The following is a 42,026-nucleotide window of genomic DNA, read 5'->3' as shown; positions in this document are numbered from 1 at the left end:
TCTGACATACAGCGCGTGCGCGAGCTGGTTGCTTGGCTACGCGAAAACTGGACAGATCATAGTGCCGATGTAGCTCTGCTTGATGCGTGGTGTGCCGTACGTGAGGGGCTTTCCATTGAAGCACCCGAAGGATCGAGACTACTTGCATTTGATGCCGTGCCTATGATTGATCGGTGCTGGCCACTGCTCAGCCAGATCGGAAAAACGGTGATACTTGCCCCGTCGATGCAATTTGTAGTGGCACTATGGCGCACATCGGGAGGGACTTTCGTGCAGACTCAGACCCCCGATGAACTTCGCGGAGCCACGTTGCGCGGCAAATCGACGGGTCCACTCACATCTAGCGCACTCGATTTGCGGAGAGTGGCCAGCTTGATCCAACGCCCTTCTCGCTATGCTAGCCCGTTCCATCAGACCGTGCGTCGGGTACTAATTGACATGAGCGCCAATAGTGATGAGGTTGCTCTGTCTAACGAGATAGATAACCTAGCACGCGCGGCCGGTGTCGATCCGTTGATATTGGTCTTCATCATCAGCGACCTGTTGCCGCCTCAATCTGCCGAAGGCAGCTCGGAGCAGTACGAGTATGCAAGCTAGAGACACACAGCGAGGGCGGGAATGGACTGGTCAGAGTTTCTAGACACTCAGGAACCGCTCGGCGCATAGCGCTGTTCAAACTCTACAGATGACACGCCGTCGGCGGAACCATGTCGGCGGACCGGGTTGTAGAGCATCTCGATGTAGTTGAGCACGACGGACCTTGCCGTCTCCCGACTCGGGTAGATCCGCCGCTTGATCCACTCCTTCTACAATGCACTGAAGAAGTTCTCGGCCACCGCGTTTTCATCTGGACAACAACAATCGCTGCTCCCCCCACAGTGCAGGCGGATTGATCGACAGGGCATGCAGCCGGACGCCGTCCGGCAGTTCCTCGTCGAGGATTGCGGCGACGATGTCCGGCGCCAGCAGGGTCAGGTTGATGTGCCGGGCTACATAGCTGTGATCGGTTCCTTCGCGGCGCGCGATCTCGCTCATCGATGAGGCGTCTCCTGCCTCAAGCATCCTGAGCCAGCGGTGACCCCGCGCAAGCGCCAGTTGAAGCGGCGTGGCGCCTGTTCGAGTCCGGCCTTTGGACTCGAACTCTGAGCCCTGGGGTACTACGACCCGCCGCCCGCTGCGCCGCCGGAGAGCGATCGGGATGTTCAGGATCATTCCGCCGTCGCTGGCGACCACCTCGGCCACCGGCCCGGACACCTCCAGGGTCGGCCCTTTCATGCCACCGCCCCCGCCGTCGTGCTGGCGTCGGCGGCGAGAGAACTGATACCGCCGGGCCGGAGCCGAAGTTCCATGTTCGTCGGCGAGACGATGACCCGTTCGACCAGCAGCCGGACCAGCCGTTCCTGTTCAGCTGGGAAGAGCTGGTCCCACACCCGGTCAACCTGCGTCATGGCGACCGTGACCTTCGCTTCGTCCAGGGTCGGGTCGAGAGCCACCGCCTGCGGGATCATCGCCTCGATCATCTCAGGCGCCCGCAACACGCGCCGCAGTTGGGCGACGACCGCCCCCTCCAGCTCCCCCGCCGGCAGGCGCGGCAGGCCCGACGTGCCCAGCCCCTCGTGCGTGTCCCGCGTGCTCAGGTAGTAACGGTAGGTGCGGCCGTTGGCCTTGGTGGTGTGCCACGGCGTCAGGGCACGGCCGTCCGGGCCACTCAGCAGGCCCTTCAGCAGGAAATGGACCTTGCCCCGCCGTGAGGCACCTGCCCGGACCCGGCAGTTGACTTGCAGGAGGGCGTGCGCCTCATCCCAAAGGGCGCGGTCAATGATCGGCGCATGCGTGTTCTCGAAGTACTGGTCGCGGTGCTTCATTTCCCCGAGGTAGGTCCGGCAGTGCAGAATCTTGTGGACCGAACTCTTGTCGTGGAGTTGCCCGACCATCACTCTACCCGCCTTGGTCGTCCACGTTTTGTTGCACCAGCCTTTCACGCGGATCTCCTGCACGACCTTGAGAATCGATCCCAACGCAACGAAGCGGCGGAAGATAGTACGGACCTGTTCGGCCTCGACATCGTTGATCGCCAGCCGGCGGTCGACGACGTCGTACCCAAGCGGCGGAATGCCGTGCATCCACAGTCCCTTCTTCTTGCTGGCGACAAACTTGTCGCGGATACGCTCAGCGGTCATCTCGCGCTCGAACTGGGCGAACGCTAGAAGAACGTTGAGCATCATCCTGCCGATCGCGTCCTTGGTGTTGATCTGCTGCGTTACCGAGACAAACGTCGTCCCGTACTCCTCGAAAACCTTGACCAGCTCCGCGAAGTCGAACAGTGACCGTGTCAGGCGATCGATCTTGTAGACAACGACGATGTCAATCAGCCCCGCCCTGATGTCCGCCATGAGGCGTTGAAGGGCTGGCCGGTTGAGTGTCGCTCCCGAGAAGCCGCCGTCGTCGTAATCGTCCGCGACAGGAATCCAGCCCTCAAGGCGGTGGCTGGCGATGAACGCCGCGCCAGCGTCGCGTTGAGCATCGAGCGAAGTGTATTCCAGGTCGAGGCCTTCTTCGGTCGACTTCCGGGTGTACACAGCGCATCGCTGCCGCCTTGCTGCGGTAGCGTTCATCGAGCACGCCCCTTGCGCAGACCGAAGAATGCCGGACCGCTCCACCGGGTACCCGTGATCTCCCGGGCGATCATTGACAGGCTGGGGTAGCGCTTCCCGGCGTATTCAAACTCGCCGTCGGGCATTACAAGTACCCGGTGCTCCACGCCGTCGTAGATGCGCAGCAGTTCTGTCCCGGCCACGGGAACGACGCCAGTCCGCTGCCGCATAAGCGTGCCGGTGGCGATCAACTCGTCAATGCGGCGTCGGTTGCGCTCAAGCAGCGACCGGTCGGTCTTGGCATACTCGATCTCCTGCCAGCGGTAGGCAATTCGCTTCTCGACGAAGCGTCGATTGGCGACGGGCGGATCGCTGCCGAAGAGTCGGCGCCATTCTTTGGTGAGGTTGCTCCACGACCAGTTCGCCAGATCGGCGATACGCGCGGCCATCGATGCGGTTGTCGCCGCGGTAGGGATAGGTTGTGTCATGCCTGTGGACTCCGGTTGGTGGAGTCCACATGGACGCGCTGTGTCGCGCCAAAGCCAAGACCAACCGGAGAGGCCACGCCGACGGCGCCGTCTTGCGCATTGCCGCCACGCAGGCGATACAGGCCAAAGGCTAGGAGGACGGCGGCCTCTGCGCGTCGCTGTGACGGCGTCATGCGTGCCGGGTCATGGAGGTTGGAAGGGATCATGGTGTGCCCGCTGGAATGTCAAACCAGTGGGCAGTGTGTCCCCGCCATCATTTCGCTGTATCGCAACGCGACGTAGTGACAGCGAATAGGGCAAATACCGAACCTTTCAGACCTATGCTCTGCGCTTTGCCCAGAACACAATCACCGTCCGGACCAATCAGCCGGGGAACTTCGGAAACCGATCATTCGGATTCTTCGCCATCCATTCCTTGTGTGCAGCCGAGCCTTCATATGCTGCAAAGGAGCGAGGCATCCTCCCCCGGCCACTCCAGGTTTCGCCGGTATGGGGGAGCCAGTATTTGGGTACGACTTCTCCGGCAGCCGACTTCTTAGGCTTCGAAGGCGCCTTCTCACCGGCAGCTGCAGCGATCTCGGCTTTCTGTTTCGAGGTGAACTGCGGACAGAACTGCCCGAGCAACCTCATCACTTCCGAGAACGCGTTCTCGGCGGCTTTCCGGCGCAACTCGGTCTCTTGTTGTTGCAGATTCCGAAGCTCCTCTTCGAGCTTTGCTTTTGCCGACAGGACGGAATCCAGGGTTGGTGCATTCATTGAATCATTACCTCGCGACTTTCTGGCAACAAATTGGCCTAGAAGTAATCTTAAGACAAAAGACGATCTGCATGGAAATTGCTCAGATCGCGCATAAAAAGCCATGATGCCTCTGGCACCATGGCTTGGAAGGTTACGGAGGGTAATTAGCTGCAGTTCAACTGGCCGACCTTGAGTCCAAGACACCTGCCCACTCTGCGGGGGCCGCAAGAATAGCCTGCTTCAACGGCCATCCAGGAGCCTCTTCGATGATATGAACAAGCGTCCAAGCAATGCCATAGCAATCATCTGGCCCCAGGAGCTTAGTAAGCTCAATCGCTTCTTCATCAGTCACTGGCCTTACAACATCCAAGAGCAATGATTGGAACCCTTCGAGAAATTCCGGCTCTGCCTCATCTGCTCTTGGCAGTGACCCATATCTTACAAGTTCGGATACTTTGATCTGCATCGTCAATTCACGCCCTATGATGTAGAGATAAACCCCGGAAAGTTAGTCATAGAATGGCCAAGTCCGCGCTTCGGCGCGGACTTGGCGAAGCCACATCAATGGTCAATATCAGGCAAAAAGGCTATTCGGCAGACCACACCTTTTCAAAAGCAATCCCCTTCAGACCAAGCTCCTTTACTCGATCAACAATCCTTTGGCTAACGTATGTTGCACTTGCACGATGAGGAAGCCTGAAGACGTCTACTCCTCTCACTTTGTCTGCAAAAAACACGGGGCGATTGATTAACATGATCCTGTCAGTTCCAGGGATCAAGTCCAAATCTGATGCTTCCCTATCGAGCGCATCGATAACCTGGGCCTTGAACACACTCAAGGTAGAACCGTCTTCGAGCAACAGAGGCAGGCACTCCCCATTCCCTTTAAGGATATCTGCAAGCGCATTGGCGCTTTCTTGCCTCATGATGAGAGCGCCCATCCCTATGCAGGGAAAGTCAGAACGCAGAGCAGTTTGACGCCAATCCGCTCTTGTAAGGCGCACAGGAACGGCTCCCCATGGCTTATCGCCCATGAAAAGAAATTTTTCATAATCTTCTTCGTTGCAAGGATTAACAATTTCGTAGCCTTCCTCACCAACAAAATCGTAGAAGATCACTTATACACCTCCTGACAATAGTCTTTGGCGAAGCTGAAGCAAGATCGCCTCGGCTTCAGTCCTGCTTGTCGCCGCCGAGAGAGCACGGTTAACTGCTTGATAGTATGCTCTTGTGTGCACTGTTGAGTGTATTGCTGCAGTAGTGGTTCCAGCAAGAGCCCGGTTGGCCGGCAAAAATACGCCGTTGACCGCATCGTTGATACCGATATTGAATCTATTGAGAACAAGTCGAGATGGCCCGGCGGCCTTCGCGCTTCCAGCAACAATGTGATGCGCTGCCGTCCCCGCAGGTCGAGCGACACCTGCATTTACAAGAGATTGCCCCAGCAACTTGGAAGATGCGTGACAACCTGCCCCGACAACATACCTTGGCTTGAACGCTCTCGCTACGACTTTCGCCCTTGCATGCAAGGCGATTTGTCTTTTCGCGACACGAGTAGCCGCTTTTGCCCCAAGGTGTAGGCCCAGCCTCGGGAGGAGGTAACGCCCACCCACTCGAAGAACGAGACCAGCGATCAACCCATCCGGATCACTGTACATCAGCGGCGAAGCATCGCCATATCCATAGGTGCTGTTACCGCCGTTCAGCCCAAGCGGGTCCGACTCCAGGTAACGGCCAGTGGTCGGATCGTAGTCGCGATAGTAGTTGTAGTTGAACCCCGTCGCACTGTCGTATCGCTGCCCCGGGAAGCGCATGTCGAACACAAACGCTGTGCCATCGCCATCCACGTCCTCGTTCGGCGCGCTATCTCCGAAAGCCTCGCCGGCCAGATCCCAACGCCACACCGCAACATTGCGATCCGGGTCGATCACCACACGAGGCGTGCCGAGGGCATCAGCCTCGATGTAGAACAGCTTCTGGCTCGCGCCCGCGCCGACCAGCAGGCCCACAGGCAGATCGTCCATCCAGATGACTTGTTGGATCGGCTGGCCGTTGACGTCGAAATCGCCGACCCACTTGCCGTCCTCGTCGTAGAGCGTGGTGACAGCGATGCCGCTGCCATACCGGTAGACGCGTTCGTCCAGGCCGTTGTAGAGGTAGCTCATCGCCACCACACCGTCATGCTTCACGAGGCGCATGCGGTTCGCGTCGTCGAACTCGAACTCGCGCACGTTCGGGGGCGCTGCAGCGAACGACATCACCCCCATGCTTGCGATCTCGCCGGGAGGCGGCAAGATCGGGCCGGGGCCAGGGTCGCCACCACCACCGCCACCGCCACCGGTCGCGGCACCCCCGCCCCCTGCCCCGACGCCCCCCCGCGACTGGCAGGGATCGCGCCCGATCCAGCGCGAGGGCGATGGCCCGCCGCCGCGCCGCGGGCCGCTGACGGTGCCGGCCCCCACCGTATCGGGAGCGACGCCCGACGCGCCGCCGCCGCCGCCAGCGCCACCACGCCCGCGTGTCGAGCGGCCAGGCCCGGTCGAACGGCCGACCTATGTCGCGCCGGAGCCGCAGCGTGCGCAGGCGCCCTTGCCCGCACCGGCACCGGCATATGTGCCACCGGCCCCACCGCCGCCGGTCCATGTGGCGCCGCCCGCTCCACCACCACCACCACCACCACCACCACCACCGCCACCGCCACCGCCCGCGGTCATGCAGCGGCCCGAGCGGCAGTTCCCGGTCGAGCGGCCGCAAATGGCACGCCCCGCGCCACAACCCGATGCGCGGCCGGCGCCGGTGCAGCGCCCGGCCTATGTGCCGCCCGCGCCGCCACCTCCGCCACCGCCGCCGCCCCCGCCGGTCTATGTCGCGCCGCCACCCCCGCCCCCACCGGCGCCGGTCTATGTCGCGCCTCCGCCACCGCCACCGCCACCGTCTCCTCCGCCTCCGCCGCCGCCACGGCCGCGTCCGGAGCCGGAGACGGTGGAAAATCCGAACTGACGGCGCAGGCCGGCGGTCGCGTCAGGCGGTCGCCGGTCCGATCGGGGTGAAGGGAAGGATGCCACGATATTGCGCGAGCGGCGGCGCACCCGGCACCATGACGCCGCGCGTGAGCAGGAAGACATGGCGGACGATCTCCGCCTGTTGCTCGATCCCGTAACGGGTCAGCGTCCAGCCCGGTTTCAGCGCATAGCCGTAGCGACTGAACGGATGGCGGCGCAGCGGCAGGAACACCCCCTGCTGGTGCTGCCACACATGGGTCAGTTCGTGGATCAGATGCGCCTGCAACGCCACCGGCGCGGTGGCGAAATCGTCGCGATACGCGTCGCCCCGGGGATGGAAGTGGATACAGCCCATCGGCGCCATCGTCACCCGGCGCGGCTGAAAGAACGCCCATTTGCGGTGCGCGATGCGCGCGGCGGCATAATCGATCGCATCGCCAAAGACGCTGCGGGCGAGCGCGATCTCGCCGGGGGTGAGCGGGCGGCTGTCCTTCACCTCGCCTAGGTGGAAGCGCGGGCGGCGGATGTCCAGTCGTCGCCCCTGCGCGCCCGCAATCGCCCGGCGGCGTGCCGGCAGCGCGCGGGCTGGTGCGGCGCGCCCGAATCCTGTCTAGAGGGGCGATGTCCCGCCTCATCCTGTTCAACAAGCCCTGGGGCGTCCTCTCGCAATTCACTGACGAGGGCAGCGGGCATCCGACCCTGGCCGATTATATCGACGTGCCGGGCGTGTATCCGGCCGGGCGGTTGGACCGTGACAGCGAGGGACTGTTGCTGCTGACCGATGACGGGCGGTTGCAGGCCCGGATCGCCGACCCCCGCCACAAGATGGAAAAGACCTATCTGGTCCAGGTCGAGGGGGAGCCAGACGCGGCGGCGCTGGACGCGCTGCGGCGCGGCGTGCGGCTGAAGGACGGGATGACGCGCCCCGCGCTCGCGCAACGGATCGACCCGCCCGACCTGTGGCCGCGCGACCCGCCGGTGCGGTTTCGCAAGAGCGTGCCGGATCGCTGGATCTCGCTGACCATCGGCGAGGGGCGCAACCGCCAGGTGCGACGGATGACCGCCGCCGTGGGACATCCGACGCTGCGGCTGGTGCGTTGGCGTGTGGGCGCGTGGACGTGCGACGGGGTGGCGCCGGGGACGTGGCGGGACGTGACGGCGTGATCCGGGGGCAGCGCCGCAGCGTGACCGCCGGTTATCGCAACTGTTCCTGCGCCGCGATCGTCTCCGCACGCTGGGGGAGAAGGGCGACGAGCAGCACGATCGCGCCCCCCAGCACCAGCGAGGCGGCAAGCCGGCTTAGCTCCAGCCCGCCATGCGCGACCGGCTTGTCGAGAAAGTCGCCAACGACGGCGCCGAGCGGGCGCGTCAGGATGAACGCGGCCCAGAACAGCAGGACGCGATCGACGCGGGTCAGGGCATAGAGGGCGGCGATGCCGGCCAGCCCGCCGCCAAAGATCGCCGCCGCACCAAGATAGCCATAGGGGCCATCGGCGACCCAGTCGCCCAGCGCGGTTCCCAGCGTCTGCGAACAGGTGATCGTCAGCCAGTAGAACAACTCCGCCTCACGCCCGTGAACCGAGACGGCCGAAATCGCGCCGAGCGATCGATGCCAGGCGAACAGCGAGGCAAGGACGAGCGCCAGCAACAACAGCGCGCCGCCGGGATAGCCGATGCCGAGCGACCGGGTGGCGAAATCGGCAAGCGTCGTCCCTGCCGTGGTCGATGCGATGATGGTGGCCCAGTACAGCACCGGATGGAACCGCCGTGCGCGCACCTGAAGGAACACCAGTACCGCGAGCAGCAGCCCGAACATCACCGTGCCGGCGACATAGCCGTTGATGCCCGCCCGGCCGGCGCTGGCGGTGGTTTCGCCGAGCCAGCTCATGCTGACCGTGTCCCCCATCGTCTCGCCAAAGGTGGTGGCGAGGATCTTCACGATCCAGAAGCCCAGCGTGGCCGCCGGAACCTTCGCGTACCGGGGTTGGTGGTCGTTCGTCACAGCTGTCCTGTCCTTCGATGGCGTGCCAGGTCGTTCGACATGGCCTATGCTGCGGAGAGGTCTATAAGCGCATGCAGAAACATCGCCGGATCAGCAATTGCGTATGGGCGTAACCAAGCGGGACAGGACCGGTCGCATCGCGACGCGCGCGCGACGCGCATGGGCGATCGTCGCGATCCAGGTCGTCGCCGCCGCCTATTTCCTGATCGACGGGATCGCGGACATCGTCGCCGAAGCGCGACACGGCATCACCGCGGAAGTGGCGACGGAATGCCTGATCGCCGCCGCGCTGGTGCTGGGCGTGGTCATGGGCGCACGCCATGCACAGAGCCTGATGCGCGAGGCGCGCCGGGCGGACCATGTGTCACGGGCCGCGCGTGGCGCGATGAGTGCGCTGATCGAAGACCAGTTCAGGGCATGGGACCTCAGCCGCGCGGAGGCGGAGGTGGCGCTGTTCATCCTCAAAGGCTGTTCGATCGCCGAAATCGCGCAGATGCGCGCCGCAGCCGAAGGCACGGTGCGCTCGCAATTGAGCCAGGTCTACGAAAAGGCGGGAGTTCGCAATCAGGCGGCGCTTCTGGCGGTATTCATCGACCCGCTGCTCGACCCCCTTCTGCCGCCGAACTAGGGGCAGGAACGCGGCGGTCAGGCTATTTCCAGTTCAGCCCGGCGGTTTCGAAGATGAATTGCTGACGCCCCTGCTGATAGAATTCGGCTTCGATGATCGTTTTCCGGGCGCCACGCAGCTGACCCAGAAAGCGCTGCGCATTGGTGATGAACGCGGTTTCGCTCGATCCGTCACTGGTGCCGGTGCAGGAAAATTTCTGGATCGGCCTGTCGTCGAATTTCACCGATATGTAGGATGCGGTAAAATTGTGACACAAAATCTGGCCCTTATCGACGGAGAACATCACGTTCAGCCCGTCCTGCTTGCGGTGCCGCACCGTAATCGCCCCATAGACTTCGCCATAGGGGAATGAGAGGTCGATCTCATTCTCGCTCTTGATCGAGGCGAAACGGGCGACGTCACCGCGCATTTCGTCCTTGTCCTCGCTATATTGCCATTTCGAGGGGGATTCCTCGGCTTGCGGGGGCTTTTGCTTCGCCTGTGCCGGCGTATCGCCGCCCTGTGCCGCCTTGTTCCCGTCGTCGGCGGCATCTCCCTTCGGCGCGGCGGCGGTTTTCGCCGGTTCGACCTTGGGCGCCGTCGCGCCCACGCCGACAAAGGCGACAAAGGCCGCCAGCCCGAAATGCCAGCGCTTCGATCCCTTGATATAGGGTTTGATGATGCCGGCGACGGCCGCCAGAAAAAGAATGACGAATATCGCGGTCATGAACCCCCTCCGGCACGCGCCCTTAAAGGGATTTTGGGGAGCGTCGGCCCGCGATGTCAAGCGAGGGGGTCGCCCCGCGCCGCTACTCCGCCTCGCCGGCGGCCTTCACCGTGGCGGCGACCTCGATCGTCTTGCCGTTGGCGAAGGCAAGGCGCAGCGGGATGGTGGTGCCGGCGCGGACGCTGGGGGCGATGTCGAACAGCATGACGTGCTTGCCCCCCGGCTGGAAGGCCACGGCCTGACCGGCGGGGATCGCGACGTCCTTGAGCGGCGACATGTTCATCATGCCGCCGACATTCTTCATCTCGTGCAGTTCGGTGCGGATCGCGGCGGGCGACGATACCGCAAGCAGGCTGGTCGCGTCCGCGCCGCCATGGACGGTGAAATAGGCGGCGCCCGGCCGTCCCGGCACGGCGGGCAGGCGCACCCAAGCGCCATCGACGCCCAGCTGTGCCTGCTGGCACCCCGCCAGTGCCGCAGCGGCGAGCACGACACCCCCCAGATTCCGTCCCATCCAGTTCCGCATCGCAACCCTTTCTCCCGATTCGGGAATTCGCATGAATGCCGTATTGGGCCGATCATCTTGCGGCAAGGCCGCGCCCACCTATATCGCCCCGTGTAACCGCCGGGTTGCCGATTTCGGGACCCGGCAGAACTTTGGTTTGATCAAGACACGGGGGCCACACGAGGGACCATGGCTAAGGTAATCGGAATCGATCTGGGCACGACCAACAGCTGCGTTGCCGTAATGGAAGGCGGCAAGCCCAAGGTGATCGAAAATGCGGAAGGGGCGCGCACCACGCCCTCCATCGTCGCGTTCGCCAAGGATGGCGAGCGACTGATCGGACAGCCGGCGAAGCGCCAGGCGGTGACCAATCCCGACAATACGGTTTTCGCGGTGAAGCGCCTGATCGGCCGCCGCTTTGACGATCCGGTGACCCGGAAGGACACCGAACTGGTCCCCTACACGATCGTGAAGGGCGCCAATGGCGACGCGTGGGTCAAGGCGGGCGGCGAGGATTATTCGCCGAGCCAGATCAGCGCGTACATCCTTCAGAAGATGAAGGAGACCGCCGAATCCTATCTGGGCGAGACGGTTTCGCAGGCGGTGATCACCGTGCCGGCCTATTTCAACGACGCGCAGCGCCAGGCGACCAAGGACGCCGGCAAGATCGCGGGCCTGGAAGTGCTGCGCATCATCAACGAGCCGACGGCGGCGGCGCTCGCCTATGGCCTGGAAAAGACCGACGGCAAGACGATCGCGGTCTATGACCTGGGCGGCGGCACGTTCGACATTTCCGTCCTGGAGATCGGCGACGGCGTGTTCGAGGTGAAGGCGACCAACGGCGACACGTTCCTGGGCGGCGAGGATTTCGATTCGAAGCTGGTCCAGTATCTGGCCGACTCGTTCAAGAAGGACGAGGGCATCGACCTGACCAAGGACAAGCTGGCGCTCCAGCGGCTGAAGGAAGCGGCCGAAAAGGCGAAGATCGAGCTGTCGTCGGCGCAGACGACCGAGGTCAACCTGCCCTTCATCACCGCGGACCAGAACGGACCCAAGCATCTGGTTAAGACGATCAGCCGGGCCGAGCTGGAGCGGCTGGTCGATGACCTGATCCAGCGCACGCTGGAACCGTGCCGCAAGGCGCTGTCCGACGCGGGCGTGAAGGCGAGCGCGATCGACGAAGTGGTGCTGGTCGGCGGCATGACCCGCATGCCCAAGGTGCGCCAGATCGTGAAGGAGTTCTTTGGCAAGGAACCGCATACCGGCGTGAACCCCGACGAGGTGGTGGCGATCGGCGCGGCGATCCAGGCCGGCGTGTTGCAGGGCGACGTGAAGGACGTGCTGCTGCTCGACGTGACGCCGCTGAGCCTGGGCATCGAGACGCTGGGCGGCGTGTTCACCCGCATGATCGACCGCAACACGACGATCCCGACCAAGAAGAGCCAGGTCTATTCGACCGCCGACGACAACCAGCAGGCGGTGACGATCCGCGTGTTCCAGGGCGAGCGCGAGATGGCGGCTGACAACAAGATGCTGGGCCAGTTCGACCTGGTCGGCATTCCGCCCGCGCCGCGCGGCGTGCCGCAGATCGAGGTCACGTTCGACATCGACGCCAACGGCATCGTCAACGTGTCCGCCAAGGACAAGGGGACGGGCAAGGAGCAGCAGATCCGTATCCAGGCCAGCGGCGGCCTGTCGGACAGCGACATCGAGCAGATGGTCCGCGACGCCGAGAATTTCGCCGAAGAGGACAAGAAGCGCCGCGCGTCGGCCGAGGCGAAGAACAACGCCGAATCGCTGATCCACACCACCGAGCGCCAGCTCGCGGAGAATGGCGACAAGGTGGATGAGGCGCTCAAGGCCGAAATCCAGTCGGCGGTCGATGCCGCCAAGGCTGCGGTCGAAAGCGGCGATGCCGACGCGATGAACGAGAAGAGCCAGGCGCTTGCCCAGGTTGCGATGAAGCTGGGCCAGGCAATCTACGAAAAGCAGCAGCAGTCCGAGGCGAGTCCCGCCGCGGACGGCGCGGCGGCGGGGAGCGAGGCAGGCGGCGAGGATGTCGTCGATGCCGAATTCTCCGAGGTGGACGACAACAAGGCGTAAGCTATGCTCGCCCCCGCCCCTTTCACTCCCAGGGAAAGGCGGCGGGGGTTCGGGCGGGGGCCGAGTAGATGACCACCCAGATGGATTATTACGAGCTGCTCGAAGTCGAGCGGACGGCGGACGACGCGACGATCAAGGCCGCGTTCCGCAAGCTGGCGATCCGATATCACCCCGACAAACATGGCGGGTGCAAGGATCACGAGGCGAAGTTCAAGGCGATCAACGAAGCCTATGACTGCCTGAAAGATCCGCAGAAGCGCGCGGCGTACGACCGGTTCGGCCATGCCGGACCGGGCATGGGCAGCGGCGGCGGACAGGGGTTTGACGCCTTTTCCGATATTTTCGAATCGATGTTCGGCGAGTTCATGGGCGGCGGGCGCGGCGGCCAGACGCGGCGCGGCGCGGACCTGCGCTACGACATGGAAATCAGCCTGGAGGACGCCTTTCACGGCAAGGCGACCGATATCACCATCGACGTGTCCGGGCCGTGCGAACCGTGCGGCGGGACCGGCGCGGCTCCCGGCACCATGGCCAAGCGCTGTCAGACCTGTGCCGGCCATGGCAAGGTACGCGCGCAACAGGGCTTTTTCGTGGTCGAGCGCGCCTGTCCAACCTGCCATGGCGCGGGCCAGGTGATCGCCGATCCATGTCGCAACTGTCGCGGCGAGGGGCGCGTCGATAAAACGGTGACGCTGGACGTCAACGTGCCGCCGGGCGTGGACGAAGGCACGCGCATCCGCCTGTCCGGACAGGGCGAGGCGGGCGCACGCGGCGCACCGCCGGGGGACCTGTACATCTTCATCCATGTCGCGCGGCACGCGATCTTCGAACGCGAAGGCACGACGCTGTATGCCCGTGCGCCGGTGAGCTTCACGACAGCAGCGCTGGGTGGCGAGATCGAGATTCCCGGACCGGACGGCGAACTGCACAAGATCCACCTGCACCCCGGCACCCAGTCGGGCCGCGAGGTGCGCCATCGCGGGGCCGGCATGCCGGTGTTGCAGGGGCGCGGGCGCGGCGACCTGGTGGTGCGGATCGAGGTCGAGATTCCGACCAAGCTGACGGCCGAGCAGAAGGATCTGCTGGAACAGTTCCGCGCGCTGGAGACGGGCGAGGAATGCCCGGTATCCACCGGCTTCTTCGACAAGCTGAAACGCGCGGTCGGGGGGTAATCCCTACCAGAGGTTCTTGCCGTCGATAACCGTGACCGGGTGTTCCGCGGCATCGAACCCGTCGATCAGGCGCGCGTTGACGCTGACGCGGCGGGTCGTTCCGTCCCAGCTGCCGTCGCGTTCGAACGCCGGGCTGTCGGTCCACACGCTGCACCCGCATGCCGAACAGAAATGGTGCGCGACCAGCTTTGTCTGCCATCGATAGGTCGCGTCGCTGTCCGCGCGCGTGATCGTGACCCGGTCCGGGGTGTAATAGGCGTAGAGCTGGCCCCGCTTTGCACAGAACGAGCATGTGCAGCGGGTGAGTTCGGCGGGTATGTCGCCATCGACCTCGAACGCGTTGCGACCGCAATGGCATGAGCCGGTGAACGGCATGTCCTCACCTCCGCCATAGAAAAGCCGCAACGCGCGCGGGAGTTCCACCCCTAATACACCCCGAACAGCTTCGCGCTGGCGACGAGGAGGACGAGGCCGAGCGTGCGCAGGATCCATTTCTGGGGTAGCCGGATGCCCAGCGTCGTGCCGATGATGCCGCCGGCCAGCACCGCAGCGGCATAGAGCGGCAGTTCGGGCGGCAGCCTGCCGATCGCGGCGAGGTTTCCGGCGAGGCCCGAGGCAGAGTTTGCGAGGATGAACACCGCGACGACGCCCGATGCGGGCTTTGGCGCCGACCAGGCCATGAAGAGGAGCAGCGGCGAGAGGAAGATGCCGCCGCCGGTGCCGGTAAGCCCCGCGAGCAGGCCCAGCCCCACCCCGGCGAGGATGGCGAGCCAGAGCGGCGGATCGTGCCATTCGCGCTCTGCCTTCAACTCGCGCGGCCAGAGCATGCGCGCCGCGGAGAACAGCAACACCACCCCCATCGCCGGGCGATAGATTTCGGGAGGCACATGGATCATCCCCCCGACGAACGCGGCGGGGAACGCACCCACCAGAAATGGCCAGAGCGTGCGCCAGCGGAACAGGCCGGCGCGGGCGTAGCGCACCGACCCCATGGTGGAGACGATCAGGTTGAGCACCAGCGCGGTCGGCCGCATCACCGCCGCCGGAACGCCGAACAGCGCCATCAGCGCGATATAGGAGGACGCGCCGCCATGACCGACCGTGGAATAGAGCAGCGCCCCCATGAACAGGCACGCGGCGAGCGCGAGGTGAAGGGTATCGAAGGCCATGAACCCGCTCTATCCAGCCGCGAAGGAACCCCGTGTCAACGGGCTTTCCCTACCGGCGCGGGCGCGTGGAGTGAGGCGATGCGGATGATCGGCCTGATCGGAGGAATGAGCTGGGAGAGTTCGGCGGTCTATTATCGCCTGCTCAACGAGGGCGTGCGCACGGCGCGGGGGCCGAGCGCGTCGGCGCCGTGCCTGCTATGGTCGTTCGACTTTGCGGCGATCGAGGCGCTGCAACATGCCGGCGACTGGGACGCGCTGGAGGCATTGATGACCGATGCCGCGCGGCGGCTGGCCGGTGCAGGGGCCGGGACGCTGGTCATCTGTACCAACACGATGCACCGGTTCGCCGACGCGGTGGAGGCGGCGGCGGGCGTGCCGGTGCTCCACATCGCCGATCCGACCGGCGCCGCGATCGGGGCGGCGGGATTGGTCAGGGTCGGCCTGATCGGCACACGCTTTACGATGGAGCAGGATTTCATCCGGGGCCGGCTGGCGCGGCGGCACGGCCTGTCGGTGCTGATCCCCGGCGACACCGATCGGGCGATCGTGCATGCGACCATCTATGACGAGCTGATCGCGGGCCGCGTGCTCGACACGTCCCGCGCCGCGCTACACGACGTCATCGCGCGGCTGATCGACGCCGGGGCGCAGGGCGTGATCCTGGGCTGTACCGAACTCATGCTCCTGGTCCGGCCAGAGGCGTGCGCGGTGCCGGTGTTCGACACGACGACGCTGCATGCGCGCGCGGCGGTCGCGGCGGCACTGTCCGGGCCGGCGTGCTGACCCAAAGCGTCGATTTGCGCGGCGGCGCCCGGCCGCTAGGTTCTATGGCGATGCGACGGATATTCACCCGCATGGCATGGGCCGCGATGGTCGGGCTGGCAGCGCCGGCGATCGCGCAGGGCAAGGCGCCGGCACCCGCGCGTGAAGTGCGCGAGGCGACCGCCGCCTTTATCGACCGCTGCCGCATCGACGCGACGTTGATGCGCCAGTGCGCGATGCAGCTGACCGATGCGGCGGCGAAGCTGATCGGGCAGGACCGGTTCGCCGACGCCGAATATGTCGCGCGCGCGGGTCTGGCGCTCGTCCAGCGCGAAGCCGATCCCAAACCCTATGACCTGGAGGGCCTTCACCGCGTGCTGGGGCGTGCGTTGAACGAAGGTGGCGCATTCGAGGAGGCCGAACGCGAATTCGGGACCGTGGTGACGTTCAGCCGCGGATCGGCGGTTCGATCGACCTATGCCAGGGACCTGATGGAACTGGCGAGCGCACGCATCAATCTGGGCCGGCTGGAGGATGCCGAAACGGTGCTGAGGGAAGCGCGGGCAGTACTGATCGGCGACCGGAGCTGGCAGGACCATCCCGACATTTCCGCCGCCACCTACCGCCTGGCGCTCACCGTCTATCAGCAGGCGCGATATGAGGAGGCGGAAACCCTGTTCCGCGATGTCGTCGCGATGCGCGAGCGCGCCGCGCCGCGTGTCGGCAACGATTATGGCTGGGCAATCGCGCAGGGATATCAGGGCATCGCCATGGCGCTCGTCCAGCAGGCGCGGCTTGGCGAGGCGGAGACGCTGACCCGCCGTGCGGTGGCCATATTGGAAGCGGATGCCGATCAATCGCACATGGTGGAACTGGCGTCCGCCTATCACAATCTTGCCGAAACGATCGCGCGACAGGGGCGCGACGAAGAGGCCGAACCGATCTTTCGCAAGGCGATGGCGACAGGCATCCGCGCCTATGGCACCGATCATCCATGGGTCGCACAAACGGCGACCGCGCTGGCCCAGACCTTGCGCCGGCTCGACCGGATGGATGCGGCCGAAGCGCTTCAGCGTGACGCGCTGCGCACGCTCGAGCGCCGGCTGGGGCCAGCCCACCCGGATGTCGCGGACGCGCTGATCGGACTCGCGTCGATCCTGCACGGGGAAGGACGCGGGGCCGACGCCCTGCCCCTCGTGCGGCGTGCGCGCGACATCCTGATCGTGGCGACGGGTGCCGATCACCCGCGCACGCTGGCCGCGCGCGGCGGGTTCGCGGGGTTGCTGCGCGATCAGGCCCGCCTGGCCGAGGCGATTGCCGAATATCGCCGGGTACAGGCCGGTATCGCGGCGCGGCTGGACGGATATCGCATCTTTACCCCCGACGCGTTCGCCGAACTGCGCCGCTATCGGCCGGTCATGACGGGACATGTGCGCGCGGCATGGGCGCTCGCCCAGGCGCAGGCGGAGAAGGATCCGCGCTAGGGCGGACGCCTGTCACCCCCTCGTCGCGACCGCCGCGGCGCATGCAAAAGGGGGCCGGCGTTTCCGCCAGCCCCCGTGTCGCCTCGTTTTCCGCCATGCGCCGCCACAGGGGGCTTCGCGTGGTTTCGGTCGGCGGCATGCCCGATCCGCGCCGGCAAGGGTTGCGGATCAGACGTTTGCGCCGTCGAGCGGCAAGCCGCTCTCTGGCCCGGTCACCGGGACGGGCGCGTTCCGTAAGGTTCGCCGCCCCGCCTCGATGTCCGTTGCTCCGCCCGTCTTCGAAAAGACCGGCATTGCGTTCGGCCCCGGTTTCCGCGCCGGCCCCCGAAAGGTCCGGTCCGTTCCGTCTGCCCCGCCCCGGCCATGTCGCCATGCCCGTTGCGGTTCGATGATCCGGCCCTGCCTGCGCGAACGCCGACCGCCCTGATCATCCGCTCCACCCCGGTCGCGAGACCGGAACTTCGCGTTCGGTCACCCGGCACGACCGATGTTCCGGGGGAACATGATCTGCCCTGGCAACCCGCCCTTCCCATGGCACGCGGCCATCAGAGGGACGTTCGGACGCACATTCCGTTTCGTTCCGTCGCCACCCGCTTTCACAGGTCGCTCAGGCCGTTTCCCGGGGCGGCGTCCCCGTTTCGACCCCTGCGGTTTCCCGAAGGCACCAGCAGGCGTTGAACCGTTGCAAGTTTTTGATTTCGCTTCGATTTCTCGTCGCTTCATCGTCCGCTTACAGATGTGATGCTGTCATCGAATCCGAGTCGTGCAAAGCCCCGACCGCATGATACGATCTGTGGATAATGTGGATGATGGGGAGGGTTTTCGCGGAGCCGAATCCGGCGCGCGGAATTGACGCGACGCCCCCTGAATGAAAGAGGCGCGGCATGCAACTCGGGATCGTCCAGCTCGGCGCGTTTCTTCCCTGGCTAGACCTGTTGGGGATCGCGCTGTTCGCCGCGACCGGCGCGCTGGCCGCTGCCGGTCGCGCCCAGACCTTCGTCACCGCCGCGTTCTTTGCGATCGTCACCGGGCTGGGCGGCGGCACGATCCGCGACCTGCTGATCGGCGCGCCGGTCTGGTGGGTCCACCACCCCTATGTCGCCGCGCTGTGCATCGCGGTCGCGGTGGTGATCTGGGTCACGCCCCAGCGATGGTGGGACGGGCGCGGGTTCGACTGGCTGGATGCGCTGGGCCTGGCGGCCTATTCGGTGTTCGGCGCGGCAAAGGCGCTGGGGTTCGGCATCCCGCCGGTGCCGGCGGCGCTGATGGGCGTGCTGACCGCCTGCGCCGGCGGCATCCTTCGCGACGTATTGGCCGGGGAGCCGTCGATCCTGATGCGGCCGGAACTCTATGTGACCGCATCGGCGCTGTCGGCGGCGCTTTATGTCGTGCTCGCGCTCGCCGGGCTGCCGCTGTTCGGGGCCGCGATGGTCGCGGCAATCGCCGGGTTCGGGATGCGCGCGGCGGCGATCGTCTGGAAACTGGCACTGCCCGCCTATCGCGGAGGCCGCTGAGGATTGCGCGACGCGACGGGATGCGAGAGCATCGCGCCATGATCGAATCGAGTCGCGGATATCATCTCCTCGACAAGGGCGAGGACCAGCAGCGCGAGGGGCATCCCGACGCGGCGCGCCGATCGGTGGCCGATGCGATCAGCAACTTCAGATATGATTGCGACCTGGGCGGAGAAGCCACGGCGTTGTGCCGGCAAGCGCGGATCGCCCGCGCGTGCGGCGACCTGGCCTGGGCGCAACACGACCAGCAGGCGGCCATCGCGCTGCTGCGCAAGGCGGGCGATGGCACGGCGCTGGCCCGCGCGCTGGCCGATGCGGGCGACCTGTTCCTGGAGGTGGGCGAACTGGCGCACGCGGCGGCATCGTTGAACGAGGCGTTCGAACTCTATGAAATCGCGCGTCCGGCGCCGCTGTCCGACATCGCCGACGCGGTGCGCACCGTCGCGCGGCTGGCCGAGGCGATGGGCGAGCCGGAACAGGCCCGGCGCATGTGGGTGGACGCGCGCGATCGACTGGCCGCCGGCGACGCGCCGGACGCGCGGATCGCGGAGGCCGAGGCGCGGATCGCGGCGCTCGGCTGACCGATCAGGGTGCCAGCAGCCATTCCAGCGCGGACGCGCGCGCGGAGAACAGCGTGATATCGGGCCGCGCGGTCCGCACCCGCTGAAGCTGCATCGTCATCAGCGCTGAGGGCGACACGAACGCCACCTTGCGGGCGCGGATGCGACGATAGACCGGGTTGGCGAAGGCGACGTGGAGCAGTTCGATCGTTTCCGGCGGGGCGGCGATGACCGCGCTGAAGTCGTAGAGCGTCACATGCTTGCCCGCCGCGTCGCCCAGCGTGTCGATCGCGCGGCGCGTTTCCATCGTATAGTGGTGCAGCGATGCCGGGGTGAAAAAACCCGAGGGCGTGACGATGACGAGGTTGCGAACCCGGTCGATCTCGATGGCCTGAACGGGCTGAGCTACGGCGGACATGGCGTAGGGTTAGTGGCGATTCACTTAAATTTGGTTGCCGCCGATCACGCGCGAACCACCCCTATCTCCTTGAACGGGCGGGGTTCGTCGGGCGGAATCGCGCTGTCGTTCAGTTCGCACTGCCAGAAGCCGACATCGATCCACCGGCCCTGTTTATACCCTACCTCGCGATAGACGCCCGCGCGGCGAAAGCCCACCGCTTCATGCGTGCGGATCGACGCGTCGTTGGGGAGCGCGATCCCGCCGATCGCCTGGGTAAAGCCCTGGGCGCGCAGGGTGCGGATCAGCGTTTCGTAGAGCAGGCGGCCGACGCCCTGCCCCTGCACCGCCCCGGCGACATAGACCGAGGTTTCGACCACATAGCGATAGGCGTCGCGCTCACGGAATTTGGTGGCATAGGCATAGCCCAGAACCCCCTGGCCTTCGCCATTGGTGGCGACGATCCAGGGATAGAGACCGTCGGATGCCTCCATCCGCGCGCGCATCGCCCGGGTGTCGGGCGGGGTGAATTCGAAACTGACCGTGCCGGTGAGCACATAGGGCGCATAGATCGCCGCGATCGCCGCCGCGTCGCCCGGCTCGGCGGCGCGAATCCGGACGGGACTCACCAGGCGAGCTTTGCGAGCACCAGATCCATCAGCCGCACATCGGCCTTGCTCGGCGCGGCGATCGGCCCGAACGCCGCGCATTCAAGGCAGCGCGCCTGCATCGACGTGCCGGCGGCAAGCCGGCGCGCATCGCCCAGCGCCTGGGCGAAGACGGCGCGACGCTCCGCCGCGATGCGCGCGTAGAGATCGCCGCGGCTTTCCGGCATCGCTTCCTCCTCGTCATCGCCGCTGCTCGCCCAGTTGGCGATCAGCGTTTCGAAGAAGCCCGGCTCCTTTTCCAGATAGACGGCATGCACGTTCTTGGGATCGAGCTTGGCGCGTTTCGCCGCCTCCGCGATCGCGTCGTCAAGATTGCCGAAGCGATCGACCAGCCCCAGCTGGCGCGCGGTGCCGCCGATCCAGACGCGGCCCTGGCCGATTTCGTCCACGCGCTGCGGCGTCATCTTGCGCGACTGGGCGACGAGGCCGGTAAAGCGGCGATAGCCGTCCTCGATCCCCGCCTGCAACACCGTGTCGAACACCTGGTTCGTCCCCGAATAGATGTCGGGCTGGCCGGTCAGCGGCGTCGTCTGCACGCCGTCCGCGCTCACGCCGATCTTTGCCAGTGTCTTTTCGAAGGTCGGCAACAGGCCGAAAATGCCGATCGATCCGGTGATCGTATTCGGCTCGGCAAAGATGATGTCACCGGGGGTCGAGACCCAATAGCCGCCGCTCGCGGCCAGGCTGCCCATCGACGTCACGACCGGCAGGCCCTGTGCCTTGGCCTGGAGGATCGCCTGGCGGATGCGTTCGGAGGCGAGCGCCGATCCGCCCGGCGAATCGACCCGGACCACCAGCGCCTTCAGCTTCTTCTTCGCCAGCCCCTTGAGGAGCTGTTCGGCGATGGCGTCGCCACCCGCCTGATCGCCGGCGCCCTTGCCATCGACGATCTCGCCGGCGACGGTAATGACGCCGATCGCGTCGCCACCGGTGGGCAGCGGATGCGCCTGCAACCAGTTGGCGTATTTGATCGCGCGATAACTGCCCGCCGGCTTGCCGTCATCGACGCCGGCAAGTTCGGCCACGCGCTTGCCAAAGGCCAGGCGGTCGCCGACCTTGTCCACCATGCCCAGTTCCAGATTGGCCTTGGTGAAATCGCCCTTCGCCGCCGTCACGACCGCATCCGGGGTCATCAGCATCGGGTCGATCCGCGCCTTGGGCCGGGCGGTCTTCACCGCCTGTTTCCACTGGTCGAAGATCGCGCCGTACAGCGCCTGGTTCGCTTCCCGCGCCTCGGGCGACTGGTCGCTGCGGATATAGGGTTCGACCGCCGACTTGAACTTGCCGACCTTATAGACGTGCGCGGTCACGCCCAGCTTGTCGATCAACCCCTTGTAATAGAGGCGCGATCCGCCCGGGCCGCTGAACAGGATGCCACCCATCGGATGCACCCACACCTCGCTGGCATTCGCGGCGAGCAGATAGGCGCTGTCGCTATAGCCGGTGGCATAGGCCAGCACCGGCTTCTTCGCGTCGCGCACGCGGCGGATCGCCTCACCCACCTGGGTGATCGCGGCGGGATAGCCGCCCATGAACATGTCGAGATCGAGCACCACCGCCTTGACACGATCGTCGTCCTTCGCCGCGTCGAGCGCGCGGACGATGTCACGCAGGCGCATCTCCTTGGGCGCGTCGCCGCCGCCGATCGCGGCGAGCGGATCGACCCGTGCCGGCTGTTCGACGATGGTCCCGGCCATATCGAGCACGAGCGCGCCGTCCTTCACGGCGGCCGGATTGGGCTTGGCCGACAGGACCGCGAACAGCGCCCCGAAGAAGAACAGCATGAAGAGCAGGACCAGCGCGTCCTTGATCCCCACCAGCAGCTTCCATGCGCCGCGTACCAGTTTCACGTGTCGGTCTCCGAAAATGCCCCGTCCAGATGAACGCACAGGTAAGGCCTGCGGGCAGGCGAGTAAAGCGGCTGTATTAATAGAGTGATACAGACGATGATCGGTCCGACAGATTCTTTCGGTCGTCCCGACGCAGACCCGTTGACGCCCCGCATGGCCACGCCCATATGCCCGCCGCTGGCACTCATCGATGACGAGTGCCAACACTGATACTCAACCCGTGTTCAGGAGAGCACCATGAACTTTCGCCCGCTGCACGATCGCGTGCTGGTTCGCCGCGTCGAGGCCGAGGAAAAGACGGCCGGCGGCATCATCATTCCCGACACCGCCAAGGAAAAGCCGCAGGAAGGCGAAGTCGTCGCCGCCGGGTCGGGCGCCAAGGCCGAGGACGGCAAGGTCACCCCGCTGGACGTCAAGGCCGGCGATCGCATCCTGTTCGGCAAATGGTCCGGCACCGAGGTCAAGGTGAACGGCGAAGACCTGTTGATCATGAAGGAAAGCGACATCCTCGGCATCATCGCCTGAGGCCCGCATTCCACCATTCCATTCCATCTTCAGATTTGAAAGGGCAGTCACATGGCAGCCAAGGACGTCAAATTCTCACGCGACGCGCGTGAGCGCATTCTCAAGGGCGTGGACATCCTCGCCGACGCGGTGAAGGTCACGCTGGGGCCGAAGGGCCGCAACGTCGTGATCGACAAGAGCTTCGGCGCGCCGCGCATCACCAAGGACGGCGTGAGCGTCGCCAAGGAAATCGAACTGAAGGACAAGTTCGAGAACATGGGCGCGCAGATGGTGCGCGAAGTCGCCAGCAAGACCAATGACGTCGCTGGCGACGGCACCACGACCGCGACCGTGCTGGCCCAGGCGATCGTGCGCGAGGGCATGAAGTCGGTCGCGGCCGGCATGAACCCGATGGACCTGAAGCGCGGCGTCGATCTCGCCGTCAGCAAGGTCGTTGCGGACCTTCAGGCGCGTTCGAAGCCGGTTTCGGGTTCGAGCGAGATTGCCCAGGTGGGCATCATCTCGGCCAATGGCGACAAGGAAGTCGGCGAGAAGATCGCCGAAGCGATGGAGAAGGTCGGCAAGGAAGGCGTCATCACCGTCGAGGAGGCCAAGGGTCTCGAATTCGAACTGGACGTCGTCGAGGGCATGCAGTTCGATCGCGGCTATCTGTCGCCCTACTTCATCACCAACCCGGAAAAGATGTCGGTCGAACTGAACGATCCGTACATCCTGATCCACGAAAAGAAGCTGTCGTCGCTCCAGGCGATGCTGCCGATCCTCGAGGCGGTGGTGCAGTCGGGCCGTCCGCTGCTGATCATCGCCGAGGATATCGAGGGTGAGGCGCTCGCGACGCTGGTCGTCAACAAGCTGCGCGGCGGCCTGAAGGTCGCGGCGGTGAAGGCGCCCGGCTTTGGCGATCGTCGCAAGGCGATGCTGGAAGACATCGCGATCCTGACCAAGGGCGAAGTCATCAGCGAAGACCTGGGCATCAAGCTCGAGTCGGTGACGCTGGGCATGCTCGGCACCGCCAAGCGCGTCACGATCGACAAGGACAACACCACCATCGTCGATGGCGCCGGTGAAGCCGATGCGATCAAGGGCCGCACCGACGCGATCCGCCAGCAGATCGAGATCACGACCAGCGACTATGACCGCGAGAAGCTCCAGGAGCGTCTGGCGAAGCTGGCCGGCGGCGTCGCCGTCATCAAGGTCGGCGGCGCGAGCGAAGTCGAGGTGAAGGAGCGCAAGGACCGCGTCGATGACGCGCTGCACGCGACCCGCGCCGCGGTGGAGGAAGGTATCGTCCCCGGCGGCGGCACCGCGCTGCTCTATGCGACCAAGGCGCTGGACGGCGTCGATGGCGAGAATGAGGACCAGACGCGCGGCGTGGACATCGTCCGCAAGTCGCTGACCTCGCTCGTCCGTCAGATCGCCGCCAATGCCGGCCATGACGGCGCGGTCGTTTCCGGCAAGCTGCTCGATCAGAGCGACACCTCGTTCGGCTTCAACGCCGCGACCGACACCTATGAAAATCTGGTGTCGGCGGGCGTGATCGATCCGACCAAGGTGGTCCGCACCGCGTTGCAGAACGCGGCGTCGGTCGCCGGCCTGCTCATCACCACCGAAGCGGCGGTGAGCGAGCTGCCGGAAGACAAGCCGGCAATGCCCGCGATGGGCGGCGGCATGGGCGGCATGGGCGGCATGGACTTTTAAGTCCGCATCGCTTCGCACCTTGCGAAAACGGGAAGGGCCGGCGGGAAACCGCTGGCCCTTTCCTGTTGAAGATAAAGGCGAAAATCGACCTCCGCGCCTTTTGTCGCATCGCACAGGGGCAGGCGTAAAGCGCGCGCGCATTGGCGGCGCGCTTCGTGCCTTCGCACCGCGTCGAGGAAGGAGGGGCTGCCGCTGCGGCAGGACCATGTGCCGATCTTTCTCCAGCGCAACGCATCCGACCCGACCGACTATCCCAGCATCTCGCCGAACCGGGTGGTCGAATTGGCGGACGCAACCGGCCCTCCGACGCCACAAGGCGTTCGCCATGGCTAAACGCGCGTTAACCAACAGGTAGCGCTCGGCGTGCCAGGGTGCCGGCGATGCGCCCGTCCCTGCCCCCCATCCTGCCGCTGGCGGTGTTGCCGCTACTGCTGTTCGGCGCCTTCTTTCACTGGCAGATCCTTGATGTCGCCAATATCGGCTGGCTGTTGCGGGGAAGCGACAATGGCGAGAATGCGCTGGGGCTGCACGCGTTTCTGAACGATCCCGCGCCCGCCTTCCTGCGCACCTCGTTGCTGAACGCGCCGGACGGCGTCGGCCTGTTGTTCACCGACAGCAACCCGCTGGTCGGACTGATCGCATGGCCGCTGCGCAGCCTGTTGCCGCCCCCCACCCAGCTGATCGGCTGGTGGATTCTGGCGTGCCTGTATTTGCAGGTCCTGTTCGCCTGGCTGTTGCTGCGCCGCCACGCCCCCGGCCCGGTCACCTTATGGTGCGGCGTGCTGCTGCTGGCCGCGCTGCCGAGCCTGTTCAACCGATATATCCACGCCAATCTGATGGCCCACTGGCTGATCCTGTGGGCGCTGTGGCGCTTCGTCACGCCCGAACGCGCGCGATCGAACGCGGGCTGGGCGGTGCTGATCGCGGTGACGGCGATGATCCATTCCTATCTGCTGGTGATGGTCGGCGCGATCTGGGCGAGCGCGATGGCCGAACGCGCGTGGCGCGAACGCGATGGCGTGCCGCGCCTCATCGCCGAATGCGCCGCGATGCTGGCGATGGTCGCGGCAATCGCCTGGGCGCTGGGGGTGATCGAGCCGCATCGCGCATCGGGCAATTACGGCGCGTTCGCGATGCCGATCGACGCGCTGTGGAACCCGGGGGTCGAGGGCTGGTCGCGCTTCCTGCCCGCCATCGCGCAACGCCCCGGTCGCGGGTTCGAGGGATTCCAGTATCTCGGCCTGGGGCTGCTGATCGCGCTGGCGGCGGCGGCGATCCTGCGGCGCGGACTGCCCCCGGCCAAAGGCGAGAGCGACCCGCTCGACCGGCTGAAATGGCTGGTCCCGGCGCTGATCGTCCTGACGCTGCTGGCGATCAGTACCTATCCCGATTTCGCCGGGCAGAAACTGCCCCGGATGCCGCTGCCCCAGACGGTGGCCAACGCGCTCGACGCGGTGCGCGCGTCGGGGCGGCTGTTCTGGCCGGTCGCCTATGTGCTGGTCTATGCCGCGATCCGGATCCTGTACCGGTTGCCGGCGGAGCGCGCGGCGCTCGCGCTCGCGGCGCTCGCGCTGGTACAGGTCGCGGATATCGCGCCGATGGCACATGCGGTCCGCGCGCAGAGCGCGGAAGCGGCGTTAGACGCGACATGGGTACGCACCCGCTCGCCGCGCTGGCACGGCATGATCGGACGCGCGCGCGACATCGCGTTCGTTCCGGCCGACGTCACCGGCGATCTTGCGCTGTTCCAGGAGGTCGCGTGGCGCGCGGCCGATGCAGGCGTGCCGGTGCGCACCGTCTATGCCGCGCGACCGACGCTGGCGAGCGAGGCGCGGCAGGCGCGCGAGACCGCCGATTTCCGCGCCGGGCGGCTGGCGCCGGGCCGGCTCTACATCGTCACCGACGCCACTCCGCTTCCGCCGGGGGCGCAGCTGCTGATGCTGGACGGCGTCACCCTCGCCTATCTGCGCTGACCGCGCGGGCGGCGGGTCGGCGCGTGAAAATCAGGTGGCTTGCCCGCAATCCAGTCGAGGAAACGCCGTATCCCGGGCCGGTCGCGCACTCCATCGACCCGCGCAAGTTCGGCGTTGCCGATGCCGGCATGGATCGCGCGGTGGCAGATCGGATGAAGCGGCACGCGATGCCGCCCGCCCTCGCTCTTCGGCACGACATGGTGCCATTCGACGCGTGCGCCCAGTTCACGGTCGCACAAGGCGCACCGGTCGGGTGCCGCACCGGCCGGTGCGCCTGCCAGCGCGCCCGACCCTTGCCGATCCTCCCGGTTCATTTTTCGCCTCCATCCCGACGGAGGAGACTGCACCGTTCAGCATTTCTTCGTCAATTTCGCCGACAGGGGACAGACGGTGTCGGATTTGTTTACACTCGCCAGCTAAGGATTGAGCAGCCATGATCCGCCTGTTCAGACATTATATTCCCAATGCGGTGCTGTTGCTGGCGCTGTTCGACGCGTTGGTGCTGGGCGCCGCGGCGGAGTTCGGCTGGATCTTTCGCGCCGATCAGATCGGCATGGCGATCGAGCCGATCGTCAACCGCCTGCCCCAGATCCTGACCTTTGCCGCCGCGCTGGAACTCGCGATGATCGCGGTCGGAGTCTATGGCGCGGACGCGTTGCAGTCGCTTCGCATCGCGACCGCGCGGCTGATCGTGGCGGTATCGCTCGGCACCATCTTTCTGTCGGTGATCTTCTTTCTGATCCCGGCGCTCACCTTTTGGCGATCCAATCTGCTCTACGCGATGGGCGCCGCGCTGGTCGGCCTGTTCATGCTGCGCATCCTGCTCGGCAAGACACTGGGCGGACAAGTGTTCAAACGCCGCGTCGTGGTGCTGGGTGCCGGGCCGCGCGCCGAACGGCTGAAGACGCTCTCGCGCAAGCCGGGATCGGCCTTCGTCGTCGTCGGCTATGTCGCGATGGCTGAGGGCAATCGGGTGATCCCGGAGGCGATCGCGCGCGACGCCATCTACAATCTGGCCGACCATGTCGTGCTGCTGAATGCGAGCGAGGTGGTTCTGGCGCTGGAAGAGCGCCGCAACGCGCTGCCGCTCAAGGACCTGTTGCGGATCAAGACCACCGGCGTCCACGTCAACGAGATTTCGACCTTTCTGGAACGGGAGACCGGACGCGTCGATCTTCAGTCGGTCAATCCCAGCTGGCTGATCTTTTCCGACGGCTTCTCGTCGGGACGGATGCTGTCGAGCATGTCGAAACGCCTGTTCGACATCACCGCCAGCCTGATATTGCTGGTCCTCACCCTGCCGCTGATCGTGCTGAGCGCGATCGCGATCAAGCTCGAGAGCCGGGGGCCGGCCTTTTACCGGCAACGCCGCGTCGGTCTGTACGGACAGGGGTTCGACATCATCAAGCTACGCTCGATGCGTCAGGACGCCGAGATCGGGGGCAAGGCGGTGTGGGCGGAAAAGGACGATCCGCGCATCACCCGCGTCGGCCGTTTCATCCGCAAGGTGCGGATCGACGAACTGCCGCAATGCTGGTCGGTGCTGAAGGGCGAAATGAGCTTTGTCGGCCCGCGCCCGGAGCGGCCCCAGTTCGTCGAGGATCTGGAGCAGCAGCTGCCCTATTATGCCGAACGCCACATGGTCAAACCGGGGATCACCGGCTGGGCGCAGATCAACTATCCCTATGGCGCGTCGATCGAGGACAGCCGCCAGAAGCTGGAATACGACCTGTATTACGCGAAGAACTATTCCCCCTTTCTCGACCTGCTGATCCTGCTTCAGACGATCCGCGTCGTGCTGTTCCCCGACGGGGCGCGCTGAAGCAATGGTCGCGACCCTGATCCTGTGGGGTCACGCGCTCGCCGCGCTGTTGTTCGGCGCGCTGGGGCTGTGGACGCTACGCACCGGCGATGGCGCGCTGCCGCGCCGGCCACTCGCTGCGGCGCTGGGCCTTACCGCGCTGTGGGCGCTGGCGGTGGCGGGGATCGGCGATAACGACCTGATCACGCGGATCGCACTGGCGGGACGGAACCTGGCGTGGCTTGGATTCATGGCGGCGCTGTATCGCCACCGGCTGGCCGAGCAGGCGCCGGCATCGATCGGCACCGTCTATGGCGTCGTCGCGGCGGTCATCGCCGCCGCGCTGGCGGTCGATATCGCCACCGTCGCCGCACCGCAAATGGGCGAGGATGTCGGCGAGGCGGCGGCATTGCTCAAGATGATGGTGGCGGTCGCTGCGCTGGTGCTGGTGCAAAGCCTGCACGGCGCACTGGCATCGACCCGCGCGATCGCGGCACGCCCGCTGGTGCTCGCGCTTGGCGCGCTCTGGCTGGTCGATATGAACGTACTCGCCTTGTCCTATCTGACCGATGGCTGGCCGACGACCATGATCGCGGTGCGCGGCGTCGCGATGGCGCTGATCGCGATCGCGATTGCCGCCGGGCTGCAACGGCGGGGCGAATGGCCGATGCAGATTTCGCGTGCGGTCGCCTATCAGGCGCTCTCGCTCGTCGCGATCGGGCTGTACTTCACGCTGCTGGCGGTCGCCACGCGCACGCTGGCGGCGATCGGCGGAGAGAATGCGCGGCTGTTCCAGACCGCATTCGTGTTCGGATCGACCGCCGCGATCCTGACGCTGATTTCCAGCTCATGGCTGCGGGCGTGGCTGAAGGTAAAGCTGGCCAAGCATTTCTTTCGCCACCGCTATGACTATCGCGCCGAATGGATGCGGTTCACCGAGACGCTGGGCGAGCCGGAGGGCAGCGCGCCGCTGGACGAGCGGATCGTGAAGGCGGTCGCCGACCTGATCGATTCGCCCTCCGGCGTGCTGCTGGTGCCGCAGGGCGAGACGCTGGGCGTGGGCGCGGCATGGAATGTCGGGCGCGCCGCCCTGCCCGCCGGCTATGGCGAAAGCTGGCGGCTGGACCGGATCGATCCGGGCCATGTGCTGGAATTCGACACCGGCGCCGGTGCCGACGGCGCGCCGCCGTCGATCCGGGGATGGAGCGCGGCATGGACTGCGGTGCCGCTGCCCCATCACGGCCGCCTGACCGGGGTGATCGTGCTGGCGCGCCCGCCGGTGCCGCGCGCGCTCGACTGGGAGGATTTCGACCTGTTGAAGGCCGCCGGCCGGCAGGTCGCCAGCCATCTGGCCGAGGAACGCGCGCTGGCCGCACTGGCCGAGGCCGAGCGGTTCGACGAGTTCAACCGCCGGTTCGCATTCATCATGCACGACATCAAGAATCTGGTGAGCCAGCTGACCCTCGTCGCGCGCAATGCCGAGCGCCACGCAGACAATCCGGCCTTTCGCGCCGACATGGTGGCGACGCTCCAGGACTCGGCGGGCCGGATGAACGCGATGCTCGCGCGGCTGTCGCAGCATCATCGCGCGCGTCGGGAGGAGCCGGTGGTGACCCCGCTCGCCCCGCTCGCCCGTCGCGTCGCCAGGGCGCATCACGGACACCATCCGATCGAGGTGAGCGCGGCCGGCGACCCGCTGACCATGGCCGATCCGGCGCGGCTGGAAACGCTGATCGGCCATCTGGTCCAGAACGCGGTCGAGGCCAGCACGCCCGGCGCGCCGGTCCGGCTGGATATCGCGGTCGTCGGCGACGAGGCGCGGATCGACGTCATCGACACCGGCTGCGGCATGTCGCCTGCATTCGTGCGCGAGAAGCTGTTCAAGCCGTTCGTTTCCTCAAAGCCCGGCGGCTTTGGCATCGGCGCGTTCGAAGCGCGCAAGCTGGCCGACGAGATGGGCGGGCGGATCGAGGTGGAAAGCACCGAGGGGCGCGGATCGCGCTTTCGGATCGTCCTGCCCGCGGCGGTTCCCAATCAGACTGTCGGGAAGGCGGCGGCATGAGCGATCCCAAACCCAAGCTGCTGATCGTCGAGGACGATGCCGGGCTCCAGCGCCAGCTGCGCTGGGCCTATGAAGGCTATGAGATCCTGACCGCCGGCGACCGCGAGAGCGCGATCGCGATGCTGCGCGCGGAAGAGCCGGCGGTGGTCACGCTCGACCTTGGCCTGCCGCCCGATCCGGACGGGACGCGCGAGGGGTTCGCGGTGCTGGAGGCGATCCTGGCGCTCAAGCCCGATACCCGCGTCATCGTCGCGTCCGGCCATGGCGAGCGCGCATCGATGCGCCGCGCGATCGAGATGGGGGCATGGGATTTCTACCAGAAGCCGATCGACATCGACGCGCTGGGCCTGATCGTCGCGCGCGCATTCCATGTCCACGCGCTGGAGGCGGAGAACCGCCGGCTGGCCACGCGGGCGGGAACCGACACCGCGCTGGGCGGGATCATCACCGGCGCTCCGGAGATGTTGAAGGTCACCCGCACGATCGAGCGCGTCGCGCCTGCCGACGTGTCGGTGATGTTGCTGGGCGCGAGCGGCACCGGCAAGGAACTGCTCGCCCGTGGCCTGCACGCGGCGAGCGGGCGCAAGGGCGCGTTCGTCGCGATCAACTGTGCCGCGATCCCCGAAACGCTGCTCGAATCCGAACTGTTCGGGCATGAAAAGGGCGCCTTCACCGGCGCGGTGAAGACCACCGAAGGCAAGATCGAACAGGCGCAGGGCGGCACGCTGTTCCTGGACGAGATCGGGGACGTTCCGTTGCCGCTTCAGGTCAAGCTGCTGCGGTTTTTGCAGGAGCGGGTGATCGAGCGGATCGGCGGGCGCCGACCGATCGCCGTGGACACGCGCGTGGTGTGCGCGACGCATCAGGATGTCGATGCGATGATCGCGGCGGGAACGTTTCGCGACGACCTGTATTACCGGCTGGCCGAGATCGTGGTGCGGATCCCGGGCCTTGCCGAACGGCCCGGCGATGCCGGCCTGCTCGCGCGTCATCTGCTCCACAAGCACGCCGCCGCGATGAAACTGGGCGCGAAGAGCCTGGCACCCGACGCGATCGACGCGATCGACGCATGGCACTGGCCCGGCAATGTCCGCGAGCTGGAGAACCGCGTGAAGCGCGCCGCGATCATGGCGGACGGCAAGATGGTGACCGCAGCCGATCTGGACCTCGCCCCCGAAACCCCGGCCGAGGCGATCAACCTTAAGGCCGCGCGCGAGGCCGCCGACCGCCGCGCCATCGCCCATGCGCTGTCCCGCGCGGAGGGCAATATTTCCGGCACCGCCCGCCTGCTCGGGATCAGCCGACCCACCCTTTATGATCTGATGAAGGCCTATGACCTGCAACCCTGACGCGCATCGTCCCGCCAATGCCGGGGGAATGCCGGCATGAACGCGATGACCGACATCCCGGCCGAGCCGCAGCTGCGGGTACGCCGCCGGCGCGGCAGCAGCGGCCGCGCACGGCGGATGACCCTGTTGCGGCGCTTGCTGGTCGTGGCGATGTGCCTGGGCGCGTTCGCGGTCGCGATCCTGGCCTTTCGATCGGTCGTGTCGAACCGGATCGATCCCGCCGCCGCGCGCGAATCGCTGGCGCGGGCGCAGGCCTATCTAAAGGCGAACAACGCGTCTGCCGCGCGCAGCCAGGCGTTCAGCGCGGTGCGCGCCGACCCCAAATGGGGCGAGGCCAGCCTGATGCTCGCGCGCGCCGACCTGATGCTGGACGAAGGCGTGGCCGGCGAGGCGGCGCTGCGCCGCGCGATCGACAATGGCGTCGATCCCAAACGCACCGTCGCGCTGATGGCGCATGCGATCCTGTTGCAGGGCGATCCGCGCCGGGCGATCGTCGAAAGCCGCAAGGCGCCCGAGGCCGACCGCCTGTATGCGCTGCGCGTGCAGACCCGCGCCTATGCGACCGGAGGCAATCTCGCCGCCGCGCAGGAGGCGGCGATGGCCGCCGTGCGCCTGGCCCCCGAAAGCGCCGACGCCTGGACCGAACTCGGCCGCTTCCGCTTCAACGCGGGCGACATCGTCGGGGCGATCGAAGCCGCGTCCAAGGCGGTGGACCTGGACAAGGGCAATACCGACGCGCTGTTGCTGCGCGGCGAACTGGTACGCACCCAATATGGGCTTAGCGCCTCGCTACCCTGGTTCGAGGCGGCACTGAAGCGCGATCCCTATCGCCACGCCGCGCTGATCCAATATGCCGCGACGCTGGGCGATGTGGGACGAACCCGCGACATGCTGGCGGTCACACGCAAGGCGATGGAGGCGCATCCGCTGAGTCCGCAGGCCTTTTACCTGCAAGCGGTGCTGGCGGCGCGGGCGCAGAATTTCGACCTTGCCCGCCAGCTGTTGCAGCGCGCGGGCGGTGGCATCGCCGGCCTGCCCGGCGGGGTGTTGCTGGGCGGCACGCTGGACATGGCCGACGGCAATTATCAGCGCGCGATCGAGAAATTCCGCTACCTCGTCAGTCAGCAGCCGATGAACATCACCGCGCGCAAGCTGCTTGCCGCCGCGCTGCTGCGATCGGACGCGTCGAAGAACGGGATCGACACGCTGCGCCCGGTCGTGGCGCGCGGGGACGCCGATTCCTATGCGCTGACGCTGGTCGCGCGCGGCTATGAACGGATCGGCGAGCGCGCGTTCGCCGCGCAATATTTCGACCGGGCCGCCTATCCGGCACGCGACGGATCGGTGTGGTTCAGCTCCGACGACGCGCTGCCGATGCTGTCCGCCGCCGCGGCCAAGGCCCCGACCGACGATCCGCGCGCGATGATCCCGCTGATCCGCGGCATGATCGAACATGGCGACACGGCGCAGGCCCTGGCCAAGGCGAAGGAGATCGCCGGCCGCAATCCCGGCGCGCCCGCCGCGCACAGCCTGGTCGGCGACACGCTGATGCTGATGAAGCGCCCCGCCGACGCCGTCCCCTATTACAAGGCGGCGGCGAGCATCCGGTTCGACGAGCCGACGATGCTGCGCCTGGTCGAAGCGCTCGACAAGGCGGGGCAGCGGCAGGATGCGTCCAACGCGCTCGCGCTGTTCCTTTCGCAGAACCCGCTCGACCTCGCCGCGCTGCGGCTGTCGGCGGCGTGGCAGGCGGCGGCCGGCGATTACGACGCCGCGATCGATTCGCTGGAAGCCATCCGGTTGCGGATCGGCGACCGCGATGCCGGCCTGCTCGCCGAACTGGCCTATGCCTATGCAGCGGTGGGCGAGCCCGAACGCGCCGCGCATTATGCCGATGCGGCCTATGCGATCGCCCCGTCCAACCCGGCGGTGGCCGGCGCGCTGGGCTGGACCCTCGCGCGGTCCGGCGACACCGCCGGCGGGATCGAGGCGCTCGAAAAGGCGGTGACGATCGCGCCGCGCCATCCGATGCTGCGCTGGCAGCTGGCCCAGGCCTATGTCGATGCCGGGCGCAAGGCGGATGCGAAGACGCAGGCGCGGGCCGCGATCGCCATTCCCGGCTTTGCCGAGAAGGGCGCGGCGGAGGCGCTGCTGGCGAAAGCGGAGTAGGCGCGGGACCGGGAACCGCGCCGCAGCGAAGACGATCGCGTGGCGCCGCCGGCCGCTCCCCGCCCTGCCGCGCCCCGCCCTGCCCCACCGATCGCCCCGCCGCCATTGCCAAGCGGGGCTCCAGTGCGTAGCGCGATGCGTCGATGACCGACCCGCTCGACCGCATCGCCGCCGCGCTGGAGCGGCTCGCGCCGCCGCCCGCTCCGCTCGCGGATCTGGCCGTGCATCCCGCCTATGTCTGGCATCGTGGCACGCTGGTCGCCGCCCGCGCCTTCGCGCCGCTGCCGCTCGACGAACTGGTGGGCATCGACGCGCAGAAGGAGGTCTTCGTCGAGAATGTCCGCCGCCTCGCCGCCGGGCTGCCCGCGCATGACGCGCTGTTGTGGGGCGCGCGCGGAACCGGCAAGTCCGCGCTGGTGAAGGCGGCGGTCGCCGCGGTCCAGGGCGCGGGCGGCGACATCGCGCTGATCGAGGCGCCGGCCGACGCGCTCGACAGCCTGCCCGCGCTGTTCGCCCACATCGCCGGGGCGCCGCGCGCGTTTCTGCTCTTTGCCGACGATCTCGGCTTCGACGCGGCGGCGGACGGCCGGGCGCTGCGTTCGCTGCTCGAAGGCGGGGCGGAGGCGCGACCGGCGAACGTCCGGCTGGTCGTCACGTCGAACCGCCGGCACCTGATCCCGCGCGACATCGCCGAACAGGCGAGCGCGATCAATCCACGCGACAGCATCGACGACAATCTGGCGCTGGCCGACCGGTTCGGCCTCAGCCTGGGCTTTCACGCGATCGACCAGGACATCTATGTCGAGATCGTGCGGACCTATGCGGCGCACCATGGCCTGCCCTTCGACGCGGCGGAGGCGATCAACTGGGCGACGCGGCGCGGCAGCCGGTCGGGCCGGGTCGCGTGGCAATATGTCGTCGATCTGGCGGGACGCCACGGCATCAGGCTGTGAACGGCCGCCTCGCCATCCAGCACCTCCATCTTCACTGGACAAAGGCAGGGCGTGGCCCCGAATCGGGGACGGTGCGCAACGCGCTGCGCCGGCAATTCCCTTATCGCGCGCCGTTCGACAGCGATCCGGGCTGGCTCCATCGCATCGTCGCGCGGCATCAGGGCGGATATGTGCCGACCGAGGCGTGGCACGCGTTGCGCGACCTCGACCCGGAGCTGGTGCCGGTGCGCACGCGGATGCACGACGACAGGCTCGATATCCGGATCGTCGGGCAGGGCGCGAGCGCGTACCGGGCGGGGACCGGTGGCCTGCTCGCCCGGCTGCCGTTCGGCCGGCGGCTGATCGTGCGGACCAACTGGAAATGGGACGGCGGCACCGAGCGCCTGTTCTACGAGGACCATTATCATGTCGGCTGGGCGGCGGAATCGACGCTGGACCTGCCGCTGTTCCGCGAGATCGACGCGCGCCCCCTGTTGTATTGACGCGACGATCCGGATCGCCAGCAAAATGATCCTGATCGAAATCAATTAACCCGTTCTGGTCCTTGACTTCCCATACCGAATCCCGGTCACGTTACGGTGATGATACGGCTTGGCGAACTCGACCTTCCCGACCGGCTCGCGCCGATGCCGTCGCCCTGGGCGACGCAGATCGGGTTCGGGCTGCTGTGCGCGGGCGCGGCGACGATGATCCGGGCGCTGATCGACGCATTTTCATTCGGCGCCGGGCCGTTCGCGGTCGGCTATCCGCTGGTGATGATCGCCACCCTGTTCGCGCGGTGGAAGGCGGGCGCGGTGGCCGCGGTCGCAACGGTGCTCTACGCCTGGTATTTCTCGCTTCCCGTCTATGGCAGCTTCACCTTTGCCGATCCGGCGGATCTCCCGCGCCTCATCGTCAACGCCATCGCCTATGCGCTGATCGTCGGGCTGGCCGAGCTGTTCCGCCTGGCGGTCCGCAACGCGACGCAGGAACGCGATCGCGAGATTGCGCAGCGCGACCTGTATCTTCAGGAATTCGAACACCGGGTGAAGAACAATTTCATGCTGGTGACCGGGATGCTCGACCTGCAACGGCGGCGGTCGGACGATCCGGCGACGGTGGAGGCGCTGGGGGCCGCGCTCAACCGGGTCGAAAGCATCGCCCGCGCGCATCGCCACCTTTATGCCGGGAGCGACGCGCCCGGCACCGTCGATATGGCGATCTACCTCAGCGAATTGTGCGCGGCGCTGGCCGATGCGCTGTCGCTGCGCGCGGCGATCGCGCTGGAGTGCGTGTCCGAACATGTCGCCCTGCCCCGCGACCGGGCGGTCGCGATCGGCCTGGTGCTGAACGAACTGGCGACCAATGCGGCGAAGCACGCCTTTCCGGGGCGCGACGTGGGGACGATCACCGCGCAATTCACGCGCACGCCCGACGGCTATCGCCTGAGCGTGATCGATGACGGCGTCGGCATGTCGCCCGAAACGCTGGCCGAGGGGCGCGCAGGCGGGCTGGGCAAGAGGCTGGTCGATGCCTTTGCGCGACAGGCCGGCGGCACGTTGGTGATCGACAGCGGCACGCGGGGAACCGTCGCGGTGCTGAACCTGGACAATTGAACGGACCCGGGGCGCGTTTCGGCCGTTGTTGCGTCATGGCAACGAACCCCGCGCCGCGTGAGGCGGTCCTGATCGTCAACGCCCGCTCGCGCCGCGGTGCCGACCTGTTCGACCAGGCGAAGCGCAAGCTGGAGGCGGCCGGCGTCCATCTGCGCGCCGCCCATCCGGTGCGCGACCCCGCGCGCCTGAACGACACGATCCGCGACGCGGTTCGCGCCGGCACGCCGATGGTGATCGTCGGCGGCGGCGACGGCACGCTGTCGGGCGTGGTCGATGATGTGGTGGGAAAGGACACGGTGTTCGCGGTGCTCCCCTTTGGCACCGCGAACAGTTTCGCGCGCACGCTGGGCCTGCCGCTCGATCTGGACGGGGCGGTCGAGGCGATCGTGAAGGGGCATACCGCGCGCGTGGACCTGGGCATGATCGACGACGATTATTTCGCCAACGCCGCCGCCATGGGCCTGTCGCCGATGATCGGGGAGAGCGTGCCGCACAATCTGAAACGCTATCTCGGCCGGGCCGGATATCTCACCTGGGCGGTCTGGTGCTTCGTTCGCTTCCGCCCGTTCCGCGCGGTCGTCACCGACGGGCGCGGCACCCATAAATTATGGGCGAGCGAGGTTCGCATCCTCAACGGTCGCTATCATGGCGGGGTGGTGATGAGCGACGACGCGTCGGTGCAGAGCGGCGACATGATGATTCAGGTGGTGACCGGGCGCAATCGCTGGCGGCTTGCCTGGGACTGGTACGCGCGGTTCTTTCGCCTGCGCAGCCGCGAGAAGACGGTCGAGGAATTTCGCGGTGCGCGACTGGAGCTCGACACGCGCCCCCGTCACCGCATCTCGATCGACGGCGAGGTGCTGGCGCGGGTGCCGGTGACGGTAAAGGTCGCCGAACGCGCGATCGAGGTGGTCGTCCCCGGCTGACCGATCAGCCCAGCGCCTCGGCCATTTCGGCCAGTTCCAGCCAACGCAGTTCCGCCGCGTCCTTTTCCTCGCGCGCCGTGGCGATCGCGGCCATCAGCGCATCGAACTTCGCGGGGTTTTTCGCATAGAGGTCCGGGTCCGCCAGCGCCGCCTCGTCACGGTCGATCGCGGCGTCCAGTTCCTCGATCCGCGCCGGCAGCAGATCATAGTCGCGCTGGTCCTTGTAGCTGAGCTTGGTACGGACCTTTGGCTGATCCGCGACGGCGGGGGCGGACTTCGCGGCCTTCTTCGCCTCGGGCCGCACGCGGCGCTTCGCTTCCCAGTCGGCATAGCCGCCGACGACGACGTCCACACTGCCCGACCCGTCAAGGCCCAGCGTCACCGTCACCGTGCGGTCGAGAAAGTCGCGATCGTGGCTGACGATCAGCACGGTGCCGTCGTAATCGGCGATCACCTCCTGCAACAGGTCGAGCGTCTCCAGGTCGAGATCGTTGGTCGGCTCGTCCAGCACCAGCAGGTTCGACGCGCGCGCGAATTCGCGCGCCAGCAGCAGGCGCGAACGCTCACCGCCCGACAGCGTCCCGACCTTCGCCTCGGCGAGCGCGGGGTCGAACAGGAACTCCTTGAGATAGCCATGGATGTGCTTCTTGACGCCGAGCACGTCGATCCAGTCGCCCCCCTCGGCCAGCACGTCGCGCACGGTCCTGTCCGGCGCCATCAGGCTGCGCTGCTGATCGATGATGACGCCGTTCAGCGTCTTCGCCAGCCGCACCTCGCCGCTGTCGGGCGTGATCTCGCCGGTCAGCAGCTTGAGCAGCGTCGATTTGCCCGCCCCGTTGGCGCCGACAATGCCGATGCGATCCCCCTTCGTCACGCGCAGCGTCAGGTCGCGGATGATCGTGCGGTCGCCATAGGATTTGCTGACATGCCTGGCGTCGATGACCACCCGGGTCTGCACGTCGTCCGACGCGGTGGCGAGCGCGGCGGCCCCCTGCGGCCCCTGCATCGCCGCGCGTGCGGCGCGCATCTCGCGCAGCTTTTCCAGCCGCCCCTGGTTGCGCCGTCGGCGCCCGGTCACCCCGCGCTGGAGCCAATGCTCCTCGATCTTCAGCTTGGCGTCGAGTCGCGCGGCGTTGCGCGCCTCCTCCGCATAGACCTGTTCGGTCCAGGCATCGAACCCGCCAAAGCCGACTTCGGCGCGGCGGATCGCCCCGCGATCGAGCCACAGCGTCTGGCGGGTCAGCCGGGTGAGAAAGGTCCGATCGTGGCTGATGACGATGAACGCGCCGGTGTAGCGGCCGAGCCAGTCCTCCAGCCATTCGATCGCGGCGATATCGAGATGGTTGGTCGGTTCATCGAGCAGCAGCACGTCCGGGTCCATCGCCAGCGCGCGCGCGATGCCTGCCCGCCGCCGCTCGCCCCCCGACGCGGTCGCTGCCTCGCGCGCGAGGTCGATGCCCAACTGGTCGGCGATCGCCTCCGCCGCGTGCCGCTCCGGCGCGTCGTCACCCGACAGGACATAGTCCATCAGCGTGACGCAGTCGGTCATGCGCGGCTCCTGCTCCAGCAGCACGACGCGCGTGCCGGGCTGAATCGTGCGACGCCCCTCGTCCGGATCGACCTGTCCGGCGATCAGCCGCAGCAGCGTCGTCTTGCCCGCGCCGTTGCGCCCGATCAGCGCCAGCCGGTCGCGCGCGCCAATATGGATGTCGAGATCGCGGAACAGCCAGCCGGATCCCTGGATCAGGCCAAGCTTTTCATAGGACAGGACGGGTGCAGCCATGGCCCGGGCAGGTAGGGCCGCGCGGCGCCGACGGCAAGCGCGGCGACGCGCCGCCTGTCACATCGCTTTCATCCCTATTCACAGGCTGTTCAACGCGGACCGCCTATGCCATCCCCGTCATGAAGATGTTTGGCGTACTCCTTCTCGGCGCGACCCTGGCCGTTGCCGCCACTCCGGTCGATGCCGCGCCGCAGGACCGGCGCAGCGACCAGGAGGCCGCGCGCAAGGGCCGTGAAGAGGGCCGGCTGCTCCCGCTTCGCGCGATTGAGGCGCGGGTGGTCCCTTATATGGTGAAGAAGGGCGCCCAATATATCGGCTTCGACTTCGATTCGGGGACGGGCATTTACACGCTGAAGTTCCTGCGCGATGGAAATGTCATCTGGGTCGATGTCGATGGCCGCACGGGTCAGGTGATGAGCCGCTCGGGCGGCTGACACGGCCAACGGGCCGCAAAAGGGAAAGACAGATGCGCGTTCTGATCGTCGAGGACGAACCCAATCTCCGCAACCAGCTACAGGCGACGCTCGAAGGGGCGGGCTATGCCGTCGATACCGCGGGCGATGGCGAGGAGGGACATTTCCTCGGCTCGACCGAAACCTATGATGCGATCGTCCTCGACCTGGGCCTGCCCGAGGTCGATGGGCTGACCGTGCTGGACCGGTGGCGCAAGGAAGGAAAGACCACCCCCGTGCTCGTCCTGACCGCGCGCGACAGCTGGTCGGACAAGGTCGCCGGCCTGGACGCGGGCGCCGACGACTATGTCGCCAAGCCGTTCCAGTCGGAGGAGCTGATCGCCCGATTGCGCGCGCTGATCCGTCGGGCATCGGGCAATGCGTCGGCGGAACTGATCGCGGGCGACATCCGGCTCGACACCCGCTCGGGCAAGGTGACCAAGGGCGGCGACCCGGTGAAGCTGACGGCGCAGGAGTATAAGCTGCTGTCCTATCTGCTTCATCACAAGGGCAAGGTGGTCAGCCGCACCGAATTGATCGAGCATATCTATGACCAGGATTTCGATCGCGATTCCAACACGATCGAGGTGTTCGTGACGCGGATCCGCAAGAAACTGGGCGCGGATGTCATCACGACGATCCGCGGCCTTGGCTACAGCCTTGAGGAACCGGCGGAGGCCGGTGCCTGACCGCCCCGCCGGCTGGACGATCGATCGCCGCTTTCCGTTCGTGCGCCGCCTGCACGCGCCGGACGACGCGCCGCCGCCGCTGACCCCTGCCCCCGGCGATCCCGCGCCGCGCAGCTATACGCCATCGACCGGGTCGCTCAGCCGGCGGATGATCCTGATCGCGGCGGCGTGGATCACGCTGTTGCTCGCCGGCGGCGGATTCGCGCTCGACCGGGTGCTGACCGGCGCGATCACCCGCAATTTCGACGGCCAGCTGGAATATCTGCTGACCTCGCTGATCGTGTCGGCGGAGATCGATCCGGACGGCAATGTCGCGTTCAACCGCCAGTTGTCGGACCAGCGGTTCCTGGAACCCTATTCGGGCCTCTACTGGCAGGTATCGGGACGGGGGTTCGACCCCTTCCCCTCCCGCTCGCTATGGGACCGCCGGCTGGATATCGGCCGGCAGCACAGCGACCTGGAACTGCACACCTATGACAGCCAGCAGCTCGACCAGAAGCTGCGCGTTGTCGAACGCGACGTGCGGATTCCGGGATCGCCGGTACGCTGGCGGTTTCAGGTCGCCGAAACCCGCGACGTGCTCGACGCGCAGATCGATGCGCTGCGCCGGACGCTGGTGCGCAGCTTCCTGCTGCTCGCCGCCGGCCTGATCCTGATGGCCGCGCTCCAGACCTGGTACGGGCTGTTGCCGCTGCGCAAGCTGCGTCAGGCGATTCAGCGCCTGCGCTCTGGAGAGACCTCGCGGATCGAGGGCGCGATGCCCGCCGAAATCGCGCCGATGGTCGAGGAGCTGAACGCGCTGGTCGCGCATAACGACAAGCAGGCGGAGGAGGCGCGGCGGCATGCCGGCAACCTGGCCCATGCCCTGAAGACGCCGTTGACCGTCATCATGAACGCCGCGACCGCGCGGGCCGACGACTTGCCCGCGACGGTCGTGCGCGAGGCGCGGACGATGCGCCGGCAGGTCGATCACCACCTTGCCCGCGCGCGTGCGGTCGGCCGTCGCGGCAGCGCACACAGCCGTGCTCAGGTGTGGCCGAGCGTCGAATCGGTCGAACGCGCGGTATCGCGCCTGTACCCGCATGTGCGCATCGACGTCGATGGAGCGAAGGACCTGGTCGCCCATATCGAGCGACAGGACCTGGACGAGATCATGGGAAATCTGGTCGAGAATGCCGCGAAATATGGCGGCGGCAGCGTTTTCGTGACGGTGCAGGCCGAGGCGGGATTCGTCGAGATCATGGTCGAGGATGACGGCATGGGCATTCCCGAGCCCGACCGTATCCGCATCTTTGATCGCGGCGTGCGGCTGGACAGCGGCAAGCCCGGCACCGGCCTTGGCCTGGCCATCGTCCGCGATGTCGCGGAAATCTATGACGGCACGGTCAGCCTTGAGGAAAGCGAGGATCTGGGCGGATTGCTCGTGCGGCTGCGGCTGCCGGCGGCGGGCTGATCCCCGCGCCGGCAACCGCCCGGATCGATCAGCTTTTCGGCGCCTCGATCGTTACGTCGGCGTCGATCTTGTCGGTCTTGCCGCTCAGCAAATTGGTGCCGAACACCACGTAGAGGATCGCGAGCAGCGCGACGATCCCGACGATCACCGCGATCGCCCCGCCCGATCCACCCGTCTTCACCACGGTCACCTTTTCGTCCGACATTCGAACCTCCCGATTAAGTTACCGGGTCGAAACGGTCTTTGGACGACGTGGTTC

General features: G+C 66.6%; 42 protein-coding genes and 1 pseudogene. 23 read left to right on the top strand and 20 right to left on the bottom strand.

What is annotated here, in order from left to right:
* Positions 1-597: hypothetical protein (locus KF783_RS14360; RefSeq protein WP_294080511.1), on the top strand; the 597-nt coding region annotated here is incomplete at its 5' end.
* A 47-nt stretch (positions 598-644) separates the two neighbouring features.
* On the opposite strand, the pseudogene KF783_RS14355 reads toward KF783_RS14360, so the two are convergent.
* The 9 genes and pseudogenes from KF783_RS14355 to KF783_RS14315 all read right to left on the bottom strand — a co-directional run.
* Positions 645-854, bottom strand: a pseudogene (locus KF783_RS14355) (IS3 family transposase); the annotation flags it as partial.
* Positions 844-1,275: a LacI family transcriptional regulator gene (locus KF783_RS14350; protein WP_294080509.1), complete on the bottom strand. Its 432-nt coding sequence runs from the start codon at positions 1,273-1,275 to the stop codon at positions 844-846. The gene KF783_RS14350 and the pseudogene KF783_RS14355, both read right to left, overlap by 11 nt.
* A complete protein-coding gene (locus tag KF783_RS14345; protein ID WP_294080507.1) occupies positions 1,272-2,615 on the bottom strand; it encodes a recombinase family protein in 1,344 nt (447 codons plus the stop codon). Before KF783_RS14345 ends, KF783_RS14350 begins: the two co-directional genes overlap by 4 nt.
* Positions 2,612-3,043: a DUF2924 domain-containing protein gene (locus tag KF783_RS14340; RefSeq protein ID WP_294080505.1), complete on the bottom strand. Its 432-nt coding sequence runs from the start codon at positions 3,041-3,043 to the stop codon at positions 2,612-2,614. Before KF783_RS14340 ends, KF783_RS14345 begins: the two co-directional genes overlap by 4 nt.
* A gap of 402 nt (positions 3,044-3,445) precedes the next feature.
* Positions 3,446-3,838, bottom strand: coding sequence for an H-NS family nucleoid-associated regulatory protein (locus tag KF783_RS14335; protein WP_294080503.1), 393 nt, complete (start codon positions 3,836-3,838; stop codon positions 3,446-3,448).
* A 157-nt stretch (positions 3,839-3,995) separates the two neighbouring features.
* The gene (locus tag KF783_RS14330) at positions 3,996-4,292 is read right to left on the bottom strand and encodes a hypothetical protein (protein ID WP_294080501.1); all 297 of its coding nucleotides are present in this window, start codon (positions 4,290-4,292) and stop codon (positions 3,996-3,998) included.
* A 115-nt stretch (positions 4,293-4,407) separates the two neighbouring features.
* On the bottom strand, positions 4,408-4,938 hold the full coding sequence (locus KF783_RS14325; RefSeq protein WP_294080500.1) for a DUF1629 domain-containing protein: 531 nt from the start codon (positions 4,936-4,938) through the stop codon (positions 4,408-4,410).
* On the bottom strand, positions 4,939-6,078 hold the full coding sequence (locus KF783_RS14320; protein WP_294080499.1) for an RHS repeat-associated core domain-containing protein: 1,140 nt from the start codon (positions 6,076-6,078) through the stop codon (positions 4,939-4,941). It abuts the gene before it with no gap.
* A gap of 763 nt (positions 6,079-6,841) precedes the next feature.
* Positions 6,842-7,318, bottom strand: a complete 477-nt coding sequence (locus tag KF783_RS14315; RefSeq protein ID WP_294080497.1) for a vgr related protein — start codon at positions 7,316-7,318, stop codon at positions 6,842-6,844.
* Positions 7,319-7,443: 125 nt separating this feature from the next.
* Here KF783_RS14315 and KF783_RS14310 point away from each other — a divergent pair, with 125 nt between their 5' ends.
* A complete protein-coding gene (locus KF783_RS14310) occupies positions 7,444-7,986 on the top strand; it encodes a pseudouridine synthase (protein WP_294080495.1) in 543 nt (180 codons plus the stop codon).
* A 31-nt stretch (positions 7,987-8,017) separates the two neighbouring features.
* On the opposite strand, the gene KF783_RS14305 is transcribed toward KF783_RS14310, so the two are convergent.
* Positions 8,018-8,824 (bottom strand): hypothetical protein, encoded by an 807-nt coding sequence (locus tag KF783_RS14305; protein WP_294080494.1) that lies wholly within the window; start codon positions 8,822-8,824, stop codon positions 8,018-8,020.
* A 103-nt stretch (positions 8,825-8,927) separates the two neighbouring features.
* Here KF783_RS14305 and KF783_RS14300 point away from each other — a divergent pair, with 103 nt between their 5' ends.
* The gene (locus KF783_RS14300; RefSeq protein ID WP_294080516.1) at positions 8,928-9,452 is read left to right on the top strand and encodes a LuxR C-terminal-related transcriptional regulator; all 525 of its coding nucleotides are present in this window, start codon (positions 8,928-8,930) and stop codon (positions 9,450-9,452) included.
* A 22-nt stretch (positions 9,453-9,474) separates the two neighbouring features.
* Here KF783_RS14300 and KF783_RS14295 read toward each other — a convergent pair whose 3' ends face one another.
* On the bottom strand, positions 9,475-10,158 hold the full coding sequence (locus tag KF783_RS14295) for a hypothetical protein (protein ID WP_294080493.1): 684 nt from the start codon (positions 10,156-10,158) through the stop codon (positions 9,475-9,477).
* Positions 10,159-10,240: 82 nt separating this feature from the next.
* On the bottom strand, positions 10,241-10,672 hold the full coding sequence (locus tag KF783_RS14290) for a copper chaperone PCu(A)C (protein WP_294080491.1): 432 nt from the start codon (positions 10,670-10,672) through the stop codon (positions 10,241-10,243).
* 180 nt (positions 10,673-10,852) lie between these two features.
* On the opposite strand from KF783_RS14290, the gene dnaK reads away from it, so the two are divergent.
* The gene (dnaK, locus tag KF783_RS14285) at positions 10,853-12,766 is read left to right on the top strand and encodes a molecular chaperone DnaK (RefSeq protein ID WP_294080489.1); all 1,914 of its coding nucleotides are present in this window, start codon (positions 10,853-10,855) and stop codon (positions 12,764-12,766) included.
* Between the two features lie 68 nt (positions 12,767-12,834).
* The gene (gene dnaJ / locus KF783_RS14280; RefSeq protein ID WP_294080487.1) at positions 12,835-13,938 is read left to right on the top strand and encodes a molecular chaperone DnaJ; all 1,104 of its coding nucleotides are present in this window, start codon (positions 12,835-12,837) and stop codon (positions 13,936-13,938) included.
* 3 nt (positions 13,939-13,941) lie between these two features.
* On the opposite strand, the gene KF783_RS14275 is transcribed toward dnaJ, so the two are convergent.
* Together KF783_RS14275 and KF783_RS14270 are read right to left on the bottom strand one after the other, a co-directional pair.
* Positions 13,942-14,361: a hypothetical protein gene (locus KF783_RS14275; RefSeq protein ID WP_294080485.1), complete on the bottom strand. Its 420-nt coding sequence runs from the start codon at positions 14,359-14,361 to the stop codon at positions 13,942-13,944.
* 2 nt (positions 14,362-14,363) lie between these two features.
* Positions 14,364-15,107 (bottom strand): sulfite exporter TauE/SafE family protein, encoded by a 744-nt coding sequence (locus tag KF783_RS14270; RefSeq protein WP_294080483.1) that lies wholly within the window; start codon positions 15,105-15,107, stop codon positions 14,364-14,366.
* Positions 15,108-15,185: 78 nt separating this feature from the next.
* Between KF783_RS14270 and KF783_RS14265 the strand changes: the two genes are divergently transcribed.
* The 4 genes from KF783_RS14265 to KF783_RS14250 all read left to right on the top strand — a co-directional run bounded on the left by KF783_RS14265 (position 15,186) and on the right by KF783_RS14250 (position 19,448).
* Positions 15,186-15,890, top strand: coding sequence for an aspartate/glutamate racemase family protein (locus tag KF783_RS14265; protein WP_294080481.1), 705 nt, complete (start codon positions 15,186-15,188; stop codon positions 15,888-15,890).
* A gap of 50 nt (positions 15,891-15,940) precedes the next feature.
* Positions 15,941-17,353 carry a tetratricopeptide repeat protein gene (locus KF783_RS14260; RefSeq protein WP_294080479.1) on the top strand — a complete coding sequence of 471 codons (1,413 nt, stop codon included), beginning with the start codon at positions 15,941-15,943 and terminating at the stop codon, positions 17,351-17,353.
* An 884-nt stretch (positions 17,354-18,237) separates the two neighbouring features.
* The gene (locus KF783_RS14255) at positions 18,238-18,867 is read left to right on the top strand and encodes a trimeric intracellular cation channel family protein (protein WP_294080477.1); all 630 of its coding nucleotides are present in this window, start codon (positions 18,238-18,240) and stop codon (positions 18,865-18,867) included.
* Positions 18,868-18,905: 38 nt separating this feature from the next.
* Positions 18,906-19,448, top strand: a complete 543-nt coding sequence (locus KF783_RS14250; protein ID WP_294080475.1) for a hypothetical protein — start codon at positions 18,906-18,908, stop codon at positions 19,446-19,448.
* 4 nt (positions 19,449-19,452) lie between these two features.
* On the opposite strand, the gene KF783_RS14245 is transcribed toward KF783_RS14250, so the two are convergent.
* From KF783_RS14245 to sppA, 3 genes are read right to left on the bottom strand one after another with little or no spacing between them, the layout of a single operon-like run.
* Complete coding sequence (locus tag KF783_RS14245) at positions 19,453-19,845, bottom strand: hypothetical protein (RefSeq protein WP_294080473.1); 393 nt, start codon at positions 19,843-19,845, stop codon at positions 19,453-19,455.
* 44 nt (positions 19,846-19,889) lie between these two features.
* Complete coding sequence (locus tag KF783_RS14240; protein WP_294080515.1) at positions 19,890-20,456, bottom strand: arsinothricin resistance N-acetyltransferase ArsN1 family B; 567 nt, start codon at positions 20,454-20,456, stop codon at positions 19,890-19,892.
* On the bottom strand, positions 20,450-22,342 hold the full coding sequence (sppA, locus tag KF783_RS14235) for a signal peptide peptidase SppA (RefSeq protein WP_294080471.1): 1,893 nt from the start codon (positions 22,340-22,342) through the stop codon (positions 20,450-20,452). Before sppA ends, KF783_RS14240 begins: the two co-directional genes overlap by 7 nt.
* A 237-nt stretch (positions 22,343-22,579) precedes the next feature.
* Between sppA and groES the strand changes: the two genes are divergently transcribed.
* The 3 genes from groES to KF783_RS14220 all read left to right on the top strand — a co-directional run bounded on the left by groES (position 22,580) and on the right by KF783_RS14220 (position 26,535).
* On the top strand, positions 22,580-22,867 hold the full coding sequence (gene groES, locus KF783_RS14230) for a co-chaperone GroES (RefSeq protein WP_294080469.1): 288 nt from the start codon (positions 22,580-22,582) through the stop codon (positions 22,865-22,867).
* Between the two features lie 51 nt (positions 22,868-22,918).
* On the top strand, positions 22,919-24,562 hold the full coding sequence (gene groL, locus KF783_RS14225; RefSeq protein WP_294080467.1) for a chaperonin GroEL: 1,644 nt from the start codon (positions 22,919-22,921) through the stop codon (positions 24,560-24,562).
* Positions 24,563-24,942: 380 nt separating this feature from the next.
* The gene (locus KF783_RS14220; protein ID WP_294080465.1) at positions 24,943-26,535 is read left to right on the top strand and encodes a DUF6311 domain-containing protein; all 1,593 of its coding nucleotides are present in this window, start codon (positions 24,943-24,945) and stop codon (positions 26,533-26,535) included.
* On the opposite strand, the gene KF783_RS14215 is transcribed toward KF783_RS14220, so the two are convergent.
* Entirely contained in the window at positions 26,523-26,849 is a 327-nt protein-coding gene (locus KF783_RS14215; protein WP_294080463.1) for an HNH endonuclease, read from the bottom strand. The genes KF783_RS14220 and KF783_RS14215 overlap by 13 nt on opposite strands.
* A 119-nt stretch (positions 26,850-26,968) precedes the next feature.
* On the opposite strand from KF783_RS14215, the gene KF783_RS14210 reads away from it, so the two are divergent.
* The 8 genes from KF783_RS14210 (at position 26,969) to KF783_RS14175 (ending at position 37,390) form a co-directional block, all read left to right on the top strand.
* Positions 26,969-28,357, top strand: coding sequence for a TIGR03013 family XrtA/PEP-CTERM system glycosyltransferase (locus tag KF783_RS14210; protein WP_294080462.1), 1,389 nt, complete (start codon positions 26,969-26,971; stop codon positions 28,355-28,357).
* 4 nt (positions 28,358-28,361) lie between these two features.
* Complete coding sequence (prsK, locus tag KF783_RS14205) at positions 28,362-30,398, top strand: XrtA/PEP-CTERM system histidine kinase PrsK (RefSeq protein WP_294080461.1); 2,037 nt, start codon at positions 28,362-28,364, stop codon at positions 30,396-30,398.
* Positions 30,395-31,747 (top strand): PEP-CTERM-box response regulator transcription factor, encoded by a 1,353-nt coding sequence (gene prsR, locus KF783_RS14200; protein ID WP_294080459.1) that lies wholly within the window; start codon positions 30,395-30,397, stop codon positions 31,745-31,747. The genes prsK and prsR overlap by 4 nt, the downstream gene beginning before the upstream one ends.
* Before the next feature lie 36 nt (positions 31,748-31,783).
* Positions 31,784-33,916, top strand: a complete 2,133-nt coding sequence (locus KF783_RS14195) for a tetratricopeptide repeat protein (RefSeq protein WP_294080456.1) — start codon at positions 31,784-31,786, stop codon at positions 33,914-33,916.
* 143 nt (positions 33,917-34,059) lie between these two features.
* The gene (locus KF783_RS14190; RefSeq protein ID WP_294080454.1) at positions 34,060-34,869 is read left to right on the top strand and encodes an ATP-binding protein; all 810 of its coding nucleotides are present in this window, start codon (positions 34,060-34,062) and stop codon (positions 34,867-34,869) included.
* On the top strand, positions 34,866-35,351 hold the full coding sequence (locus KF783_RS14185; RefSeq protein WP_294080452.1) for a hypothetical protein: 486 nt from the start codon (positions 34,866-34,868) through the stop codon (positions 35,349-35,351). The genes KF783_RS14190 and KF783_RS14185 overlap by 4 nt, the downstream gene beginning before the upstream one ends.
* A 99-nt stretch (positions 35,352-35,450) precedes the next feature.
* Positions 35,451-36,464, top strand: a complete 1,014-nt coding sequence (locus KF783_RS14180; RefSeq protein WP_294080450.1) for a sensor histidine kinase — start codon at positions 35,451-35,453, stop codon at positions 36,462-36,464.
* A 35-nt stretch (positions 36,465-36,499) separates the two neighbouring features.
* Entirely contained in the window at positions 36,500-37,390 is an 891-nt protein-coding gene (locus tag KF783_RS14175; RefSeq protein WP_294080448.1) for a diacylglycerol kinase family protein, read from the top strand.
* A 4-nt stretch (positions 37,391-37,394) separates the two neighbouring features.
* On the opposite strand, the gene KF783_RS14170 is transcribed toward KF783_RS14175, so the two are convergent.
* Positions 37,395-39,173 carry an ATP-binding cassette domain-containing protein gene (locus KF783_RS14170; protein WP_294080446.1) on the bottom strand — a complete coding sequence of 593 codons (1,779 nt, stop codon included), beginning with the start codon at positions 39,171-39,173 and terminating at the stop codon, positions 37,395-37,397.
* 119 nt (positions 39,174-39,292) lie between these two features.
* Here KF783_RS14170 and KF783_RS14165 point away from each other — a divergent pair, with 119 nt between their 5' ends.
* From KF783_RS14165 to KF783_RS14155, 3 genes are all read left to right on the top strand, one after another.
* Positions 39,293-39,607, top strand: coding sequence for a hypothetical protein (locus tag KF783_RS14165; RefSeq protein ID WP_294080444.1), 315 nt, complete (start codon positions 39,293-39,295; stop codon positions 39,605-39,607).
* A gap of 32 nt (positions 39,608-39,639) precedes the next feature.
* Positions 39,640-40,314, top strand: coding sequence for a response regulator transcription factor (locus KF783_RS14160; protein WP_294080442.1), 675 nt, complete (start codon positions 39,640-39,642; stop codon positions 40,312-40,314).
* Between the two features lie 148 nt (positions 40,315-40,462).
* The gene (locus KF783_RS14155) at positions 40,463-41,767 is read left to right on the top strand and encodes an ATP-binding protein (protein WP_294080513.1); all 1,305 of its coding nucleotides are present in this window, start codon (positions 40,463-40,465) and stop codon (positions 41,765-41,767) included.
* A 28-nt stretch (positions 41,768-41,795) separates the two neighbouring features.
* On the opposite strand, the gene KF783_RS14150 is transcribed toward KF783_RS14155, so the two are convergent.
* The gene (locus KF783_RS14150; protein WP_294080441.1) at positions 41,796-41,972 is read right to left on the bottom strand and encodes a hypothetical protein; all 177 of its coding nucleotides are present in this window, start codon (positions 41,970-41,972) and stop codon (positions 41,796-41,798) included.
* Between the last annotated feature and the right edge of the window lie 54 nt (positions 41,973-42,026).

It is taken from the genome of Sphingomonas sp. (assembly GCF_019635455.1).
Lineage (GTDB): Bacteria > Pseudomonadota > Alphaproteobacteria > Sphingomonadales > Sphingomonadaceae > Sphingomonas.
The sequence above is the reverse complement of the archived record's forward strand: the minus strand, read 5'-3'. Positions and strand labels throughout refer to the sequence as shown.

Bases quoted from the DNA above. Each gene is read 5' to 3' on its own strand.
- KF783_RS14350 (WP_294080509.1), bottom strand. From the start codon at position 1,275: ATGAAAGGGCCGACCCTGGAGGTGTCCGGGCCGGTGGCCGAGGTGGTC.
- KF783_RS14345 (WP_294080507.1), bottom strand. From the start codon at position 2,615: ATGAACGCTACCGCAGCAAGGCGGCAGCGATGCGCTGTGTACACCCGG.
- KF783_RS14340 (WP_294080505.1), bottom strand. From the start codon at position 3,043: ATGGCCGCGCGTATCGCCGATCTGGCGAACTGGTCGTGGAGCAACCTC.
- KF783_RS14335 (WP_294080503.1), bottom strand. From the start codon at position 3,838: ATGAATGCACCAACCCTGGATTCCGTCCTGTCGGCAAAAGCAAAGCTC.
- KF783_RS14320 (WP_294080499.1), bottom strand. From the start codon at position 6,078: ATGTCGTTCGCTGCAGCGCCCCCGAACGTGCGCGAGTTCGAGTTCGAC.
- KF783_RS14310 (WP_294080495.1), top strand. From the start codon at position 7,444: ATGTCCCGCCTCATCCTGTTCAACAAGCCCTGGGGCGTCCTCTCGCAA.
- KF783_RS14300 (WP_294080516.1), top strand. From the start codon at position 8,928: ATGGGCGTAACCAAGCGGGACAGGACCGGTCGCATCGCGACGCGCGCG.
- KF783_RS14295 (WP_294080493.1), bottom strand. From the start codon at position 10,158: ATGACCGCGATATTCGTCATTCTTTTTCTGGCGGCCGTCGCCGGCATC.
- KF783_RS14290 (WP_294080491.1), bottom strand. From the start codon at position 10,672: ATGGGACGGAATCTGGGGGGTGTCGTGCTCGCCGCTGCGGCACTGGCG.
- dnaK (WP_294080489.1), top strand. From the start codon at position 10,853: ATGGCTAAGGTAATCGGAATCGATCTGGGCACGACCAACAGCTGCGTT.
- dnaJ (WP_294080487.1), top strand. From the start codon at position 12,835: ATGACCACCCAGATGGATTATTACGAGCTGCTCGAAGTCGAGCGGACG.
- KF783_RS14270 (WP_294080483.1), bottom strand. From the start codon at position 15,107: ATGGCCTTCGATACCCTTCACCTCGCGCTCGCCGCGTGCCTGTTCATG.
- KF783_RS14265 (WP_294080481.1), top strand. From the start codon at position 15,186: ATGCGGATGATCGGCCTGATCGGAGGAATGAGCTGGGAGAGTTCGGCG.
- KF783_RS14260 (WP_294080479.1), top strand. From the start codon at position 15,941: ATGCGACGGATATTCACCCGCATGGCATGGGCCGCGATGGTCGGGCTG.
- KF783_RS14255 (WP_294080477.1), top strand. From the start codon at position 18,238: ATGCAACTCGGGATCGTCCAGCTCGGCGCGTTTCTTCCCTGGCTAGAC.
- KF783_RS14250 (WP_294080475.1), top strand. From the start codon at position 18,906: ATGATCGAATCGAGTCGCGGATATCATCTCCTCGACAAGGGCGAGGAC.
- KF783_RS14245 (WP_294080473.1), bottom strand. From the start codon at position 19,845: ATGTCCGCCGTAGCTCAGCCCGTTCAGGCCATCGAGATCGACCGGGTT.
- groES (WP_294080469.1), top strand. From the start codon at position 22,580: ATGAACTTTCGCCCGCTGCACGATCGCGTGCTGGTTCGCCGCGTCGAG.
- groL (WP_294080467.1), top strand. From the start codon at position 22,919: ATGGCAGCCAAGGACGTCAAATTCTCACGCGACGCGCGTGAGCGCATT.
- KF783_RS14220 (WP_294080465.1), top strand. From the start codon at position 24,943: ATGCGCCCGTCCCTGCCCCCCATCCTGCCGCTGGCGGTGTTGCCGCTA.
- KF783_RS14215 (WP_294080463.1), bottom strand. From the start codon at position 26,849: ATGAACCGGGAGGATCGGCAAGGGTCGGGCGCGCTGGCAGGCGCACCG.
- KF783_RS14210 (WP_294080462.1), top strand. From the start codon at position 26,969: ATGATCCGCCTGTTCAGACATTATATTCCCAATGCGGTGCTGTTGCTG.
- prsK (WP_294080461.1), top strand. From the start codon at position 28,362: ATGGTCGCGACCCTGATCCTGTGGGGTCACGCGCTCGCCGCGCTGTTG.
- prsR (WP_294080459.1), top strand. From the start codon at position 30,395: ATGAGCGATCCCAAACCCAAGCTGCTGATCGTCGAGGACGATGCCGGG.
- KF783_RS14195 (WP_294080456.1), top strand. From the start codon at position 31,784: ATGAACGCGATGACCGACATCCCGGCCGAGCCGCAGCTGCGGGTACGC.
- KF783_RS14190 (WP_294080454.1), top strand. From the start codon at position 34,060: ATGACCGACCCGCTCGACCGCATCGCCGCCGCGCTGGAGCGGCTCGCG.
- KF783_RS14180 (WP_294080450.1), top strand. From the start codon at position 35,451: ATGATACGGCTTGGCGAACTCGACCTTCCCGACCGGCTCGCGCCGATG.
- KF783_RS14175 (WP_294080448.1), top strand. From the start codon at position 36,500: ATGGCAACGAACCCCGCGCCGCGTGAGGCGGTCCTGATCGTCAACGCC.
- KF783_RS14170 (WP_294080446.1), bottom strand. From the start codon at position 39,173: ATGGCTGCACCCGTCCTGTCCTATGAAAAGCTTGGCCTGATCCAGGGA.
- KF783_RS14165 (WP_294080444.1), top strand. From the start codon at position 39,293: ATGAAGATGTTTGGCGTACTCCTTCTCGGCGCGACCCTGGCCGTTGCC.
- KF783_RS14160 (WP_294080442.1), top strand. From the start codon at position 39,640: ATGCGCGTTCTGATCGTCGAGGACGAACCCAATCTCCGCAACCAGCTA.
- KF783_RS14155 (WP_294080513.1), top strand. From the start codon at position 40,463: ATGATCCTGATCGCGGCGGCGTGGATCACGCTGTTGCTCGCCGGCGGC.
- KF783_RS14150 (WP_294080441.1), bottom strand. From the start codon at position 41,972: ATGTCGGACGAAAAGGTGACCGTGGTGAAGACGGGTGGATCGGGCGGG.